Origin of the sequence: Rhizobium sp. B21/90 (assembly GCF_019355815.1) — a bacterium.
In the GTDB taxonomy this organism is placed as follows: domain Bacteria; phylum Pseudomonadota; class Alphaproteobacteria; order Rhizobiales; family Rhizobiaceae; genus Rhizobium; species Rhizobium rhododendri.
In genome coordinates this window covers 3442448-3497833 of the sequence record NZ_CP072162.1, presented here as the reverse complement: position 1 = coordinate 3497833, position 55386 = coordinate 3442448, and the positions used below count along the sequence as shown (strand labels likewise).

At 61.1% G+C, this 55386-nt stretch carries 57 protein-coding genes, 2 tRNA genes, 1 pseudogene and 1 riboswitch (2 of these 61 only partly in view); of the genes and pseudogenes, 28 read left to right on the top strand and 32 right to left on the bottom strand.

Annotation, left to right across the window (positions count from 1 at the left end; genetic code table 11):
• The 6 genes from J5278_RS16935 to J5278_RS16910 form a co-directional block, all read right to left on the bottom strand.
• On the bottom strand, window positions 1-605 hold the 5' portion of the coding sequence (locus tag J5278_RS16935; protein ID WP_209182742.1) for a GGDEF domain-containing protein. The gene continues 592 nt to the left of window position 1, outside the view; only the first 605 of its 1197 coding nucleotides appear in the window; its start codon is at window positions 603-605; its stop codon lies beyond the left edge, outside the window.
• 143 nt (window positions 606-748) lie between these two features.
• On the bottom strand, window positions 749-1789 hold the full coding sequence (gene pyrC / locus J5278_RS16930) for a dihydroorotase (RefSeq protein ID WP_209206758.1): 1041 nt from the start codon (window positions 1787-1789) through the stop codon (window positions 749-751).
• Between the two features lie 98 nt (window positions 1790-1887).
• On the bottom strand, window positions 1888-2514 hold the full coding sequence (locus J5278_RS16925; protein ID WP_142823916.1) for a nucleoside triphosphate hydrolase: 627 nt from the start codon (window positions 2512-2514) through the stop codon (window positions 1888-1890).
• Window positions 2511-3293, bottom strand: a complete 783-nt coding sequence (locus tag J5278_RS16920; protein ID WP_142823917.1) for an ATP-binding cassette domain-containing protein — start codon at window positions 3291-3293, stop codon at window positions 2511-2513. Before J5278_RS16920 ends, J5278_RS16925 begins: the two co-directional genes overlap by 4 nt.
• Before the next feature lies 1 nt (window position 3294).
• On the bottom strand, window positions 3295-4359 hold the full coding sequence (locus J5278_RS16915; RefSeq protein ID WP_142823918.1) for an ABC transporter permease: 1065 nt from the start codon (window positions 4357-4359) through the stop codon (window positions 3295-3297).
• Between the two features lie 143 nt (window positions 4360-4502).
• Window positions 4503-5528: a sugar ABC transporter substrate-binding protein gene (locus J5278_RS16910; protein ID WP_209182745.1), complete on the bottom strand. Its 1026-nt coding sequence runs from the start codon at window positions 5526-5528 to the stop codon at window positions 4503-4505.
• Between the two features lie 232 nt (window positions 5529-5760).
• On the opposite strand from J5278_RS16910, the gene J5278_RS16905 reads away from it, so the two are divergent.
• Together J5278_RS16905 and J5278_RS16900 are read left to right on the top strand one after the other, a co-directional pair.
• Window positions 5761-7008, top strand: a complete 1248-nt coding sequence (locus tag J5278_RS16905) for an ROK family transcriptional regulator (RefSeq protein WP_142823920.1) — start codon at window positions 5761-5763, stop codon at window positions 7006-7008.
• Window positions 6992-7423: an RbsD/FucU family protein gene (locus J5278_RS16900; RefSeq protein ID WP_111216568.1), complete on the top strand. Its 432-nt coding sequence runs from the start codon at window positions 6992-6994 to the stop codon at window positions 7421-7423. The genes J5278_RS16905 and J5278_RS16900 overlap by 17 nt, the downstream gene beginning before the upstream one ends.
• 9 nt (window positions 7424-7432) lie before the next feature.
• On the opposite strand, the gene J5278_RS16895 is transcribed toward J5278_RS16900, so the two are convergent.
• The 8 genes from J5278_RS16895 to J5278_RS16860 all read right to left on the bottom strand — a co-directional run bounded on the left by J5278_RS16895 (window position 7433) and on the right by J5278_RS16860 (window position 16044).
• Window positions 7433-7825 (bottom strand): VOC family protein, encoded by a 393-nt coding sequence (locus tag J5278_RS16895; RefSeq protein ID WP_209182746.1) that lies wholly within the window; start codon window positions 7823-7825, stop codon window positions 7433-7435.
• Complete coding sequence (gene pgi, locus J5278_RS16890; protein ID WP_209182747.1) at window positions 7822-9450, bottom strand: glucose-6-phosphate isomerase; 1629 nt, start codon at window positions 9448-9450, stop codon at window positions 7822-7824. Before pgi ends, J5278_RS16895 begins: the two co-directional genes overlap by 4 nt.
• A gap of 420 nt (window positions 9451-9870) precedes the next feature.
• Window positions 9871-11565: a long-chain-fatty-acid--CoA ligase gene (locus J5278_RS16885; RefSeq protein WP_209182748.1), complete on the bottom strand. Its 1695-nt coding sequence runs from the start codon at window positions 11563-11565 to the stop codon at window positions 9871-9873.
• 177 nt (window positions 11566-11742) lie between these two features.
• Window positions 11743-12138 carry a VOC family protein gene (locus J5278_RS16880; protein ID WP_142823924.1) on the bottom strand — a complete coding sequence of 132 codons (396 nt, stop codon included), beginning with the start codon at window positions 12136-12138 and terminating at the stop codon, window positions 11743-11745.
• A 46-nt stretch (window positions 12139-12184) separates the two neighbouring features.
• On the bottom strand, window positions 12185-12934 hold the full coding sequence (locus J5278_RS16875; RefSeq protein ID WP_209182749.1) for an ABC transporter permease: 750 nt from the start codon (window positions 12932-12934) through the stop codon (window positions 12185-12187).
• Window positions 12931-13869, bottom strand: coding sequence for an ABC transporter ATP-binding protein (locus J5278_RS16870; RefSeq protein WP_209182847.1), 939 nt, complete (start codon window positions 13867-13869; stop codon window positions 12931-12933). The genes J5278_RS16875 and J5278_RS16870 overlap by 4 nt, the downstream gene beginning before the upstream one ends.
• A gap of 26 nt (window positions 13870-13895) precedes the next feature.
• Window positions 13896-15062 carry an ABC transporter permease gene (locus tag J5278_RS16865; RefSeq protein ID WP_209182750.1) on the bottom strand — a complete coding sequence of 389 codons (1167 nt, stop codon included), beginning with the start codon at window positions 15060-15062 and terminating at the stop codon, window positions 13896-13898.
• 73 nt (window positions 15063-15135) lie between these two features.
• A complete protein-coding gene (locus J5278_RS16860) occupies window positions 15136-16044 on the bottom strand; it encodes an ABC transporter substrate-binding protein (RefSeq protein ID WP_142823928.1) in 909 nt (302 codons plus the stop codon).
• Between the two features lie 432 nt (window positions 16045-16476).
• On the opposite strand from J5278_RS16860, the gene J5278_RS16855 reads away from it, so the two are divergent.
• Window positions 16477-16836, top strand: a complete 360-nt coding sequence (locus tag J5278_RS16855; RefSeq protein ID WP_209182751.1) for a hypothetical protein — start codon at window positions 16477-16479, stop codon at window positions 16834-16836.
• 71 nt (window positions 16837-16907) lie between these two features.
• Here the strand turns inward: J5278_RS16855 and ppk2 (J5278_RS16850) are convergent, their stop codons facing one another.
• Window positions 16908-17819 (bottom strand): polyphosphate kinase 2, encoded by a 912-nt coding sequence (gene ppk2, locus J5278_RS16850; RefSeq protein ID WP_209182752.1) that lies wholly within the window; start codon window positions 17817-17819, stop codon window positions 16908-16910.
• Window positions 17820-18007: 188 nt separating this feature from the next.
• On the opposite strand from ppk2 (J5278_RS16850), the pseudogene J5278_RS16845 reads away from it, so the two are divergent.
• Window positions 18008-19601 (top strand): annotated as a pseudogene (locus tag J5278_RS16845) (inorganic phosphate transporter).
• Window positions 19602-19886: 285 nt separating this feature from the next.
• Window positions 19887-21098 carry a hypothetical protein gene (locus J5278_RS16840; RefSeq protein WP_209182753.1) on the top strand — a complete coding sequence of 404 codons (1212 nt, stop codon included), beginning with the start codon at window positions 19887-19889 and terminating at the stop codon, window positions 21096-21098.
• 169 nt (window positions 21099-21267) lie between these two features.
• Here the strand turns inward: J5278_RS16840 and J5278_RS16835 are convergent, their stop codons facing one another.
• The 3 genes from J5278_RS16835 to J5278_RS16825 all read right to left on the bottom strand — a co-directional run bounded on the left by J5278_RS16835 (window position 21268) and on the right by J5278_RS16825 (window position 22991).
• Window positions 21268-21708 carry a hypothetical protein gene (locus tag J5278_RS16835; RefSeq protein WP_219258290.1) on the bottom strand — a complete coding sequence of 147 codons (441 nt, stop codon included), beginning with the start codon at window positions 21706-21708 and terminating at the stop codon, window positions 21268-21270.
• A 141-nt stretch (window positions 21709-21849) separates the two neighbouring features.
• A tRNA-Thr gene (locus J5278_RS16830) sits at window positions 21850-21925 on the bottom strand.
• 109 nt (window positions 21926-22034) lie between these two features.
• Window positions 22035-22991, bottom strand: a complete 957-nt coding sequence (locus J5278_RS16825; protein ID WP_209182755.1) for a nitronate monooxygenase family protein — start codon at window positions 22989-22991, stop codon at window positions 22035-22037.
• Window positions 22992-23282: 291 nt separating this feature from the next.
• On the opposite strand from J5278_RS16825, the gene J5278_RS16820 reads away from it, so the two are divergent.
• The gene (locus J5278_RS16820; protein WP_209182756.1) at window positions 23283-24629 is read left to right on the top strand and encodes a hypothetical protein; all 1347 of its coding nucleotides are present in this window, start codon (window positions 23283-23285) and stop codon (window positions 24627-24629) included.
• Between the two features lie 16 nt (window positions 24630-24645).
• Here J5278_RS16820 and ppk2 (J5278_RS16815) read toward each other — a convergent pair whose 3' ends face one another.
• Window positions 24646-25527, bottom strand: coding sequence for a polyphosphate kinase 2 (gene ppk2 / locus J5278_RS16815; RefSeq protein WP_209182757.1), 882 nt, complete (start codon window positions 25525-25527; stop codon window positions 24646-24648).
• A gap of 275 nt (window positions 25528-25802) precedes the next feature.
• Here ppk2 (J5278_RS16815) and phoR point away from each other — a divergent pair, with 275 nt between their 5' ends.
• The 3 genes from phoR (at window position 25803) to phoB (ending at window position 28648) form a co-directional block, all read left to right on the top strand.
• On the top strand, window positions 25803-27017 hold the full coding sequence (gene phoR, locus J5278_RS16810) for a phosphate regulon sensor histidine kinase PhoR (RefSeq protein ID WP_374108244.1): 1215 nt from the start codon (window positions 25803-25805) through the stop codon (window positions 27015-27017).
• A gap of 201 nt (window positions 27018-27218) precedes the next feature.
• Window positions 27219-27932: a phosphate signaling complex protein PhoU gene (phoU, locus tag J5278_RS16805; RefSeq protein ID WP_111216598.1), complete on the top strand. Its 714-nt coding sequence runs from the start codon at window positions 27219-27221 to the stop codon at window positions 27930-27932.
• Between the two features lie 32 nt (window positions 27933-27964).
• Window positions 27965-28648: a phosphate regulon transcriptional regulator PhoB gene (phoB, locus tag J5278_RS16800; protein WP_111216600.1), complete on the top strand. Its 684-nt coding sequence runs from the start codon at window positions 27965-27967 to the stop codon at window positions 28646-28648.
• Window positions 28649-28718: 70 nt separating this feature from the next.
• On the opposite strand, the gene J5278_RS16795 is transcribed toward phoB, so the two are convergent.
• Window positions 28719-29597, bottom strand: coding sequence for an AraC family transcriptional regulator (locus J5278_RS16795; protein ID WP_247748965.1), 879 nt, complete (start codon window positions 29595-29597; stop codon window positions 28719-28721).
• Between the two features lie 13 nt (window positions 29598-29610).
• On the opposite strand from J5278_RS16795, the gene J5278_RS16790 reads away from it, so the two are divergent.
• A complete protein-coding gene (locus J5278_RS16790; protein ID WP_209182759.1) occupies window positions 29611-30018 on the top strand; it encodes a DUF2000 family protein in 408 nt (135 codons plus the stop codon).
• A 76-nt stretch (window positions 30019-30094) separates the two neighbouring features.
• Here J5278_RS16790 and J5278_RS16785 read toward each other — a convergent pair whose 3' ends face one another.
• On the bottom strand, window positions 30095-30622 hold the full coding sequence (locus J5278_RS16785; protein ID WP_142823938.1) for a GcrA family cell cycle regulator: 528 nt from the start codon (window positions 30620-30622) through the stop codon (window positions 30095-30097).
• Between the two features lie 436 nt (window positions 30623-31058).
• Here J5278_RS16785 and J5278_RS16780 point away from each other — a divergent pair, with 436 nt between their 5' ends.
• From J5278_RS16780 to J5278_RS16770, 3 genes are all read left to right on the top strand, one after another.
• Window positions 31059-32258: an aspartate aminotransferase family protein gene (locus J5278_RS16780; protein ID WP_209182760.1), complete on the top strand. Its 1200-nt coding sequence runs from the start codon at window positions 31059-31061 to the stop codon at window positions 32256-32258.
• A 69-nt stretch (window positions 32259-32327) separates the two neighbouring features.
• Window positions 32328-33245 carry an ornithine carbamoyltransferase gene (gene argF, locus J5278_RS16775; protein WP_209182761.1) on the top strand — a complete coding sequence of 306 codons (918 nt, stop codon included), beginning with the start codon at window positions 32328-32330 and terminating at the stop codon, window positions 33243-33245.
• A 70-nt stretch (window positions 33246-33315) separates the two neighbouring features.
• Window positions 33316-34308, top strand: a complete 993-nt coding sequence (locus J5278_RS16770) for an Hsp33 family molecular chaperone (RefSeq protein WP_209182762.1) — start codon at window positions 33316-33318, stop codon at window positions 34306-34308.
• A 28-nt stretch (window positions 34309-34336) separates the two neighbouring features.
• On the opposite strand, the gene apaG is transcribed toward J5278_RS16770, so the two are convergent.
• Together apaG and J5278_RS16760 are read right to left on the bottom strand one after the other, a co-directional pair.
• Entirely contained in the window at window positions 34337-34729 is a 393-nt protein-coding gene (gene apaG / locus J5278_RS16765) for a Co2+/Mg2+ efflux protein ApaG (protein WP_209182763.1), read from the bottom strand.
• A gap of 201 nt (window positions 34730-34930) precedes the next feature.
• Complete coding sequence (locus J5278_RS16760) at window positions 34931-36115, bottom strand: O-succinylhomoserine sulfhydrylase (RefSeq protein WP_209182764.1); 1185 nt, start codon at window positions 36113-36115, stop codon at window positions 34931-34933.
• Window positions 36116-36161: 46 nt separating this feature from the next.
• Window positions 36162-36240: riboswitch (SAM riboswitch) on the bottom strand.
• 108 nt (window positions 36241-36348) lie between these two features.
• Here J5278_RS16760 and J5278_RS16755 point away from each other — a divergent pair.
• The gene (locus J5278_RS16755) at window positions 36349-37440 is read left to right on the top strand and encodes a 2'-deoxycytidine 5'-triphosphate deaminase (RefSeq protein ID WP_209182765.1); all 1092 of its coding nucleotides are present in this window, start codon (window positions 36349-36351) and stop codon (window positions 37438-37440) included.
• 66 nt (window positions 37441-37506) lie between these two features.
• Window positions 37507-37580, top strand: a tRNA-Gly gene (locus J5278_RS16750).
• Window positions 37581-37648: 68 nt separating this feature from the next.
• Here the strand turns inward: J5278_RS16750 and J5278_RS16745 are convergent.
• On the bottom strand, window positions 37649-38269 hold the full coding sequence (locus tag J5278_RS16745; RefSeq protein WP_209182766.1) for a hypothetical protein: 621 nt from the start codon (window positions 38267-38269) through the stop codon (window positions 37649-37651).
• A 401-nt stretch (window positions 38270-38670) separates the two neighbouring features.
• Here J5278_RS16745 and J5278_RS16740 point away from each other — a divergent pair, with 401 nt between their 5' ends.
• Window positions 38671-39336, top strand: a complete 666-nt coding sequence (locus J5278_RS16740) for a helix-turn-helix transcriptional regulator (protein ID WP_209182767.1) — start codon at window positions 38671-38673, stop codon at window positions 39334-39336.
• Window positions 39337-39408: 72 nt separating this feature from the next.
• On the opposite strand, the gene J5278_RS16735 is transcribed toward J5278_RS16740, so the two are convergent.
• Window positions 39409-39960 (bottom strand): hypothetical protein, encoded by a 552-nt coding sequence (locus tag J5278_RS16735; RefSeq protein WP_209182768.1) that lies wholly within the window; start codon window positions 39958-39960, stop codon window positions 39409-39411.
• Between J5278_RS16735 and J5278_RS16730 the strand changes: the two genes are divergently transcribed.
• A complete protein-coding gene (locus J5278_RS16730; RefSeq protein ID WP_209182769.1) occupies window positions 39959-40714 on the top strand; it encodes a thermonuclease family protein in 756 nt (251 codons plus the stop codon). The two genes, J5278_RS16735 and J5278_RS16730, sit on opposite strands and share 2 nt — an antisense overlap.
• Window positions 40715-40812: 98 nt before the next feature.
• Window positions 40813-41226, top strand: coding sequence for a tellurite resistance TerB family protein (locus tag J5278_RS16725; RefSeq protein ID WP_142823946.1), 414 nt, complete (start codon window positions 40813-40815; stop codon window positions 41224-41226).
• A 7-nt stretch (window positions 41227-41233) separates the two neighbouring features.
• On the opposite strand, the gene J5278_RS16720 is transcribed toward J5278_RS16725, so the two are convergent.
• Window positions 41234-42112, bottom strand: a complete 879-nt coding sequence (locus J5278_RS16720) for a transporter substrate-binding domain-containing protein (RefSeq protein WP_374108285.1) — start codon at window positions 42110-42112, stop codon at window positions 41234-41236.
• Between the two features lie 57 nt (window positions 42113-42169).
• Here J5278_RS16720 and J5278_RS16715 point away from each other — a divergent pair, with 57 nt between their 5' ends.
• The 3 genes from J5278_RS16715 to J5278_RS16705 all read left to right on the top strand — a co-directional run bounded on the left by J5278_RS16715 (window position 42170) and on the right by J5278_RS16705 (window position 45652).
• Window positions 42170-44089: a glycosyltransferase family 2 protein gene (locus J5278_RS16715; protein ID WP_209182848.1), complete on the top strand. Its 1920-nt coding sequence runs from the start codon at window positions 42170-42172 to the stop codon at window positions 44087-44089.
• Window positions 44090-44222: 133 nt separating this feature from the next.
• Complete coding sequence (locus J5278_RS16710) at window positions 44223-44567, top strand: DUF952 domain-containing protein (RefSeq protein ID WP_142823948.1); 345 nt, start codon at window positions 44223-44225, stop codon at window positions 44565-44567.
• Window positions 44564-45652: a quinone-dependent dihydroorotate dehydrogenase gene (locus tag J5278_RS16705; protein ID WP_209182771.1), complete on the top strand. Its 1089-nt coding sequence runs from the start codon at window positions 44564-44566 to the stop codon at window positions 45650-45652. The genes J5278_RS16710 and J5278_RS16705 overlap by 4 nt, the downstream gene beginning before the upstream one ends.
• On the opposite strand, the gene J5278_RS16700 is transcribed toward J5278_RS16705, so the two are convergent.
• Genes J5278_RS16700 through J5278_RS16690 form a run of 3 tightly spaced genes read right to left on the bottom strand, consistent with a single transcriptional unit; the run spans window position 45628 to window position 47778 of the window.
• Window positions 45628-46977: an MATE family efflux transporter gene (locus J5278_RS16700; RefSeq protein ID WP_209182772.1), complete on the bottom strand. Its 1350-nt coding sequence runs from the start codon at window positions 46975-46977 to the stop codon at window positions 45628-45630. The two genes, J5278_RS16705 and J5278_RS16700, sit on opposite strands and share 25 nt — an antisense overlap.
• Window positions 46978-47002: 25 nt before the next feature.
• Window positions 47003-47509: a CAP domain-containing protein gene (locus J5278_RS16695; protein ID WP_374108243.1), complete on the bottom strand. Its 507-nt coding sequence runs from the start codon at window positions 47507-47509 to the stop codon at window positions 47003-47005.
• Window positions 47510-47511: 2 nt separating this feature from the next.
• On the bottom strand, window positions 47512-47778 hold the full coding sequence (locus J5278_RS16690) for a DUF6460 domain-containing protein (RefSeq protein WP_142823951.1): 267 nt from the start codon (window positions 47776-47778) through the stop codon (window positions 47512-47514).
• 144 nt (window positions 47779-47922) lie between these two features.
• On the opposite strand from J5278_RS16690, the gene J5278_RS16685 reads away from it, so the two are divergent.
• The 5 genes from J5278_RS16685 (at window position 47923) to J5278_RS16665 (ending at window position 50806) form a co-directional block, all read left to right on the top strand.
• A complete protein-coding gene (locus tag J5278_RS16685; protein ID WP_209182773.1) occupies window positions 47923-48867 on the top strand; it encodes a methyltransferase domain-containing protein in 945 nt (314 codons plus the stop codon).
• A gap of 104 nt (window positions 48868-48971) precedes the next feature.
• Entirely contained in the window at window positions 48972-49607 is a 636-nt protein-coding gene (locus J5278_RS16680) for a YitT family protein (protein ID WP_209182774.1), read from the top strand.
• A gap of 103 nt (window positions 49608-49710) precedes the next feature.
• A complete protein-coding gene (locus J5278_RS16675; protein WP_209182775.1) occupies window positions 49711-49917 on the top strand; it encodes a hypothetical protein in 207 nt (68 codons plus the stop codon).
• Window positions 49910-50095, top strand: a complete 186-nt coding sequence (locus J5278_RS16670) for a hypothetical protein (protein ID WP_142823954.1) — start codon at window positions 49910-49912, stop codon at window positions 50093-50095. Before J5278_RS16675 ends, J5278_RS16670 begins: the two co-directional genes overlap by 8 nt.
• A gap of 252 nt (window positions 50096-50347) precedes the next feature.
• The gene (locus J5278_RS16665; RefSeq protein WP_209182776.1) at window positions 50348-50806 is read left to right on the top strand and encodes a hypothetical protein; all 459 of its coding nucleotides are present in this window, start codon (window positions 50348-50350) and stop codon (window positions 50804-50806) included.
• Between the two features lie 29 nt (window positions 50807-50835).
• Here J5278_RS16665 and J5278_RS16660 read toward each other — a convergent pair whose 3' ends face one another.
• Together J5278_RS16660 and J5278_RS16655 are read right to left on the bottom strand one after the other, a co-directional pair.
• Window positions 50836-51297, bottom strand: coding sequence for a carboxymuconolactone decarboxylase family protein (locus tag J5278_RS16660; RefSeq protein ID WP_209182777.1), 462 nt, complete (start codon window positions 51295-51297; stop codon window positions 50836-50838).
• A 23-nt stretch (window positions 51298-51320) separates the two neighbouring features.
• Complete coding sequence (locus J5278_RS16655; protein ID WP_142823957.1) at window positions 51321-51821, bottom strand: Rrf2 family transcriptional regulator; 501 nt, start codon at window positions 51819-51821, stop codon at window positions 51321-51323.
• Window positions 51822-51960: 139 nt separating this feature from the next.
• Between J5278_RS16655 and J5278_RS16650 the strand changes: the two genes are divergently transcribed.
• Window positions 51961-54471: a ligase-associated DNA damage response DEXH box helicase gene (locus tag J5278_RS16650; protein ID WP_209182778.1), complete on the top strand. Its 2511-nt coding sequence runs from the start codon at window positions 51961-51963 to the stop codon at window positions 54469-54471.
• An 83-nt stretch (window positions 54472-54554) separates the two neighbouring features.
• The gene (pdeM, locus tag J5278_RS16645) at window positions 54555-55283 is read left to right on the top strand and encodes a ligase-associated DNA damage response endonuclease PdeM (RefSeq protein WP_209182779.1); all 729 of its coding nucleotides are present in this window, start codon (window positions 54555-54557) and stop codon (window positions 55281-55283) included.
• A 25-nt stretch (window positions 55284-55308) separates the two neighbouring features.
• Here pdeM and J5278_RS16640 read toward each other — a convergent pair whose 3' ends face one another.
• Window positions 55309-55386, bottom strand: partial view of a histidine-type phosphatase gene (locus tag J5278_RS16640; protein ID WP_209182780.1) — the 3' end only. It continues 1212 nt past the right edge of the window; 78 of the gene's 1290 nt are visible here — the last part of the coding sequence; the start codon falls outside the window, past its right edge; its stop codon occupies window positions 55309-55311.

The window sequence follows — 55386 nt, the reverse complement described above, 5'->3', positions numbered from 1 at the left end:
CCGATTCCCGTCATGGCCGCGATGGCAACGGCGATGCTGAGGTTTTCCGCCCAGTTTTGAGGCGCCTTGCCAATCACCATCTTGCCGTCGGAGATGAGGACGGCGGAGCAGAGGACGAAGGTGAACGCGGTCAGGAGGTAGAGGGTCGTGATCCCGTAGATCGGAGCGGGCGCTTCGGCGCGGCCGAGCCAATATTCATAAGCTGTGGCTGACAGCATCGCGGCGATGACGAGATTGTAGACGATGAAGGCCAGCCCGTCATAACCGAGCAACATCGGCGGCACGCTTATGGCCAGCCCCAGGACAGTACCGGCGACGATCCTGACGGGAGACAGGCGATCCTTCCTGAACTGGTAGCCTGCCGCCCAGATGACGGAGAAACCGGAGAGAGCGATGGTGAAGGAGACGATCGCGAGGCTCATCGTCGGATGAGCTACATAGAAGCTGTAACAGCAGATCGCGGCGACGACCAACAGCAACCCAATGGCGCAGGTCAGAAGGAATGTTTCAGGTCGGCGGTTGAGCCAGCTACCCAGCAACGTCACCGCAAGGCAAAACGTCGATGCACCGAGCGCGATCAGAAGAGAATTATAGTCGAGCATCATGCCGTCTCTCTACGGGTTCATTCCGCGATGCATGGTATCAGCGCGAGACTATTCTGACATAGGTATCCAATCGGTTACCATCATGCGCAAAAAGCCTGGTTTTGTCGCATGAAGGCATGTCCAATCACGGACATTATAGCTGCCTAAGGTTCGACGGCCCAATGCAGCGGGAACATCGGGTCGAAAACTGTCACTGGACCCGCTCCTGTCTCTATTTTCTCCGGAAACGCAATCGATTCGACCCGGCGGACCAGCGTCATCGTCTCCGTATTCGGCTGCAGTCCATACCATGCCGGTCCGTTCAGCGAGACGAAGGCCTCCAGCTTGTCGAGTGCGCCTTCCTGTTCGAAGACATGCGCAAGGCAGCTCATTGTGTTGATCGAGGTGTAGATGCCGGCGCAGCCGCAGGCACATTCCTTGAGCGGGTCGACATGGGGCGCGGAGTCGGTACCAAGGAAAAACCGATGGTCGCCGCTTGTCGCTGCCGCCCGCAAAGCCAGCCGATGGCTCTCGCGCTTGGCGACCGGCAGGCAATAATAGTGCGGCCGGATGCCGCCGACGAGGATGGCGTTGCGATTGATGATCAGGTGGTGGGTGGTGATCGTCCCGGCCAGGTTGGCGGTTGCCGACTTGATATAGTCGATCCCGTCGGAGGTGGTGACATGCTCCATCGTCACCTTCAGCTCGGGCAGGCGCTGGCGCAGCGGATCGAGAACTGTCTCGATGAACACCGCCTCACGATCGAAAATATCGACGTCGGCAGTCGTTACCTCTCCGTGGACGCAGAGCGGCAGGCCAATCTTCGCCATCCGCTCCAGTACCGGCATCGCCTTGTTGAAATCTCGTACGCCGCCGTGGGAGTTTGTCGTGGCACCCGCCGGGTAGAGTTTGACGGCGGTGATCAGGCCGGTGTTCTTGCCCTCCTCGACATCGTCGGGGCTGGTGTGTTCGGTGAGATAAAGCGTCATCAGTGGCTGGAAGCTGTCGCCCTCCGGCAACGCCGCCATGATCCGCTGCCGGTAGGCTATTGCATCGGCAGTGGTAACCACTGGCGGCACCAGATTGGGCATGATGATGGCGCGGGCGAAGTGGCGACTGCTGTCGCCGATCACGCCCTCCATCATTGGACCGTCGCGAAGGTGCAGATGCCAGTCGTCGGGGCGGCGGATGGTAAGCTTTTGCATCGATGTCTCCCGGCGGCGGGCTTATGGCGTCGCGCCGGGATAACATTCATGCACCGCCGATGACAACTGTCTTCGTCAAGGTGCTGCCAAGTAAGGGATCAGGCGATTTCCAGCGTCACGTCTGCCGGGCGCCTGTTGCCGAGGATCAGCCGGCCGTTCGGCAGGTCGTTGTCGTAGACCTTCGCGTGGGCTTCTTCCTCGCTCAGCTTGTAGCCGCGCCAGCGCGCCCAGAGGCGTTCCTCCAGCACTTCCATCGGCGGCGCCATCAGGATCGAAAAATCGAACATCCCCTCCAGTTCAGCCCATTTTCCCTGGCTGAACAGGAGATAGTTGCCCTCGACGATAATGAAGCGATGATCGGGTGAAACGACCCGGGCAGAAGCAATCGCCAGTTCGCGCGAACGGTCGAAAACCGGCACGAGAACTTCCTGGTCGCCAGGTCGTACGGCCTTGACGATGTCGAGGAAGGCGCGCACGTCGAAAGTTTCCGGCGTGCCTTTGCGGGCAAGCTGGCCCCGGGCGATCAGGATGGCGTTGTCCATGTGGAAACCGTCCATCGGCAGCACTTCGGCGCTTTCGCCGCGTGCTTTGAGTGCATCGGCCAGGTTATCGGCCAGCGTCGATTTGCCGGCCCCGGGAGGACCGGCAATCGCCACCATGAACCGCTTGACCGATCCAGCCCTGTCGATGATCTGACCGGCCATGTCCTCGACAGTCGGGCTCATGCAGCGACGGTCTCGGCGGGCACGCCCTTGGCGCCTGTCATGAAAGCAACGGCGTCGGACATCGAGTAGTCCTTCGGGTTGATGACAGTGAGGCGCTTGCCGAGCCTATGGATGTGGATGCGATCGGCCACTTCGAAGACATGTGGCATGTTGTGCGAGATCAGAACGATCGGAATGCCGCGTGACCGCACGTCGAGGATCAATTCGAGAACGCGACGGCTTTCCTTGACGCCGAGCGCTGCCGTCGGTTCATCGAGGATGATGACCTTCGATCCAAAAGCTGCAGCGCGTGCCACGGCCACGCCCTGGCGCTGGCCGCCGGAGAGGGTTTCGACGGTCTGGTTGATATTCTGGATCGTCATGAGCCCGAGTTCCGAAAGCTTGTCGCGGGCCTTGGTTTCCATGGCCGGCCGGTCAAGCATGCGAAATACGCTGCCGAGAATGCCAGGCTTGCGGATTTCCCGGCCGAGGAACATGTTGTCTGCGATCGACAGCGCCGGCGAAAGCGCCAGGTTCTGGTAGACCGTCTCGATGCCGGCTTCGCGGGCCTCGAGCGGCGACTTGAACTGAACCACACGGCCTTCCAGCTTGATCTCGCCTTCGTCGACGATAGTAGCCCCGGAAATAGCCTTGATGAGCGACGACTTGCCGGCGCCGTTGTCGCCGATGACCGCCAGGATCTCGCCCGGATAAAGGTCGAAGTCGGCATGGTCGAGGGCGGTTACGCGGCCGTAGCGCTTGACGAGGCCACGGGCGGTGAGAATGGGTTGAGCGGCCATGTTACACCGAAACCTTTCTGATCCACTGATCGATGGCGACAGCGGCGATGATGAGAACGCCGGTGAGCAGAACTTTCCATTGCGGATCGGCGCCGAGCATGTTGAGGCCCATCGATACGACGCCGACGATCATAGCGCCGAACAGCGTTCCGAGGATCGAGCCACGGCCGCCGAATAGCGAGATACCGCCGATAACCGTTGCCGTGATGGCCTGTAGGTTGAAGTCGGTGACGGCCGAAGACGGGGAAACCGAACCATTGCGGCCGATCGACACCCATGCTGCAAGCCCTGCGATGACGCCGGAGATTGCGTAGACTGTGAGGAGAACTTTCTTGGTCTGGATGCCGGCAAGCTTCGCAGCCTCGGGATCGTCGCCAACCGCATAGACATGGCGTCCCCAGGCCGTGTGGTTCAGCACATACCAGAGCAGGATAACCAGCAGCACCATGGCGACAACGCCAAGCGTCAGGACCGCGCTGCCGAGCTTGAAGCTGACGGCAAAGAGATGCAGCAGGGGCGCCTTGTCCTGGACATCGGTGTCGCGAATGGTCTCGTTGGCCGAATAGATGAAATTCGTCGCCATCACGATGTTCCAGGTGCCGAGCGTCACGATAAACGGCGGAAGCTTCATATAGGCGACGAGGAGGCCGTTGAGCAGTCCGCAGACGCCGCCGGCAAACATGCCTGCCACAACCGCAATCGGTGTTGGCAAGCCATAGGTAATGGCAAAATTACCCATGATGACCGAAGAGATGACCATGATGACGCCGATCGACAGGTCGATACCCGCCGTCAGGATCACCAGCGTCTGGGCGGCACCGAGAATGCCGACGATGGCGATCTGCTGCAGGATGAGCGTCAGCGTGTAGGACGAAAAGAACCGTCCGCCGATCGCCAGTCCGAAAACCACGATGGCAAGCACGAGAACGATCAGCGGCACCGCCGCAGGCGTCGAATGCAGGAAGTGCTGGGCGCGCTTCAAAAGGGAAAGTTTTTCGTTCTCGAAGGAGACGACATTCTTGTCGCTGTCGTCGAGAACACGTTCGAATTCCTGTGCTCCGGTCATATTTCCTCCTCTGCGCGCCAAACGGCGCAGAAAGCCTCACCAATGTCTCCGGGCGTGATGCCGGCAGGCGGCGAACGTTCGTTGGCTAGTTACGAAATTCCGGCCGGGGCTGACCCCGGCCGGATGAAGATGTCAGACGAGTATCAGCCCCAGCACTTCGCAGTGCCTTCCTTGACGTCGATCGACGGTACGCCGGTAACGGGCTTGTCCGTGACGAGCGAGACGCCAGTGTCGAAGAATACCTTGCCAGGTGTCGGCTTCGGCTTTTCGCCCGTGTCGGCGAACTTCTTGATGGCTTCGACGCCCATGGCTGCCATCATCAGCGGGTACTGCTGCGATGTCGCTCCGATGACGCCTTCCTTGACGGACTTGACGCCCGGGCAACCGCCGTCGACGGAAACGATCAGCACGTCTTTTTCCATGCCGACAGCCTTCAGTGCCTGGTAGGCGCCGACTGCAGCAGGCTCGTTGATCGTGTGGATGACGTTGATCCCTGGATCCTTCTGGAGAAGGTTTTCCATGGCTTTGCGGCCGCCTTCTTCATTGCCGTTGGTCACGTCGTGACCGACGATGCGCGGATCGGTTTCGTCGCCGATCTTGTTCGGGTCCTTGGGGTCGATGCCGAAGCCGATCATGAAGCCCTGGTCGCGCAGGACGTCGACGGAAGGCTGCGATGGCGTCAGGTCGAGGAAGCCTACCTTTGCGGTCTTGGCCTTGTCGCCCATGGTGCCCTTGGCCCATTCGCCAACGAGCTTGCCGGCAAGCAGGTTGTCGGTGGCAAAGGTTGCGTCGGCAGCATCTGCTGGCTCAAGCGGAGTGTCGAGCGCGATGACAACGAGCCCGGCGTCGCGGGCCTTCTTGACCGAGGAAACGATGCCCTTGGTGTCCGATGCAGTGATCAGGATGCCCTTTGCGCCGCTGGCAATGCAGCTCTCGATGGCAGCAACCTGGCTTTCGCTGTCGCCGTCGATCTTGCCGGCATAAGCCTTCAGGGTAACGCCGAGTTCCTTGGCCTTGGCCGTGGCGCCTTCCTTCATCTTGACGAAGAACGGATTGGTGTCGGTCTTGGTGATGAGGCAGACAGTCGTGTCGGCGGCATTTGCCGGCATGGCGAAGACGACGCCAAGAGCAAGTCCGGCGAGCGCTGCAGTGATAACGGATTTCTTCATGCGATCCTCCCAGGATGTGAACAGGCCGGCCCAAACAGGGTCCGGGATGCAGTTGCGGCAAATGCTTTAAATTTGATCTGCACGCTTCCTCCAAAGCCGTGCCGCGCCTCCATATCGGCGATTTAAAGCGGAAAGGTTGCGCCCTGTCAATAAATAAATCCAATTGAATTATTAATCGACTGTGGCATGATGCTGAAAAATGAGGCATGGCCATTACGGGAGGAGTCGGCCGATGTCATCCGTGGAAGATCCGGCAAGCACATTGCCGTCGTCATACAATCTGGAAGCCAGCGGCGGAGCCAATCAGGTTCGCGTCCGCGCCTACAATGAGCGGCTGGTGCTGTCGCTCGTGCGCCGCCACGGAGCACTTTCGAAGGCCGATATCGCCCGGCGGACAGGTTTGTCGGCCCAGACCGTATCGGTGATCATGCGGGTGCTGGAAAAGGAAGGCTTGCTCTTGCGTGACGAGCCGGTACGCGGCCGTGTCGGCCAGCCCTCGACGCCGATGCGTCTCAACGCCGACGCCGTTCTCTCCTTCGGCGTCAAGATCGGCCGGCGCAGTGCCGATCTCGTTTTGATGGATTTCGTCGGCAACATCCGCAAGCAACTCCACCAGACCTACGCCTATCCGCTGCCGCACGAGATAATCGAGTTCGTCACGCGCGGTATTCGCCAGATCGAAGGCGAGATGAGTGCCAAGGAACGCGGCAATATTGCCGGGATCGGCATAGCCGCACCCTTTGAACTCTGGAGCTGGGCCGAGGAAGTCGGGGCTCCCGATGGTGCGATGGAGGTCTGGCGCGGCTTCGACCTGCAGATCGAGGTCGGCGCGCGCGTGTCGCATCCGGTCTATCTGCAGAACGATGCCACCAGTGCCTGTGGAGCGGAACTGGTTTTCGGCGCCGGCGCCCGCTATCCGGATTTCGTCTACATGTTTATCGGCTCGTTCATCGGCGGCGGCATCGTCCTCAATTCGTCGATCTTCGTCGGTCGTACCGGCACAGCCGGCGCCATCGGACCGCTGCCCGTGCGCGATCGCCACGGGGAGACACGCCAGTTGCTGAAGATTGCTTCGATCTTCGTGCTCGAAAATCTCCTGCGCGAGCATGGCATCGATCCGCAGCCGCTGTGGTATTCCGCTAACGACTGGATCGACTTCGGGCCGCCGCTCGAGATCTGGATTCAGGATACGGCTGCAGCCCTGGCGCAGGCCATCGTCGCAGCGGCATCGATCATCGATTTCAGTGCTGCGGTGATCGACGGCGGGTTCCCCGATTGGGTCCGCCAGCGCGTTGTTCAGGCCACCATCAAGGCTGCTGCCGAACTCGACCTGCAGGGCGTCGTGATGCCCGAAATCGTCGAGGGGTCGGTCGGCACCCAGGCACGCGCCATTGGTGGCGCCAGTCTGCCGATCTTTGCCCGCTATCTCATAGACCAGAACATTCTCTTCAAGGAAATTGACAATGCTGAAGCACATTGACCCGCTGCTGAGCCCGGAACTTCTCTTCGCCCTCAGGGCCATGGGACATGGCGACGAAATCGCGCTGGTGGACGGCAACTATCCCGGCCTGACCGACGCCCGCCGCCTCATTCGGCTCGATGGTCATGGCGTGATTGCTGTGCTGAATGCTGTTCTGAGCGTCCTGCCGATCGACGAATTCGTAGACGAAGCCATCTTCCGCGCCACCGTCAAGCAGGACCGCGACACCCTCGATCCAGTCCACCGGGAGATGGTCGAATGCTGCGCCCGGCACGTGCCGGACATCAAGGTCGTGCCATTGCTGCCCGCCGATTTCTACGCTCGCGTCAAAGGCGCCCACGCCCTTATCCAGACAAGCGAGCCTCGGCTCTACGGCAATATCATCCTGCGCAAGGGCGTTATTTACCCGGCTTAAGAAATCTCATTATCGGCTCCAGGCGGCCTGCTGCAGAACGACGCGGTAGCCGTCCGGATCCTCGAACGTCTTTCCCCGGACGTCCCAATAGTCGTTATACGACGTCACCGGCACGCATCCCGCAGCTTGCATGCGATCCACGGCGGCTTGCCACTGTGCAGCGTCAGACAGGTACAACACCAGCAGGTTATCCTGCGTCGGAGCCCGGCCGACAATGTGGCCGCGGTGATGGGTGAATTCCAGGTGATAGGGCCAGTGCGGGTGACCTAGGACCAGCCCGTCAAAGCCGTTGTGACCCTCGAAGGCAACGAGAACCTCAAATCCCAGCCCCGCCTCGTAGAAGGGGCGGAGCCGGGCGATGTCGTCCGTCGGTCTTGCGACACGCAGGACAGGGACGGTCATGACTTGGCGCGGGCTTTCAGCGCGGCGACGAGACCGATGGTCGAGGAATCGTGGCCCTCGGCACTTTCCTTGCCTTCGACGACAGGTAGAAGGCCGGTCGCCAGTTCCTTGCCGAGTTCGACGCCCCACTGGTCGAAGGAGTTGATGCGGAACAGCACGCCTTCGACGAATACGCGGTGTTCGTAGAGCGCAATCAGCCTGCCGAGCGCAAACGGCGTCAGCTGGTCGTAGACGAAGGTGATTGACGGACGATTGCCGGTAAAGACGCGGTGCGGCGCGATGAAGTCGGCCTTCTTGTCTTCCATGCCCCTGTCGGTCAGCTGCTTCTTGGCTTCCTCGAAAGTGCGGCCCTTCATCAGCGCTTCCGACTGGGCAAGAACGTTGGCGATCAGCAGCTGGTGCTGGTGGCGCAGTTCCGGCTCGAAGGAGTTGGCGGCAATCATGAACTCCGCCGGGATGACGCTCGTGCCCTGATGGATCAGCTGGTAGAAAGCGTGCTGGCCGTTGGTCCCAGGCTCGCCCCAGACGACGGGGCCGGAATTGCCCTCAACCGGGGTGCCGTCGATGGTGACGCCCTTGCCGTTCGATTCCATGTCAAGCTGCTGCAAGTAGGCCGGAAAACGCGACAGGCGCTGGTCATAGGGAAGGATGGCGCGCGTCGCATAGCCGAGCACATTGCGGTCGTAGTAGCCGATGAGGCCCAGCAGCACCGGCAGGTTCTTCTCGATCGGTGCCGTACGGAAATGGTTGTCCATCGCATGTGCGCCATCGAGGAACTTGCCGAAGTTCTCAGGACCAACGGCGATCATCAGCGGCAGGCCGATGGCCGACCAGATCGAGTAGCGTCCGCCAACCCAGTCCCAGAAGCCGAAGACGCGGGCGCTGTCGATGCCGAAGGTCGCCACCTTGTCGAGCGCTGTCGAGACGGCGCAGAAGTGATGCTCCACGGCCGCTTCGCCGAGTGCCTTGGAAATGAAGTCGCGCGCCGTCTGCGCATTGGTCATCGTCTCGATGGTCGTGAACGTCTTCGAGGCGACGACGAACAGCGTGGTTTCCGGCTGCACCAGTTTCAGGATATCGGCGATATGGGCGCTGTCGATATTGGAGACGAAATGCGACTTCGGGCCATCGTGGAAAGGCGCCAGCGCCAGCGTCGCCATGACCGGGCCGAGATCCGAGCCGCCAATGCCGATGTTGATGACGTCGGTTATCGCCTTGCCCGTGGCGCCCTTGATGTTGCCGGAGCGGATACCATCGGCAAACTTGCCCATGGCGGCAAGCACGCCGTTGACGTCAGGCATGACATCCTTGCCGTCGACCATCACCGGCGTGTTCGAGCGGTTGCGGAGCGCGGTGTGCAGCACGGCGCGTCCCTCGGTGAAATTGATCGGCGCGCCCGAAAACATCTCGTCGCGCTTCTTCTCGACGCCACCCTCGGCGGCAAGCTTCAGCAGCAGCGCCATAATCTCGTCGTTGACCGCCGTCTTGGAGTAATCCATCAGCAGGTCGTCCAGCGAAGCGGTGTAGCGGGAGAAACGGCCGCTATCGGCGGCGAATGCCGCGCGAATGTCGGTGGCATTGGTGGCCGCAGCCGTGCTCTTCAATTGTTCGACGATCGCTTGCATGGGAAGCTCCTTAGGGGTTCGGAGAAGGTCGCGGAAACTATTCGCTTTGTGATGCCTAAATCAAGTTGGGTCACAAACTATTCGTAAAAAAGCGGAGAGGTGCCGGACTTGAAGAGCAGGCTCTTCCGGGATATGTTAAAGGAATGGCAGGCGGAGTTGGTCCTCCGCCTGCCTTCGCTAAGTTGTAATAAATGCGACCCGGACGGTGACTGACCAGTTCGTCCGGGTCTTTCTCACAACAAGCGTAATGCTAAGCGGCAAGAACCACATCGCATCACCTTCGTTTCAAAAGCAAGGCTCTTGCCAAAGTCGGTGCGGCCCATCCTCACCGATGTGCCGGCTGGTCGCGGCCCCTACTGCTTCTGCTGTGAAACAGGGTGATACAACCACTCTTTCTGGTTGCTTTCAATTGAAGTATTTCTACCCACGCAATTCCTTCCGCAAGATCTTACCGACATTCGATTTCGGCAGTTCGTTGCGGAATTCGATGAAGCGTGGGCGTTTGTAATTGGTGAGGTACTGGGCGCAGTGGGCCTTGATGTCAGCCTCGGTGAGTGCGGGATCGCGGCGGACCACGAAGAGCTTGACGGCCTCGCCGGAATGCTCGTCTGCTACGCCGACCGCAGCCGCCTCGACGATCCCTGCATGCATCGCGGCGACTTCCTCGATCTCGTTGGGATAGACGTTAAAGCCCGAAACGAGGATCATGTCCTTCTTGCGATCGACGATCTTGGTATAGCCGCGAGTATCCATGAAGCCCATGTCGCCGGAGCGAAAATAGCCGTCCGGTGTCATAGCCCGCGCAGTCTCTTCCGGCTGCATCCAGTAGCCGGCCATCACCTGCGGTCCGCGTATGCAGATTTCGCCGACGGTGCCGAGCGGTAGCGAATGGCCCTCGTCGTCGCGAATATCGATATCGGTCGATGACAGCGGCAGGCCTATGGTGCCTGAAAATTGTGTACTGTCGAAACGGTTGGCGCTGGCTACCGGAGAGGTCTCGGAGAGGCCGTAACCTTCGGTGATCCAAGCCCCAGTCAGCGTATGCCAGCGCTCCGCGATCGGCCGCTGCACCGCCATGCCGCCGGCAAGCGTGCTCACCTGCGACAGGTCCAGCTTGCCGAAATCCGGATTGTTCATCAGCGCGTTCAGGAGCGTGTTCAAAGCCGGGAAGATGTCGACGCGATGCTTGCCCAGTTCCTTGATGAAGCCCGGGATGTCCCTTGGATTGGCGATCAGCACGTTGTGTGCGCCAAGCGATACACCCATCAGGCAATTCACCGTCAGCGCAAAGATATGGTAGAGGGGCAGGGCGCAGACGAAGGTCAGGATCTCCGGCCGTGGCTTGGAAATATACGCCGAGTTCAGCCACAGCTGCAGCTGGAGCTGGTTGGCGAGTAGATTGGCGTGGGTGAGCGTCGCCGCCTTTGCAGTGCCAGTCGTCCCGCCAGTATATTGCAGGAACGCGGTGTCGCCTTGCGTAAGTGCCACCCGTTCCAGCTTCAGACCTTCGCCTTCGGCCAACACCTTCGAAAACGCTATGTGAGACGGGATGGACCAGGCCGGCACCAGCTTCTTGACATGTCGGACGATGAAATTGACGATATGCCCCTTGAGGCCGATCATCTCTCCGAACGAGCTGACGACCACATGGCGAAGCGCGGTGTGATCGAGCACTTGCTCCACCGTATGGGCGAAATTTTCGAGGACGAAGATCGCCTTGGCGCCGCAGTCGCGCAGCTGATGCTCGAGTTCGCGAGGCGTGTAGAGCGGGTTGACGTTGACGACGATCAGCCCCGCCCGAAGAATGCCGAAGGTCGCGACCGGGTTCTGCAGCACGTTCGGCATCATCACGGCGACACGGTCGCCTTTGACAAACCCACGGCTCTGAAGCCAGGCGGCGATCTTGCGTGTCTGCCGTTCCATCTCGCCATAGCTCATCGCCCGCCCCATGCTGGTAAAGGCCGGACGGGTGGCGTAGCGGGCGCAGCTGTCCTCGAAAAGTTCGCTCAGTGACTGATGCTCGAGTGGCGGCAAGTCTGCCGGCACGCAATCGGGATATGACGAAAGCCAGATCCGATCCTGTGCCGGTCCGGTGTAGGTGGGCGCTTCGCTCATGCCACTCTCCTCCCGCAGCTCAACCGCTGCAGTGATTTCGCCGGTGGTTGTGGTGGAAGCCTCCCGCTGCCACCACGCCGACGCCTGTCTCGCGTGAAACTAGGCCGACTGCACGCCGGGGGTCAATCGCTGCTGTCGCATTGGCCACCTGACAGGTCGGCCAAGGGGCACTTCATTTTACTGATACCGACCATGGCGCTGCAGTACCTCGATCTTGTAACCGTCAGGATCGGTCACGAAGAAAAACAGCGCGAGCAAGGTTCCGTCGCGGTTGAGCTCGGTGATCTTGCCGGGATTGAGGCCAAGTGCCGTGAAGCGTGCATGCTCCTCCTTGATGTCGTCGACCGACACCGCCAGGTGACCATAGGCCTCGCCGATGGCATAGGGCTCGACGCGCTGGAGGTTGATTGTCAGCTCCAGCTCGAAACCGGTCTCGCGATTGCTGAGATAGACCAGCGTGAACGTCTCGAACGCAATCCGGTCGGCCACTTCGAGGCCGAAGGCCTTTTCGTAGAATTCGACCGACCGCGCCTCGTCGAGCACGCGGATCATCGAATGAATCATCTTCGCCATGGCATTCTCCTCTGATGTGCCGAAATCTGCGGGCGTCCGGCAGGCCTTATGCCGTACGCTGGTCAGTTCGTCTGGCGAACAGCCGCTCGACCTGCGCCATCGCATCATAGATCAACACGGCCATCAACCCGACGATCAGCCCGCCCTGCAGGATGAAGGCGGTGTTGTCGGAAATTAGTCCGGCTATGATCACCTCGCCCAGCCCCTTGGCGGCGACAGTCGAGCCGATTGTCGCCGTACCGATGTTGATGACAGTAGCGACCTTCAATCCCTCGAGTATGAGAGGCATGGCCAACGGCAGCTCGACCGAAAAAAGCCGTTGGCGCGGGCTCATGCCCATCCCGTCTGCGGCCTCGAGCAGGGATGGCGGTACTTGCTGCAGCCCGGCTACGGTATTCTCGAAGATCGGCAACAAGCCGTAAAGAAAGAGCGCGATCAGTGTCGGCGCCATCCCGAAGCCCGTGGCCGGCACGGCCAGTGCCAGCACGGCGACGGGCGGGAAAGTCTGGCCGGCATTGGCGATGGCCCGGGTCAGCGGCAGGAAATCGGCGCCGCTCGCCCGCGTCACAAATATGCCGCCTAGAACGGCCAGCACCGCGCTGCCGGCAATGGAGATCGCCACAAGCTCGAGGTGGTTGGATGCCAGCAGTGCCAGACTGTTCTGCGTATAGACCGGCGGCGCGCCGTAGTTGGTAAGCGGCGCCAGCAGGAAGGTCAGCCACTCCGTCCTGAACAACAGGATGAGCAAAAGCGCGAGCGCGGCAAGCCTGAAGACGTTGGCGATGAAGAGCCTCATGCGCGCTTGCCCAGTTGCAAGAGCCGCTGCATCGAGATCGAGCCTACCGGGTTCTCGTTCTCGTCGCGGACGGAGGCCTCGTCTATCCCTTGCCAGATCATTTCCGACAGCGCGTCGCGCAAGTTCAGAGTCTCGGGAAGGTCGAAGCCAAGACCTGCCTTTGCCGGCTCCATGCCGACTTTCAACGGCAGCATGGCCATCAGCTTCAATGCCTTGTCGGAAGTCCCGGTGAGTTGCTCCACGAAGCTGTCGGCTGGCTCGGTCAGAATAGTCTCGGGTGAGGCGCACTGCAGCAGCTTGCCCTCGCTCATCACTGCGATGCGGTCGCCAAGATGGAACGCTTCGTCCATATCGTGGGTGACAAGAATGATGGTCGTGCCGAATTGTTTCTGGATCGCCAGGAGATCGTCCTGGGCCTTGCCGCGGATGACGGGGTCGAGAGCTCCGAACGGCTCGTCCATCAGCAGCACCTCCGGTTCTGCCGCAAGAGCGCGGGCGACGCCGACGCGCTGCTGCTGGCCGCCGGACAGCTGATGCGGATATTTGCCGTCGAAGGTCGCTGCGTCCAGGCGGAACAGCGACAGCAGTTCCTCAACCCGTCGATCGATGCGCGGCTTGTCCCAGCCAAGCAACTGCGGCACTGTCGCAATGTTCTGAGCCACCGTGCGGTGGGGAAACAGACCGTGGCCTTGAATAGCGTAGCCGATCCGTCGCCTGAGTTCGGTCACCGGCACGGTAACGATATCCCTGCCGCCAACCAGAATCTGTCCGCTTGTCATCGGCACCAGCCGGTTCACCATCCGCAGCAGTGTCGATTTGCCTGAGCCGGAGGTGCCGACGACGACGGTCACCGAGCCCTTGGTGACCGTCATGCTGACGTCGTCGACAACAGTAGCGTCGCCATATCGCTTCGTCACGTTGCGAAATTCGATCATCGTTTCCTGCTGTATCCCGGTCGAATTCATGCGCGGCGTCCCCGGATGGTGTCGATGACGGCGTCGAGAACGACGGCCGATGAAAATGCCAGAAAGACGGTCGGCACGGCGCCGAGCAGCACCAGATCCATCGCGGTCTGGCCCAGTCCCTGGAAGATGAACAGTCCGAAACCGCCACCGCCGATAAGCGCTGCCACGGTCACCAGTCCGATTGCCTGGACCAGAACGATGCGGATGCCGGTGAGGATGACGGGAAAGGCAAGCGGCAGGTCGATGCGGAACAGGATCTGCAGCCGCGTTAGTCCCATGCCTGCTGCCGCATCGCGCACGGCTGGATCGACTCCCTCGAGGCCAACGACCGTATTGGCGACAACCGGCAGCAAGGAATAAAGGATCAGCGCGATCAGCGCCGGCGCGGCACCTATACCGCGGATGCCGAGGTCAGCTGCGCCAGGCACGTGGGTGGCGATGTAGCCGAGCGGCAGCATCAGCAACCCGAACAGGGCGAGGCTGGGGATGGTCTGTACCATGCTCAGCACCTGCAGCACGATTGCCCTCAGCCTCGGCACCCAGAAGCAGAGGATGCCGAGCGGCAAGGCGAGGAGGATGGCGATGATGACCGAACCGAAGGCGAGAAAAACATGAACGACTGCCTCGCCCCAGAACTGTTCGGAGCGAATAGCAAATTCCTTCATGATGGACAGGCTGTCGAGACTGCCTGAAAAGAGAAACGCCGCGAGGAGCGCCGCATAGAACAGCAGCGATGCCACCCGCATCCAGGGCGTGAGCTGCAGCTTCACCAGCGCGTCCGAAATAACCAGCCCAACAACGGCGAGAAGCACCCAGAACGTGCCGCCGGGCGTGATGCGAGCGGACGCGCTGCCATTAGGCGTGGAAGCAGTCGACACAAGGCCGATGGCAAGCAGCAAGGTGGCAAGGCAGAGTGTCGCGATGGCAAGGCGCAGGGGTGCATTCCGGACAAAGACGGCTGCAATTCCGGTGGCCAGCAGCAATGCCATGAGAGCCAGCACAACGGGTTGGCCGAGAAGCTGGGTCAGGGCCAGCGGCTTGCCGGCAGCAATCCGGTTGGCTTTGGCAATGATAAGCGGCATCGTTGCCGTTGCCAGAAGGCCGACGGTTACAAGTACAATGCCGAGACGGTCCGCTCCACGGACCCTGTACCCATCATCCATCCACCGGCTCCAGTCGTCGAAAACGAACTATGGCCCCGCACAATGGGCGGGGCCATAGGAAAATGTCGGTTGCTTACTTCAGGAAGCCCTTGTCCTTCAGGTAGGACTGGGCAACGGCCTTGGCCGGCTCGCCGTCTACCTGGATCCGGCCGTTGAGGGTCCGCAGTTCCTCGGCCGTCAGGCTCTTGAAGATCGGGGCCAGCACTTCTTCGATCTTCGGGTTGGCCTTCAAGACTGCCTCGCGGATAATGGGCGTCGGTGCATAGACCGGTTGTACGCCCTTGTCGTCTTCCATGACGGTCAGTTCGGCAGCTTCGATAGCGCCGTCCGTGCCATAGACCATGGCGGTGTTGACGCCATTGGTCTGGTCGGCGGCAGCCTTGATGGTGGCCGCTGTATCGCCTCCGGAGAGAACGATCGTCTGGTCAGGGCTGATCTTGAAGCCGTAGGTCGTCTGGAAGGCTGGAAGCGCTGCGGCCGAATTGACGAACTCGGAAGATGCCGCCAGCTTTACCTTGCCGCCACCCGAGATCCACTTGCCGAAATCCGACATGGTCTTCAGCTTGTTGGGGCCCGCCACGTCGTTGCGCACGGCCACCGCCCAGGTGTTATTGGCAGGCGAGGGTGTCAGCCAGACGATCTTGTTGGCGTCGTAGTCGAGCTTCTTGGCAAGAGCGTAGCCAGCGTCGCTGCTCTTCCAGGCCGCGTCATCCGCCTTGTTGAAGAAAAAGCCGGCATTGCCGGTGTATTCGGCATAGATATCGATTTCGCCCGATGTGATCGCCTTGCGCAGAACCGGCGTGGTGCCGAGCGCGATGCGGTCCTGCGCCTTTATTCCGGCAGCGTTCAGCGACAACAGGATGATGTTGCCGAGCAGCGTGCCCTCGGTGTCGATCTTCGACGAGACGACGACATCTGCGGCACTGGCGCCAGTAGCGATGAAGGCCGCAAGCGAGGCGGCGACGGTAAGTGTTTTCAGCATGGTGTTCCCTTTACCCCAATGATCTCTGTCACGCCCCCAACGCTGACCGGATGGCACATGCGTTACTGGCCGTCATTTCGTCCGATAGTCAGTTGCGATGAATTAGCGCTTGTCTACGAAATATCGATAGGACTCGCCTGCCAATTGCGACCAGCCAGGCATTATCGCCGATGCTGCGGTAAAGGCGTGGAAATTCATGCTGAATTTTAGTCCGCGCGGCGTTGTTTTTACCAAACGTGCAAGCAACGTCGCGTCATGGTTTCAATAGACGCCAAAGTTGCAAGCGTGCCGCCGGCGCCTTAACCAGTGATTTTAGCCGATTTTTCTGCCGCGAAATGGGGTTGTTTGTGACAGTAGAATGACGAAAGGTAGCTCAGAAGTAATTTTTTATTGGTTCTGCACTTTAAAACGCGCAGTCGGAGAGCTGAAAAATTGGGCGAGAAGAAAAAAATCTATCATGCATTGGTTGATGGCGCGACCGCTGGTCTCAGCGACAAGGCCCTCTATGAATTCGTACAAAAGGAATGCGGCAAGACCAGCAGCAAGAAGATCGTGCGTGCTTCGTTGCTTGCCCTGAGCGACCCCGATCTGCGCGATGGCAATGTACTGAACACAATCTATGCGCTGGCTATCAAGCATCGCCTGGACCAGGTAACGCCTGAGGATTCCGAAGAAACCCATGAAGTAAGCGTCGCTCCGTCGATCGCGACCAAGGACAAGGCCGAGCCTGCGCCAAAGCGCGTCCGGGCGAGGCGCAAGCCTGCAGCGGCTGAATCCAGCCCTGAAGCCTGAGCTACTCGCGCATCTGCTGTTCCAGATGGCGCCCGGTGAAGGGCACTATCTGGAACTTGCTGCGTAAGTCCTCAGTAGATTTCCGGCACGTACATTTCCGGGGGCACCGGCGAACGACTGTAGTCTTCGTGGCGGATACGGCCGGGCAGTTCCACTTCTGCCTTTGGCACATCCTCGTAAAGAATCTGCTTCAGGAGATGGGCGATGCAGTTTAGGCGCGCCCTTTTCTTGTCCACGGCCTGTACGACCCACCAAGGCGCCGCATCGCTGTGGGTGCGCGCCAGCATGTCTTCCTTGGCCTTTGTATATTCTTCCCAGTGGATGCGGCTTTCCATGTCCATCGGCGAAAGCTTCCATTGCTTCAGCGGATCGTGGATGCGCATCTTGAACCGGAATTCCTGCTCCTCGTCGGTGATCGAGAACCAGTATTTGATGAGGATGATGCCCGAGCGGACCAGCATGCGCTCGAATTCGGGCACGGATCGGAAAAATTCCTCCAGTTCGTCTTCCGTACAAAAGCCCATGACGCGCTCTACGCCGGCCCGGTTATACCAGCTGCGGTCGAACAGCACCATTTCGCCGGCCGTCGGCAGATGCGCGACATAGCGCTGGAAGTACCATTGATTGCGCTCGCGCTCGGTCGGAGCAGGAAGGGCGACCGTGCGGCAGACGCGCGGGTTTAACCGCTGCGTGACGCGCTTGATGGCGCCGCCCTTGCCGGCAGAATCGCGCCCTTCGAAGATGACCGCAACCTTCAGCTTCTTGTACTGAACCCAGTCCTGCAGCCGGACCAGTTCGTGCTGCAGCCGGAACAGCTCCCGGAAATAGACCTTGCGCTCGAGCGTTGCTTCCGCCGGCTCGACCATGCCTTCGGCGACGAGCTCGTCGAGCCGGTCTTCCTCCATCTGCATCTCCAGCTCTTCGTCGAAGCTGTCGGCAATTTCATCCTTGATGCGGCGAAGCTGGTCTTCCTGATCGGACATTGGTGCGTTCCTTCGTTTTGCACACAGACAGGAGCAGGAGTTGGCGACAGGAATGTGACAAACCGGCATCCCGCAGCCATCGTTTCCCGTCCCGGCGCCTGCAAATGGCCGGGATGTCACCAGACCTTCACAGAGCCATTTTATTAACAATTGATAAGTTTGGATGAGGGAGCGATAAAATGGTCGATATGAGCGCTGAGCGGAGCAACGCCGGGATCGGCCACCCGCTGGATAAAACCGGGGGCTCCGGCAAGTGGTTCGTACCCCTTCTCGTTCTCGTGCTTCTCGGCGGACTTGGCTATATCGCTTATGCGTTGGACCGTGATCTCACCTCCGCCTCCGCTGTTCCGTGGATACTCCTCGGCCTTGCGCTTCTGATTGCTCTCGGATTTGAATTCGTCAACGGCTTCCACGACACGGCAAATGCGGTGGCGACTGTCATCTATACGCGCTCGATGCCTGCCGAATTCGCTGTCATCTGGTCCGGTTTCTTCAATTTCCTCGGCGTTCTCACCTCGTCGGGTGCCGTGGCTTTCGGCATCTTGGCCCTGCTTCCGGTAGAACTGATCCTGCAGGTCGGCTCCGGTTCGGGTCTCGCCATGGTCTTCGCGCTGTTGATCGCCGCCATCGTCTGGAACCTCGGGACCTGGTATCTCGGCCTCCCCGTCGTCGAGTTCCCATACGCTGGTCGGCTCGATCATCGGCGTTGGCTTGGCCAACCAGTTCCTCGCGCCCGCCGGCAGCGCCACAAGCGGCGTCGACTGGTCGCAGGCAACCAACATCGGCCTTTCGTTGTTGATCTCGCCGCTGATCGGCTTCGGTTTCTCCGCCATCCTGCTTCTGGTCATGAAGGTCTTTATCAAGAACAAGGCGCTCTACGAGGAGCCGAAGACCAACGGTCCTCCGCCGCTATGGATCCGCGGCCTGCTGATCTTCACGTGCACCGGTGTCAGCTTTGCGCACGGCTCCAACGATGGCCAGAAAGGCATGGGCCTGATCATGCTCATCCTGATCGGTCTCGTGCCGACCGCCTTTGCGCTCAACCGGACCCCGGACGTCAATTATCTCGAAGCCTACAAGTCCGCCTCTGCACAGGTCGAGACCGCGCTCGGCAAGTATGTCAAGCCGGGCATCGTTGTCGCCGATGCGAAGGCCGCTGTATCGGATGCGGTCAAGACAAAGACATGGACCGACGCGACCACACCGGCGCTGCAGCAATATATCCACATCACCAGCCAGGAAGTCGCTGCCTTTCCGACCCTCGAAGCCGTGCCTCCGAACATGGTCGGCAACGTCCGCAACGACATCTATCTGATCGGCGAAGCGCTGAAGCTCATCGACAAGCAGAAGCTTCTGGCGATGGATGCGAAAGACCTTGCCGCTGTCACCGGCTATCACAAGGCCGTCGACAACGCGACGAAGTTCATCCCGACCTGGGTCAAGGTAGCCGTTGCGCTGGCACTCGGGCTCGGCACCATGATCGGCTGGAAACGCATCGTCATCACCGTCGGCGAAAAGATCGGCAAGACGCACCTGACCTACGGCCAGGGTGGCGCTGCCGAAGTCGTGGCGATGATCACCATCGGCGCCGCCGACCATTTCGGCCTGCCGGTTTCCACCACCCACGTGCTCTCGTCCGGGGTCGCAGGAACTATGGCGGCCAACGGCTCTGGCCTGCAATGGTCGACCATCCGCAACATGCTGACCGCCTGGGTTCTCACCCTGCCAGCCTCGATCGCCATCGCTTTCGTCCTCTACGTGATCCTGCGCCAGGTCTTCTGATCCGAGAGCGGATGCGGGGCCGCAGACGGCGCCCGCATCCGCTCGATGGCTTCGTATTGCGACCGTCGCTGCAATCTCGTCGTCTCGCACTCAGCCGCGCGACAGGCGCCACCACCCCGAACCATCAGGCCCGGACAAGGTCGCATCTCTATTCCTGCGGGTATTGCGGGGAGGCGGAGAGGTATTGGACGTTGCGCGTCCATCGCCAAAAGTTTTCGCTGCAGACGGCTTCCGCCAGATGGGTGTCCTACCCATCTTTTCGTCGGTGCCGGAGATTTCCGTTAAATGCAGGAACAGACCATGGCGCATCAGTTCGACGATTTTTCCCTCGAAATTCTGATGAAGAACAGGGCTTGGAGTTTCGGCAACCTTGATACGAAAGCGGTGGTCTCGCCAAGGCTTACCCTGCGATCCGGCGGCCATCTGCAGGACTACTCGCACCCAAACGAGAACGCCTGGAGAGTGAAGGCGGGCGCTGTCGAGTTTCTCAATCAGGACGGTGCTGTTTCCACCCGGTTCGATCGCATAAGCGAGAACGACGGCAAGTATACGATGGAAGGACGGTTTCGCCTCGGCGGTACAGGAGAAACCCACTATCTGCAGGACTGCGGAGAAATCGCACGGCCTTTGAACCGGACAGCACTCGTCGTTCCCATCCACGACGCCTATTTCATGTATGGCATCAACCTTCTCTACCAGAGCGTCGGTTCCGACTACGACATCGTCTTTGTGTTCTCGACCGATGCTGACCGTCGGGCTTTTGCAACGATGCACCAGCCATCGGCGTCCCTTTATTACCATGCGATCGTCCTCGACGATCATTTTACCGGCGGCGCAATCTCTGTCGTCGCCGATCGCAAGACGTGGCCGACGGTTAAGAAGTTTCTCGCTCTCTCGCTGGTTCACAAGTCCTACGACTACATCCTCTGCGTCGATGCCGAGACCTTCATTCTCCGGCCGACCGGATGGACGGCGGCGGCGGAGCAGGTCGTTTCGCAGGCCCGTTGGTATGCCGGATTGCTGACGCAAAAACACGCGGCTGAACGCAACATCATGCACGCCTCGTCGATGGCGCTATCGCCGCATGCAGAACACGCCGATATCCAGGCGATATCGCGCAACTGGGGATTCTATAGCTGGTGGTGGGATATTCCGGTCTACGCAGCCGGAAGCGTTTCCGGATTTCTGAACTGGATGGAGTGGGACACCAGCCTGCAATTCGTCGAAAGGTTTGCCCATAACCTCTACGATCACATCACCTACCAGTTCTACATGGGGCTGCACGGCGGCTTCTCGTTCGTCCCGGTGGAAGGGATCGCCCATTCGCTCGAGTTCAAGCCGGCTGCCATGGTCGGCAGGGTTCACCGCGAAATCAATCCCGTGCGGTGGGCAAATGCCTTTGCCTACGCGCAGGACCCGGATTTCTTCAGGGAAAACGACTATCTCGCGATCTACCACATTGATCGCAAATCCTTCCCGCAGTTCGAGCTGGCTTGAACGGCGGCTGGCGATCATGCCTGATCGGAGCCGGTCTGCTTAATCACCCCATCCCGGGAGCGGTCCTGAGTGCCATCAGTCGCGACCGGAGGCTGCCGTACTGGTAGACTGCCCGCAAAAGCTGCCTTGCCAGATAGATGGCGAGCTCGCTTTCTTCGGAGCTGACGCTTTAGGTCTCCCGCGCTTGTATCTCCGCGTCGTCGTTGATCACGATGCGGGCGCCGCCCGCTATGCCCGGGTGCTCGCCGTTCATGGGCGTGAATGTGTTGAGGGCAGCGATGCGGCTCTGCAGGCCTTCGCCGTCGGCGCCGATATCGTTGCAGAGATGCTCGAGCATGTGGCGGACCAGCACTGCCGAGGCCACGTAAAGCCCCACCGCATGACACTGGACCGCCTCCTCGATTGTCCCCATGAGGCTGGGCGGAAGAGTGTTCCCGGAGAACACAAGGACTTCCGGCCGGTGAACGGAACGGCCTCCCTCGCTGTCCGAAAACGCCGAGATGACAGCATGGCACTCAGGGTTGGGGCACTGTCGAAGTCCGGCATAATAGATGACGGCTCCCGGCTGCGAACCGCTGCTCTCGCCGTAGGACCACTGAAGATCCGGCACTCGGGAAAATCCCAGCATCACATTCCGATGGCCGCATGCAGGGCAGCATATGTCCGCAAGCCAGCTCCCGACCGGGGCTTGGACGCCTTCAACGAAATGCATGGGTGAACGATCTTTGTATAGTTTTAAAGACTGAGAAAATGGTGCCGCTTAGAGGACTCGAACCTCTGACCCCATCATTACGAATGATGTGCTCTACCACCTGAGCTAAAGCGGCAATCGCGGCGTCTGGGACAGCCTTCGATGTGCATGCGGCTGATACAGTCTCTGGAACGAGATTTCAAGCGCTCTGTTGGCAGATCGCCAAAAAACCGTCACAGGCCGTTTCACCGTAGCAGTCGGGCGCGCGCCTGCCGGTATTCCCGCTCCAGACGGTCGACGAGATCCCGCACGGGGACGACGGCATCGATTGCGCCGATGCCTTGTCCCGATCCCCAGATGTCCTTCCAGGCCTTGGCGCCCGAGCTTGCCTGTTCGAAGTCCATTGTCGCGGCATCCCCGGGCAGGTTGTCGGGATCAAGCCCGGCGGCGAGGATCGAGGCTTTTAGATAGTTGCCGCTGACCCCGGTAAAGTAGCTGGAGGTGACGATGTCGGCCGCTTTGCCATCGACAATTGCCTGCTTGTAGGTGCTGCTCGCCCGGGCCTCCTCGGTCGCGATGAAAGGCGAGCCGATATAGGCCATGTCGGCGCCCATCGCCTCGGCCGCGAGAATGCCGCCGCCTGTCGAGATGGCGCCGGCGAGAAGCAGCGGGCCGTTAAACCATTGCCGGATTTCCTGGATGAGCGCAAAGGGCGACAGCGACCCCGCGTGGCCGCCGGCACCCGCTGCCACCGCGATCAGGCCATCCGCGCCCTTGGCGATCGCCGAGCGGGCGTGGCGCAGGGTCGTGACATCGTGGAGCACGATGCCGCCATAGGAGTGGACGGCCGCATTGACCTCCGGCACCGCCCCCAGCGATGAGATGACGATGGGTGTCTTGTATTTCACGCAGAGCGAGAGGTCGTGCTCCAGCCGCCGGTTGGACTTATGGACGATCTGGTTGACGGCGTAGGGCGCGGCTAGCTGATCGGGATGGGCAGCGTCGTGTGCAGCCAGCGTCTCGGTGATTTCAGCCAGCCATTCGTCCAGAAGACTTTCCGGGCGGGCATTGAGGGCCGGAAAGCTGCCGACGACGCCTGCCTTGCACTGCGCAAGTGTCATCGTCGGGTGGGAAATGATGAAAAGCGGCGATGCCACGACCGGCAGGCGCAGGCCGCGCGTCAGGATCGGTGGAAGCGCCATTGGCAAGCTCCTGTGCTCACTGGCGCCGATAAATGCGCCACGTGTTTGCTATCAGGTTCGGATCAGCGGGAAAAGTCGCTTTCCGATCAGGGCGGCGATGCTGCCACCGCCCTTGATGATGGCTGAAGCGCCGCTATCTTTGAGCAAATACCGTGGTAACCTGTCTTATCCCCGGTCTAATGGCATCTGCATTGTGCCGACCCTTGCGTATCGCCGGACAGGGCATTACCGATTCCTGCCAGTCATTTGTCAGGATTGCATGGCGTCGCCAGTCAGAGTGAAGGACCGGATGTGAGCGGATTAGAAACGGCCATCAGAAGCGCCCTGGAGCGATCCGAGCGCGACAACCCCGAGGTCCGGGCTCGCGTTTACCAGTCTGCCCGCCAGGCGCTGGAAGCCGGCCTGCGCAAGCAGGACATAACCGACGTCGAAACGGTTGCCGCCCAGCGCCAGCGTCTGGAGCTGACCATCCGTGCGATCGAGGGCGAGGAACGGGCGAGACTTCGCGAGGCTGCCGTTGTACAGCCGGCTGCCGAGCCCATCCCGGCTGCCCCGCGACCCTCCGAGCCTGTGCCGGAGCCTGCAAGGCCGGTGGTGCAGCCGGCTTCACGGCCGGTCGCTGCCCAGTCCACTCCCGCGTCCATGGCAGCTCCCCGGCCTGCGCCGATTTCCCCAGCCGCAGCGCCACCGCTCGGCGCCGCAGTGCGGCCCGAGGCGACACAGCAGCCGGGACGCATGGAGCCCGGAATGGAGTTGCGCGGCGAGACGCGCGGTGCCGATACGTCTTCTTCCGGTCACTCGGACGAAGGTGACCTCGGCGGCATCCATGCCGGTCCCGGCGATCACCTGGCAGCCGAACCCGGCGCCTACGAGGAGTCGGCGATGGCGGCGCCGTCGCGCAGTATGGATTTCAAGCCGGAGCGGGCGGTCAGCCGTCGCAAGCCGCGCAAGTTCTTTTCCCGCCTGCTGGTGTTTTGCATCGTCGTTGCCTTTCTCGGCATCGGTGCCTGGTGGGTAAAAACCTCGGGCGTGCTGCTGACAGCAGCGCAGCGTGATACCAGCGTTCGCAACCAGCCAGCACAGATCACCCCCGAAGGCGAAGATGCCAACGACAACAACGCCGATCTCGACTCCGGCAGCAATGCCGGGCTGGCGACGATCGATCCGCAGGACCGGTTCTCGGCCGACTGGATACAGATCTTCGGGCCGACCGATGCCGCAAAGGCTGTCAGCGGCATACAGGCGAAGATCGAAAACGCCTCGGAAAATGAAGGTCCGACAGTCCGTCTGACCTCGCAGTCGCCCGACACGACCGGCAATGTCGCGATCCCCGTTCCATCGGCTACCTTGCAGAAGCTCTCAGGCAAGCCGGCAACGGTTGCCATGACGCTGCAGGCGATCTCGGATGCACCGACACAGATTACCGTCGAATGCAGTTTCGGTACCTATGGCGGTTGCGGCCGGCACCGGTTCGATGTGACGCGCCAGAAGTCCGATGCGCTGTTCCAGCTGCGTTTCAACAAGCCGCTGCCGGCTGATGCTTCCGGCAATCTCGTATTCAATACGGATGTCGACGGCAAGTCGACCGGCGTCAATATCTACGCCATCCGCGTGCTTCCTGGAAACGAGGCGCCCTGAGGCGCACTCTTAGTCATCATTTGAGAAAACCCGGTCCCGAGCCGAGGATCTTCCCATCGATTTCGCCGATAGCGTCGTTATCCTTGCCGGGATAGTCCAGCGTCGAAAGTATGTGCCGGATCAGGTTGAGACGGGCGCGACGCTTGTCGTTGGCGTGGAGAACGGTCCACGGCGAATAGTCCGTGTGGGTTTCCTTCAGCATCCGGTCGCGCTTTTCGCTGTAGTCGTCCCACTTGTCGAGGGCGGCGATATCCATGGATGACAGCTTCCAGACCTTGCGCGGATCGTGGCGCCGGTCGTGAAAGCGTTTCAGCTGCATTTCCCGGCCGATGTCGAGGTAGAACTTGAAGAACATGATGCCCTCATGCTCGACGATTTTCTCCATCTGCGGCGCCTGGTGAAGGAACTGCTCGTACTGCTCCGGCGTGCAAAACCCCATCACCGGCTCGACCCCGGCGCGGTTGTACCAGGAGCGGTCGAACAGGACGAATTCGCCCGATGTCGGGAATTGGTCCACGTAACGCTGGAAATACCATTGTCCGGCTTCGCGGTCGTTCGGCTTGCTGAGTGCCACGACCCGCGCGAGGCGTGGGTTCATGTGGGCGGAGGTCGCAAAGATCGCACCGCCCTTGCCGGCAGCATCCCTGCCTTCGAAAATCGCCATGATCCGCTTGCCCGTCGCCTGCAGCCAGAACTGTACCTTCACGAGTTCGATCTGAAGCGCTTTCAGATCGTCCATGTATTCGCTGCTTTTCAGCTTTTTCTTATAAGGAAAGTGGCCGGACGACAGCGCCTTGTCTGCAACCCAGTCGGGCAGAACGGGGTCGTCGACGTCGAAGATACGCCGTTTGCCGTGCAGCCCCAGCTCGACCACACGGCTTTCGACTTCGTCTCCCATAGATCCTCCTCGGGCCCTTGGCCTGTATTTGCCATTAGGGGCTCAGTTTGTAAAAATTATAAACCGGCTCAGAAGACACATATTTACCGTGTCATTTCAAGCCTTCCGCCGACTATGACTGGCGAGGGAGCCCAACGGTTCCACGACTGTGGATAGTGCTGAAAACTTCTGTCATGAATTTGCTATATCAGTCCGAGTCTTAGACGTGTGGACGTAGAATCGGACCGGCGGCGTTGGAAGAGAATACATCAATTTTAAATCGGCTCGGGCAGCGCTTGAGGCAGGAAAGAGCGATCCTGATTCTGGCCGTGCTGGTTGCCTTGCTGGCCATGGCGGAGGGTACCGACGTGGTGGCCATCCTCGCCGTGCTGCTGGTCGTGGTTGCCGTTGCCCTGCTGCGCGCACCCCTGGTGGCGCGCAGGGCGCAGCCGGCGAAAGTCGAGCCGGCGCCGGTAGATCTGGCGGCAGTCCTGAGGCCGATGACCGCAGGCCTGGCTGGTCTCGACATGCCAGTTCTGGTGCTGGATCGCGAGGCGTCGGTGTTCTATCAGAACCCTGCTGCAGAGCGGGCGCTCGACCTGTTCCCGATTGGCGCCCACCTGTCGGCAAAGCTGCGCTCGCCCGGCATTCTCGACATGGTGCGGGAAACGATTGCCACCGGCGTGCCCAACCAGATCGAGCATTCCGAGCGTCTGCCGTCGGAGCGTGTCTTCATCGTGCGGATTGCGCCTGTCGAGCTGGCGCTCTCCGATCTCGGCAACCAGACATTCTTCCTGCTGTCGTTCCGCGATGTCTCGGAGTTGCGTCATATCGACCGCATGCGGTCGGATTTCGTCGCCAACGCCAGCCATGAGTTGCGCACGCCATTGGCCTCGCTGCGCGGCTTCATCGAGACCATCCAGGGGCCAGCGCGCAACGATCCCAAGGCGCAGGAGCGCTTTCTGGCGATCATGTTCGATCAGGCGACCCGCATGAGCCGGCTGGTCGACGATCTCCTGTCGCTGTCGCGGCTCGAGTTGAAGTCCCATCTGGCGCCGGACCAGAAGGTCGATCTCGTGCCGCTGCTTGGCCATGTGCGCGATGCGCTGGTGCCGCTGGCGATGGATCTCGATGTTACTATCAACCTGCATATGCCATCAGGCAAGGCGGAGGTGACCGGTGATCGCGACGAGCTGGTGCAGGTGTTCGAAAACCTGATCGAGAACGCCTGCAAGTACGGTCAGGAGGGCAAGCGCGTCGACGTGACGTTGCGCAACAAGCCCGGCGAGCCTGTGGAGGTCACCGTGTCCGATAGCGGCGGCGGCATTCCGGCCGAACACGTGCCGCGCCTGACCGAGCGGTTTTATCGCGTCAGCGTCGAAAACAGCCGGTCCAAGAAGGGCACAGGCCTCGGGCTCGCCATCGTCAAGCACATCCTAACCCGTCACCGGGCCAGGCTGATCGTCAAATCCGAAGTCGGCCGCGGCACGGATTTCACGGTACGCTTCTGAATAACCTGGTGGCGCTTTGTTCGGGGCTGTGAAAATTGAATTAATTCAATGATTTCGATTGTCATAATTGTTTCATTGGCCTGACATAAAAGGGCGAGCATTAGGCCGATATCAAAAAGGGCCTCGAAAAGGCGAAACGCGTTGCCGTCGCCGCGCCGAGCAGACCTACGTTCCGTGACGCCTTTCAATTGAGGATAGAAAATGGTTTCGACACACATTCATTCCGCCTACGACGAAGATTTGAAATTCCTGACGCGGCGCATCTCCGAGATGGGCGGCCTTGCCGAGCAGATGGTCGGTGAATCCGTCCGCGCGCTGGTCAATGGCGATGTCGGGCTGGCTCAGAAGGTCATCTCCGACGATACGATCCTCGATCATGCCGAGCGCGAAGTCGGCGACAAGGCGATCCTGACGATTGCCCGCCGCCAGCCGATGGCTGCTGACCTGCGCGAAATCATGGGCTCGATCCGGATCGCCGCCGATCTGGAACGCGTCGGCGACCTCGGCAAGAACACGGCCAAGCGCGTTATCGCCGTGCAGGGCACCGGCGTACCGCGCAGCCTGGCGCGCGGCATCGAGCATCTGTCCGAGCTGGCGCTCGTCCAGTTGAAGGAAGTTCTCGACGTCTACACGACCCGCTCGCCTGACAAGGCGGTCTCCATCCGCGAGCGCGACGAGGAAATCGACGCGATGTACACCTCGCTGTTCCGCGAGATGCTGACCTACATGATGGAAGATCCGCGCAACATCACCACCTGCACGCATCTGCTGTTCTGCGCCAAGAACATCGAGCGCATCGGCGACCACGCCACCAACATCGCCGAGACGATTTTCTACATGGCGACCGGTGCATTGCCCGAGGGCGACCGCCCGAAGGACGATACTGCCAACACCGTCGGCGCCATGACGGAATAGGCCTGAAGGGTTTTTGAAGGAGAGCGGGCCCCATGGTTCCGAGAGTTGCCGTCGTAGAAGATGAAGAAGCGCTGAGCGTGCTGCTGCGCTATAACCTTGAAGCAGAAGGTTTCGAAGTCGATACGATCCTGAGGGGCGATGAAGCCGAGATGCGCTTGCAGGAGCGCATTCCGGATCTCCTGATCCTCGACTGGATGCTGCCGGGTGTGTCCGGCATCGAACTTTGCCGCCGCCTGCGCATGAAGCCGGAGACCGAACGTCTGCCGATCATCATGCTGACGGCGCGTGGCGAAGAGAGCGAGCGCGTCCGGGGTCTTTCCACCGGCGCAGACGACTATGTCGTCAAGCCGTTCTCGACGCCGGAACTGATGGCCCGCGTCCGCGCCATGCTGCGCCGCGCCCGCCCGGAAGTGCTGTCCAGCGTGCTTCGCTGCGGCGACATCGAACTCGACCGCGAGACGCACCGGGTTCATCGCAAGAGCCGCGAGGTCCGCCTCGGCCCGACAGAATTCCGGCTGCTGGAATTCCTGATGGCATCGCCAAGCCGTGTGTTTTCCCGCTCGCAGCTGCTCGACGGCGTCTGGGGCCATGACATCTACGTCGACGAACGCACCGTCGACGTGCATGTCGGCCGACTGCGCAAGGCCCTGAACTTCTCCAACATGCAGGACGTCATCCGCACCGTGCGCGGCGCCGGCTATTCCATGGAAGTCTGAGGCTGGAGTGCAGGCGCCGATGATCTGGTGCCGGTGCCATCCAGTCAGTGCATTTAGCGGGCTGACACTACTAGGGTTGGCAATCATGCATTGCCAGCCATCTGCCCGGGGTCATACCGAAGGCGGCCCGGAAATGGCGGGTAAAATGTGCCTGATCGGCAAACCCCGCTTCTGCCGCGGCTCCGGCAAGGCCATAGCCGGCACCTAGCAGGCGCTTGGCTCGGTCAAGGCGGCGCATGACGAGATAACGGTGCGGACTGGTGCCGAAGGCTCGCCGGAACTGCCGCGACAGTTCGTAACGGTCCAGACCGCTGATCGCCTCCAACGTTTCGGAACTGACACCCTCCTCGCAATGTTCGGTCAAAAAATCACGCGCCAGCAGAACAGCTGGACGATCGATTCTCGTGGGTGCTTTCCTCGGGTCGTCGGCCTGTTGGAAGAGTCCCGCCGTCAGCCGCGCAACCGCGTCGTCCATCGCCAGATCGTTCGGCGCATGGTCGAGATCCGAAAGGACGTCCGCCAGCGCAGACAATAGGCCAGCGTCAGTCACGACGGGATCGCGGACGAACGGCAGGGCCCGATTGCCCGCCTCGAGGAGGCCGACCAGCGCGGGCGGCAAATAGAGCATCCGGTAAATCAGTCCGTCGTCGGTGCCTGCCGCGCCATCGTGGACTTCATCGGGATGCAGCACGATCACGTTGCCGGGACGGCTGAAGCGCTCCGCGCCGCGATAGCGGAACGTCTGGACACCACGGAGGGTCAGACCCAGTGCATATGTGTCATGTCGGTGCGGCGAAAAGCCGTTGCCGTGGAAGCGCGCTTCCATGCGCTCGATGCCGTGGCTGGAGGCGGCGATGCTCAATCCGTCGCGAAAACCGCTCTTGCACGAACGTTCAAGACCGAGGGCATGGGCAGGCGCTATTCGATCGGTTCTTTCGATGCCTTCCATGGAGTTCTTGTACATGTTCGATACCAAAATCGCGATTGTCATCCGCCATGACCTCGCTACCTGGCAGAAGCTCAACGTCACGGCCTTCCTTGTGAGCGGGATCACTGCCCAGTCGCCGGAAATCATCGGCGAAACATACCGGGATGCTCTCGGCCATGTCTACAATCCCATGAGCGTTCAGCCGATGGTCGTGCTTGTGGCGGATCAGGACGTGCTAAGGACTATCCACAAGCGCGCGCTGGAACGCCAGGCGCGAGTATCGGCCTATATCGAAGAAATGTTCGCGACAGGTCACGATGCCGCCAACCGGGCTGTATTCCTCGAGTTCGGTCCCGATACCGCCAGGCTGGTCGGCATGGCGCTGCGGGCCGAAAAGAAGATCGTGGACAAGATCGTCAAAGGTGCGAGTTTGCATCCCTGACACGTTTCTGGGCCATCAAAACCTGAAACGCAAAACGGGCCTCGCGGCCCGTTCTTTGTTGTCGTTTTTACCCGGCTTAGCGGGCGGCGCGGCGGCGCTCGTGAACTGGCTGGTACGCCAACTTCTGGTGGTATGTGCAGTAGGGAGACTGATCTGGCGATTCATGACCGCAGAAGTGAAAGTCGTCCTTCAGTGGGTCGCCGACCGGCCACTTGCAGGTGCGTTCCGTCAGGTCCGTCAGACCAATGCGGCGGGCGACCGGCGCGATGGCATTCGAGGATGGGCGGAACTGCACGGGTGCCGTTGCGTCTAGCTCGGCATCTTCCTTGACCATCGTTGCGCCTTCGGCACGAACCGTCGAGCGCGGAGCGGCAGGGCGGGCGCCAAAGGTAGTTGGCCGGGCCGGAGCGACGTTACGCTTGGTGGAGCGCGCCGTGGACGATGTGCCGCCGGCCTTTGCTCGGCCTGGCAGGCAAAGTCGATGCACCTTGCCGATGACAGCGTTACGGCTGACGCCGCCGAGCTGCGCCGCGATCTGGCTGGCGCTCAATCCTTCGGCCCATAATTTCGTGAGCCTTTCGACGCGCTCGTCCGTCCAATTCATGCTTGTCTCCGACTGCGTTCATGATGGCGGAATCCTTCGCCATTGCCTCGAATGCTATCGAGGCACAAAACGCTCTTAAATTGTGGTGACTAGGTCCGCCGCATTGCAGTCTAGTAATCAAGATTTAACCTAGTGTGAGGCTGACTCCGTGACAAGAGTCGCGGGAATCGCGGGGAATCGATTTCCAAGTTTTCCCCAACTTGCTGCCTACTGTGGTATTTCTGCAATAGCCTTAGTGCCCTTCTCCAGACCCTCACGATATGGCTTTTGCCGCAAGGTTAAAATCAACTATTCGTTGACTAATCCACTGTTTGTTGACATGGTTCCGCGGAACGACAATAGTGCCCAGGCCGCCGCAAGGCGGCATTTTTCATTGCCGACGGCGGCGTTGCAGGACAACAGCCGTCACGTCCTGATCGATCGAAGGAATTGCGCCATGGCCGAAGCCGCGCCACTCTACGACACCTATATGCGCGCGCCCCTGCGGTTCGAGCGAGGCGAGGGCGTATGGCTGATCACGGAAACGGGCGAGCGCTATCTGGACTTCGGCGCCGGCGTCGCCGTGTCGTCGCTCGGTCATGGACATCCGCACCTTGTCGAAGCGCTGAAGACGCAGGCTGAAAAAGTCTGGCACCTGTCGAACCTCTATGAGGTCCCGGGCCAGGAAATGCTTGCCAGGCGGCTGACCGACGCGACCTTCGCCGACAAGGTGTTTTTCACCAATTCCGGTGCCGAGGCGCTCGAATGCGCCATCAAGACGGCACGCCGCTACCAGTATTCGAAGGGCCATCCGGAAAAATTCCACATCATCACCTTCGAAGGCGCCTTCCACGGCCGGACCCTGGCGACGATCGCTGCCGGCGGCCAGGAAAAATACCTCGAAGGCTTCGGCCCGAAGGCCCCCGGCTTCGATCAGGTTCCGTTCGGCGACCTCGAGGCCGTCAAGGCGGCGATCTCGGATGCCACTGCAGCGATCCTCATCGAGCCGGTGCAGGGCGAGGGCGGCGTTCGCCCGGTTGCCAAGGAGTTCATGCGTTCGCTTCGCGAACTCTGCGACGAGCACGGCCTGCTGCTGATCCTCGACGAGGTCCAGTCCGGCGTCGGTCGCTCCGGCAAATTCTTCTCCCACGAATGGTCTGGCATCACGCCTGACATAATGGCCGTGGCGAAGGGCATCGGTGGCGGCTTTCCGCTCGGTGCGTGCCTCGCCACCGCAGAAGCCGCCTCCGGCATGAAGGCGGGATCCCACGGCTCGACCTATGGCGGCAATCCGCTGGCGATGGCCGTCGGCGGCGCGGTGCTGGACGTCATCCTGGCTGAAGGCTTCCTGCAGCATGTCAACGACGTCTCCCTGGTCTTCCGCCAAGGGCTGGCATCGCTCAAGGACCGTTATCCCGACATCATCGAAGAGGTGCGCGGCCAGGGGCTGCTGCTCGGTATCAAGGCGGCGATCCCGGCTGGCGAACTGCTGCATGCCATCCGTGCCGAACACCTGCTGGGGGTTCCCGCCGGCGACAACGTCATTCGCCTGCTGCCGCCTCTCATCGCCACTGCCGAAGACGCCCGCGAAGGTCTCGCCCGCATCGAGCGTGCCGCAGAAGCATTGCGCGCCCAGAAATCCCGCAAATCGGCTTGAATTCTACGTCCGTGGGTTCCGGGCTTCGTGCCCGCCACGGGCGTTTTCATTTTTGGAGCAAAGCTAGACATGGCCTCCCCGAAACACTTCCTCGACCTCTCGACTGTTGCGTCGGGCGACCTGCGCAAGATCCTCGACGACGCCATCCTTCGCAAGAAGGCGACCAAGGACGGCACTGCCGGCCGGCCGCTGGAAGGCAAGATGCTGGCGATGATCTTCGAAAAACCCTCGACCCGCACCCGCGTCTCCTTCGATGTCGGCATGCGCCAGCTCGGCGGCGAAACGCTGTTTCTGTCCGGCACCGAAATGCAGCTTGGCCGGGCCGAGACCATCGGCGACACCGCCAAGGTGCTGTCGCGCTATGTCGATGCCATCATGATCCGCACCACCCAGCATTCGCGCATGCTTGAGATGGCCGAGCACGCCACCGTGCCCGTCATCAACGCGCTCACGGACGATACCCATCCCTGCCAGGTGATGGCCGATATAATGACCTTCGAGGAGCATCGCGGCCCGATCAAGGGCAAGACGGTCGCCTGGACGGGCGATGGCAACAACGTGCTGCATTCGCTGATTGAGGGCTCGGCCCGGTTCGGCTATCGCATGAATATGGCGGTGCCCCTTGGCTCGGAGCCGAGCGATCACTATTTGAACTGGGCCCGCAATCAGGGCGCCGAAGTCATGCTCACCCATGAAGCCGAACGTGCGGTTAATGGCGCCGATTGCGTGGTGACCGATACCTGGGTTTCCATGAACCAGGAGCACCGGGCCCGTGGTCACAACGTCTTCCAGCCCTACCAGGTCAATGCCGCTCTGATGGCAGAGGCCGGAAAGGATGCGTTGTTCATGCATTGCCTGCCTGCCCATCGCGGCGAGGAGGTGACGGATGACGTGATCGACGGCCCGCAATCCGTTGTGTTCGACGAGGCGGAAAACCGTCTCCATGCGCAGAAGTCCATTCTTGCGTGGTGCCTGGGCGCGATCTGAGATCAACCAAGCCGCCGTTGCAAACGGTGGCTGCCGTGGCGCGATCCGCCCGGCAGCAAGGAGTAGACCCATGGCAGACAGTGCAGCAGCGCTGGGAGAGTTCGGTTATGCCGGCGACGATCACGTTGTGCCGTTCCAGGTGGAGAGCCTGGATGTGCGCGGCCGTGCCGTCCAGCTCGGCCCGATGCTCGACACCATCCTGGAGCGCCACCATTATCCGGCCCCCGTGGCCCGGCTGCTGGCCGAAACCATCGTGCTAACGGTGCTGCTCGGCACGTCGCTGAAGTTCGAGGGCAAGTTCACCGTGCAGACCAAGGGCGATGGCCCGGTCGACCTGCTGGTGGCCGATTTCTCGACGCCTGAAAATGTCCGCGCCTACGCCCGCTACGACGAGGAGGCATTGGCCGCAGCGGTCAAGGCCGGCCAGACCGAGCCGGAGCAGCTGCTCGGCAAGGGCATCCTCGCCTTCACCATCGACCAGGGGCAATATTCGCAGCCCTATCAGGGCATCGTGCCGCTCGACGGCTCGTCGCTGGAGGATATCGCCGGGGTCTATTTCCGCCAGTCGGAGCAGATCCCGACCCGCGTGCGCCTGGGTGCTGCCGAACTGTTCGACCGCGACGAGGCCGGCAAGCCGCGCCATCGCTGGCGGGCCGGCGGCGTCATTGCCCAGTTCCTGCCCGATGCACCGGAGCGCATGCGCCTGCCGGACCTGCATGGCGGCGACGGCGACGAGAACGCGGTCGACCACACCGACGACGATGCCTGGGCCGAGGCCCGTTCGCTGCTGGAAACGGTGGATGCCGACGAGCTGACCGATCCGCTGGTTGGCACCGAGCGGCTGCTTTACCGGCTGTTCCACGAACGCGGTGCGCGGGTCTACGCGCCTCAGGCGGTCTTCGATCGCTGCAGCTGCTCGCGCGACAAGATCAAGGGCGTGCTGCAGGGGTTCTCCGCCCAGGAAATGGCCGAGAGCGAGGAAGACGGGCTGATTTCGGTGACCTGCGAGTTCTGCTCGACCACCTACCGCTACGAGGCGGCCGAGATCCTGGCAAAGAGCTGAGTGATGCCGGCGCCGTCTTCGGACGGCGTCAGTTCAGCGTCCGCATCAGGCCCGGCGAATCCAGCGAGAAGGCGGGGATATCGACTTCGAACGTCTCGCCCTCGTCGTTCTCCATCGAGTAATGGCCGAACATCATGCCGGAGGGCGTGTCGAGCGGGCAGCCGGAGGAGTATTCGTAGGTGTCGCCCGGATTGAGCTGCGGCTGCTCTCCAACGACGCCGGGACCGGTGACTTCGTCGACCTGTCCGTTCTGGTCTGTGATGTGCCAGTAGCGCGTGATCAGCCGCACCGCAGTGGCCGAGTGGTTGGAAATGACGATCCGATAACCCCAGACATAGCGGCTGTCTTCCGGGTCGGATTGCTCCTCCAGATAGAACGGCTCGACGATCACTTCGATATCTCGTGTAAGGGCGCGGTACATCCCAGCCACCTTGAATGAATTTGGTTACGATATCCTATAGGCTTCAACCTCGGTCAAGGAAGCGAAGGTGAATATGTGCCCAAATGGGAAGGCTGATGCGGCCTTTTGAATATTAAGGGTAATATCTTCAGTTAATAGCTTTCGGCGCAATGCGCAGAAGGCGCTGCCCGCCTGGGCCGGGCAGCGTTGCAAGACATGCGATCAGGCCGATACCTTTGCCAGCGCCTGGGCAAAATCCTCGATCAGGTCGTCGGTGTCCTCGATGCCGGCCGAGAAGCGCACCGTGCCCGGCGAGATGCCGAGTTCGGCGCGAGCCTCGTCAGTGAGGTTCTTGTGGGTGGTGGTTGCCGGATGGGTGATCAGGCTCTTGGCATCGCCGAGATTGTTGGAGATCGTGATGATATCCAGCGCGTTCTGCAGCGCGAAGGCCGCCTCCTTGCCGCCCTTCAGCTCCAGGCAGACCAGCGTCGAGCCGCCGGTCATCTGCTTGGCAATGATATCGGCCTGCGGATGGTCCTTGCGACCGGGATAGATGACCTTGGCGACCTTGCTCTGGTCGGCGAGGAAGTCGGCGATACGGCTGGCATTTTCGGTCTGCTGCTTGACGCGCAGCGGCAGGGTCTCGATGCCCTTCAGCAGCGTCCAGGCGGTGAACGGCGACATGGCAGGGCCGGTGTGGCGGTAATAATCCTGCAGGTGCTCATCGACCCAGGCCTTGTCCGACAGGATGACGCCGCCGAGCGAGCGGCCCTGGCCGTCGATGTGCTTGGTGGCCGAGTAGACGACGATATGGGCACCGAGTTCCAACGGCTTCTGGAAAAGCGGTGTCGCAAAGACGTTGTCGACCACGACCTTGGCGCCGATCTGGTTGGCAAGCCTGGCGACGCCGGCAATGTCCACCACCTCGAGGGTTGGGTTTGTCGGGCTTTCCAGGAACAACACCTTGGTGTTCGGCCGGATGGCCTTTTCCCAGTTGGCGAGATCGCGACCGTCGACCAGCGTGCATTCGATGCCGTAGCGCGGCGCCAGCGTCTCGACGACCCAGCGGCAGGAGCCGAACAGCGCGCGGGCGGCCACGATATGGTCGCCGGCTTTCACCTGGCAGAGAATGGCGGCTGAAACGGCGGCCATGCCTGAAGCCGTCGAGCGTGCCTCCTCGGCACCTTCGAGCATGCACATGCGCTTTTCGAACATGTCGTTGGTCGGGCTGCCGTAGCGGGCGTAGATAAAGCCCTCGGTCTCGCCCTTGAAGCGGGCTTCGGCCGCTTCCGAGGTGTCGTAGACGAAGCCCTGTGTCAGATAGATTGCTTCGGATGTCTCGCCGAACTGCGAGCGCAGCGTGCCGCCGTGAACGAGTTGCGTTGCGGGGCGCCAAGTCTTGGTCATGCCATCACCACCTTCGTGATACAAAAAAACCGGTCGCACAAGCAGACCGGTTTTCAACCCGGTCTTTTTAGCTACTTATTTAACGTGGCTGCAAGCCGACCGGCCAAATCACCACGGGATAAGACTGCAATACTTCCGTTGGCCGCTTGCGTCAATTCCCTGCATTTGGTTTTGTCTGCGGCAAAACAAGGCCCGTATATGGTTTTGTCTGCGACAAGACAAGGATTGAGCAGATGGCTCGCGACACTGGAATCTTGGCGGATCGCGCCATTGCCGCCCTCTTCGAGGTCGGCCGGCTGAAGACGGAGAAGGATCTCGACTTCGATCAGATCCAACCGGCGAGCCTCGATCTCAGGCTCGGGGCCAAGGCCTTTCGCGTCCGCGCCAGCTTCATGCCTGGCCCAGCGAACCTCGTCTCCGACAAGCTCGACAGGCTCAGCCTTCACGTCATCGACCTGACCGAAAGCGCCGTCCTCGAGACCGGTTGCGTTTATATCGTGCCGCTGATGGAGCAACTTGACCTTCCCCAGGACATGTCGGCCTCGGCCAACCCGAAGAGCTCGACCGGCCGCCTCGACATCTTCACCCGCGTCATCACCGACTACGCCCAGGAGTTTGACAAGATACCGGCCGGTTATTCCGGCCCACTCTACCTCGAAATCTCGCCGCGTACCTTCCCGATCGTCGTGCGCCGCGGCTCGCGCCTGTCGCAGATCCGCTTCCGGATCGGCCATGCGATGCTGTCCGAGCCGGAACTGCTGGCGCTGCACGAGACCGAGACGCTGGTCGCCAGCAAGAAGCCGAACGTCACAGGCGGCGGCATTGCTCTGTCGATCGATCTCACCGGCGACCGGGACGGCCTGATCGGCTATCGCGGCAAGCACCACACGGCTGTCGTCGACGTCGACAAGAAGGCCCAGCACGACATCTTCGACTTCTGGGAACCGCTCTACAGCCGAGGCCGCACCGAACTCATCCTCGACCCGGACGAATTCTACATCCTCGTTTCGCGCGAGGCGGTGCATGTGCCGCCGGACTATGCCGCCGAGATGACCCCCTACGACCCGCTGGTCGGCGAATTCCGCGTCCACTATGCCGGCTTCTTCGATCCCGGCTTCGGCCATGCGCCGGCCGGCGGGCGCGGCAGCCGGGCGGTGCTCGAAGTCCGCAGCCACGAGGTGCCGTTCATCCTCGAGGACGGCCAGGTCGTCGGCCGCCTCGTCTACGAGCACATGCTGGAACTCCCGGCCAGCCTCTACGGCACCGGCGCCGGCTCCAACTATCAGGCGCAGGGCCTGAAACTCTCCAAGCATTTCCGCTTGTAACCAGCAATCCCGACCGGCCATTCCATCTTGACAGCCTGGCCGAACTGTTGGAAGGCTTCGCGCCGTGCGGGTGTAGCTCAATGGTAGAGCAGCAGCTTCCCAAGCTGAATACGAGGGTTCGATTCCCTTCACCCGCTCCAACTCCACGCTTCCATATAGTGATCGCCATTTAAGACGCCATATTTCTTCGGGCGGCATGGCAGAGCCATCAACCTTTGGCTTCTCCTACCTCCAGGGGCCGATCTCCAAATATTCGAGCTATCTTGTTGTTGAGAAATCGCGGGGTGCGAAGTTCATCCTCGGTGTGACCATGCGCCACGAGGTAGCGCCACCAATTGTTACAAAGGGATTGAAATGTATTTTGCGCTAACTTAGCGACATTGGTGCCGCTATGTACGTGCGAAAATTGCCAACCTGACGGGACATCTTCATTGCCTTCCACCCAATCAATTCGAACCTCTCCGCCTTGCCAATCCCGTGCCTCGTAACGTGAGTGCTTCGAAGTGTTTGCTATTGCGTCGCACATCGCTTGCTCAGGGATCATTTGATGAAGATTGGCCCAAAAGAGAGTGTCGGAGAATTCTTCCCTTTTATCTCTTGCCGCCCTCTTTTTTGCGCTTTGCACCCATTGGCCTAGGCTCCATGAAGCAATGCTTACATTTATAGCTGCGTAAGCGAGGGGCTGGCGTTCATCTGGATAGCTGCACTGTATATCTCTGAATACTTCGACATCCCATACCAACTTTTCCCACATAGAAACTGGGTCTTTGATCAGCGCAGTGTGTGTGGTGGGCGGAATACCCGCATCCTTTGGGCGAGATGGCGACAAGTGGAATTTTTCCTTTTGCAGTTACGATGATTTGATAATGCGCATGCTCTGCGGGTCTAGAGCAGAAATATCGGTTAGAGTAATGGCAGAATCAGCGTGGTTGTTAAGAGTGAGGTGCGGCGCCCAATCAATTATTTAAAGCGAGAATTTTGAGATGAATACTAAAATTTTAATTTGGTAGCGGGAAGAGACGCTTTATTAAACGGCCCTTATGCTCTGGACAGAGATTTTGGTCATACCGCTTTCACCGCAAAAAACCTTCTCAAACTTGACATCCCTGCTGCAATAAACTGTAGATACCAAGGATTTTATTCCTCTTGGCGTCTTTACGAATGTTAACACTTCGATTAACCTCGCGCGTGGACGGGGACGGGACGCCTCGATCTCAAGGCCAGGCGACGATGCTGTCACACGATCAGATATGGAGTGCAATCGACGGGCTTGCCGAGCGGCATGACCTGACGCCCTCCGGCCTCGCGCGTCGTGCAGGTCTCGACCCCACCTCGTTCAATAAATCCAAACGACTGAGTGCCGATGGCCGCCAGCGCTGGCCGTCGACGGAATCCATTGCCAAGGTGCTCGATGCAACAGGGGCCAGCGTCGAGCAGTTCATGGGATTGTTGCGGCCCGGGTCCGTACCATCAGGCATGCCGGACGGTGCCTTTCCGCCGCAGGCCGGCTCTATTCCGCTGCTGGGCTTTGCGCAGGCAGGAGCAGGCGGCTTTTTCGACGATGGCGGCTTTCCGGCCGGGCAGGGCTGGGATGTTGTCGAGTTCCCGGCGACCCCGGCGCAAAAAGCTGGCGTCTACGCGCTCGAAGTGCAGGGCGACAGCATGATGCCCCTTTATCGCGATGGCGACGTGCTGATCGTCGAGCCCGGTGCGCAGGTCCGGCGCAACGACCGCGTGGTTGTTAAAACGCGTGATGGAGAGGTCATGGCCAAGGTTTTGCTGCGCCAGAGCCCGAAGTCGATCGAGCTGCTGTCGCTCAATCCGGCCCATCCCAACAGAAGCATCGAGCTTGTCGATGTGGAGTGGATGGCGCGGATTATCTGGGCGAGCCAATAGGAAAGTTGTCTTGATGCGTTCCCCCACTCTGCTGACCGGTGTCACCGGCGCCGTGGCCGTCATGGTCCTGGTCTACGTCGGGCTGACGGCGATGAACCTGCAGCCGCACATCACCTTCGGCGATCCGGCAACGCGGGTGGCCAGCCTGGACAAGCCTCCGGAGAGGCCGTCAGCACCGCAGGCGGCGACATCGGCGCCTGAACCTTCGGCATCATCAACAGTCGCAGAGCCGCCTGCTACTCCCCTTGCGTCGGCGCCGACAGTGCAAAGTTCTGACAATTCCGCTGCGCGGGAGACGCCGGCCGCTTCTCCGCCGGCAGCCCCCGCCGAGTCCCCCGTGGCGCCAGCGCCTGTGTGGCCATCGATCCCGGCTCTACCTTCCGAAATGCCGTCGCCGCCCGCCGCTGCGGTGGTGCCGCCTGCTCCCCCGATCGTGGCGGCGACATCTCCGCAACCGACAAATCCTGAGCAGGGCGCGACCAACCAAATGCCTCCTTCGCCAGTGCCCGCGTCGCCCAGCGCTCCCGCTGTCGCATCATTGCCGCCCGCTGCCCCGGTAACCGCCACGCCGAAAGAGGTGACGAGCCCGGCGGCATTGCCGGACCGGACGCCGCCGGTTGCCATGGCCGAACCCCCGTCTTCACCGGTGGAAGATAGCGCTATTGCCGACAGAATGGCGCCGCCGCCGATGCCTCCGTCCTCTCCGACCCCGCCGACACCCCCGGTGCCGCTTGCAGCCTCGGTTCCGACGCCGCTGACGAGACCGCAGCCGCCGACGGAAAAACTTGCCAGCGCCGCGCCTCTGCCTTCGGATGACAAGGACGCGGCCGCATCTTCGGGCAAGCAGGCACCGCCGACGCAATCTGCCGCGCTGGCACCGCAGCCGGAGCGGCCGGGAGGCGACGCTGTCGGGGCTCCGCAATCGAATGCGGACCTGAAGCCGATCGATCTCTCCCGTCCTTTTGCCGAGCGCGCCGGCATCCTCACCGTCGGCGGCAGGAGCGTGCAGCTTGCCGGCATTGTGCCAACCGATCCGGCACGCAGCTGTACCGGCCCGAATGGCAAGGAATGGCCGTGCGGCACGCTGGCCCGTACTGCGCTCCGCTCCTTCTTGCTTGGCAGGACCATCACCTGCGACGTGCCCGACCCAGAGTGGAAAGGCTCGATCACGGCAGATTGCCGGTTTTCGAGGGTGAATATCGGCGACTGGCTGGCGCGCAATGGCTGGGCCGAAGTGGCCGCAGGCTCGCCGTTTGCCGGTGCCGCGGACGAAGCCCGCAAGGCCGGCCGTGGCGTCTATGGCAACGATCCGCGCAAAAAGCATCAGTCGACACTGGCGCCCGAGCCGCCGAAGGAAGATCCGCTCAATCCCATCTGACGCCGGAAGCTACTGTCGGCCATCAGGGATTTTATCCCAACCCTTGTTATCGCTGGCGTGACTTCCTACTCTCGGGGAAGCTTAGAGGGACACATATTATGAATGCACAGCTTTCCGCCCAGGACGCCCTGATCTACGTCATGGTCATGGCTTCAGCCGTCGACCGTACCATGAACGACCGGGAGCTGGGCCGGATCGGCGAGCTGATCGAGGCATTGCCGGTTTTCAAAGGCTTTGATGAGGATCGCTTGATCGCCGTATCGCGTGATTGCGCGACCTTGCTCTCGGGCGCCGAGGGGCTGGACATCGTGCTGGAGACGATCCGCGACGCCGTGCCGCCCCGCCTCTACGACACCGCATACGCGGTCGCAGTCGAGGTCGCCGCTGCTGATCTTTCGGTGACTGCCGAAGAGCTACGGTTGCTTGCGATGCTGCGCGACCGGTTGCAACTCGACAAGCTCACCTGCGCTGCAATCGAGCGCAGCGCCATTGCCCGCTACCGTAAGGCCTGATCCAAGCCTAATAGAGGCTGGTCGGGAAATAGCGTCGATAGATTTCCTGAAGCCGACCGTTGCGCGATAACGTCGCCAGCGCGTGGTTTATGGCTGCCGTCAGATCGGTATCCTGCTGACGCAGCATGACGGTCATCCCCTCGCCGAGAAACTGTTGCGAAAGATAGGGGCCGTCGAACAGGGTGCAGCATTTCTCTGCCGCAGGCGATGTTGTCCAGAAGGACAATTGCAGCCCGTCGGCAAAGGCCGCATCCACCGAACCGCTTTTCACGGCTGACAAAAGCTGCGCGCTGTCGTCGAATTCTACAGCCGTGATGGCCGGAAAGAAGGCCTTAAGCATCGCTGCATGCGCTGTTGCCTTGATCACGCCGACGCGCTTGCCCGAAAGCGCCGCCGCCGTAGTTCCGGGGAGGTCGGCTTTGAGATTGCGGACGAAGCGCGCCGGCAACATCAGATAGGGCCTCGAGAAAGCGAACTGGTTTCGCAGATCCGCTGTCACGGCGATGCCGGCGAGCACGGCGTCGCCCTGCGATGCGGCAAGCGCCTGGCGAAGTTCGCCGAACGGCAATGCCTGGATCTGGCATCTGTCGGCAATTGCCAATTCTGCGCAGATTTCGCGAGCGAGATCGACATGGAAGCCGGCAAGCTTTCCGGACTGGTCCAGAAAATTGAAAGGCGGGAAGTCGGTTGCCGTCAGAAAACGCAGGCGAACCAGCGACGAAAGATCGGGTTTTGGCAATCGCTCACGGGAATCGAACAGTATCGGCAGGTTGCCAACAGGCTTTTCGTCGGCAAAGGTTGACTGCTGCATGAGAAAAGATGAAAATATCGCGCATACCGTGTAAAAACCCCTTAAATTGAGGGGTGATTTAAACCTGCGCATGATTATCATCCAAGGCTAAGCGGCGTGGGGCGTTGCATTGCGTAAGGATGTATCACCTTGATGCGCTTCGGGGAATATCCACCACAAGCGGCAAGCACGGCGGCTGTGGCGCTATCAGACATCGTTGGTGAAATACTGCCGGCAGATGCAGCACTTCCCGTATTCTTCGGTCGATTGCAGGCAGAGGCCGGCGCACTGGAACGGATCGGCATAGGCCGGCCCTATGTCGCGACGGCAGCCGCAGCGGCGCTTCTCAACGGAACGCGTATCGAACAGGAGCTGTTGGCGGGAACGCTCGTCCGGGAGGATGCCTACTACGGCGCCATGGCCCGGGCTCTTCGAGTGCCGTTCACCGAAACAATCCCCGGTGGCAGCGTCATCGATATCGCCGGCCTCGACAGCCAGCTGTTGCGACCGACCACGCTGCGGGTTAATCATCCCCTTCGCCCACCACTCACCCTGATCGCGCCGCAGATCGACCGGCTGGAGGAGGTGGCCGTCCTGCTGAGACGTTACCCGGACCTGAAGCACAGTCTGGTGGTCACGACGCCTGGTGCCATTCGGGCTGCCGTCTGGCGGGCGGGTGCGGATCGTCGCGTCCGCAAGACCGTCGGCGACCTGTTTGAAAGCCAGCCGGCGTTTAGCGCCCGCGTTGTTTTCCATGGCTATCAGGGCTTTTATGCCGGCGTCGGGCTAAGCCTGCTGGCGGTCGGGCTGGTTTCGGATCCGAACACCCAGACTATTCTGCATGTGCTGCTGTCCTTTTCCTATCTCACCACTCTGATGCTGCGGGGTCGCGCCGTCGTCCAGCGTCGTCGGCGGCCAAGGCTAGCTGTCGATCCCTGTGGCCCGTGTCCCGTCTATACGGTGATGATCGCGGTCTACGGCGAGGCCGAAATCGTGCCGCAACTGGTGGCGACGCTGAAGCGGCTGGACTGGCCCGTCTCCAGGCTCGATATCAAATTCGTCTGCGAGGCGGACGATCGCGAAACGATTGCGGCCCTGCGCGCCCAGACGCTGGGACCGCAATTCGAGATCGTCGAGGTGCCGCCGATGCATCCGCGTACGAAACCGAAAGCGCTGACCTACGCACTCAACGGTGCGCGGGGCGCCTATGTTGCCGTCTACGACGCAGAGGACCGCCCACATCCCCAGCAATTGCGGGAAGCGTATGCCAAGTTTCGGAGTGCGCCGGCCGATGTGGCCTGCCTGCAGGCGCCGCTGGTGATCGGCAATGGCGGCGAGAACTGGATCAGCTCCATGTTCGCGCTGGAATATTCAGCGCTGTTCCGGGCGCTTTTGCCGATGCTGGCAAGGTATCGCATGCCGCTGCCGCTCGGGGGCACGTCTAATCATTTCCGCACCGATATCCTCCGGTCATCCGGCGCCTGGGATCCATTCAACGTCACGGAAGATGCCGATCTCGGCATGCGGCTCTATCGCCTCGGTTATCGCTCCGATGTCATCGATCGTCAGACCATCGAGGATGCACCGACCGGCATAGCCATCTGGTCCCGGCAGCGCACGCGCTGGTTCAAGGGCTGGCTGCAAACCTGGCTGGTGCTGATGCGAGACCCGCGGGGCCTGCAGCGCCAGATGGGCTTCAAAGCATTCGCCATATTCCAGCTGCTGATCGGCGGAATGTTGCTCTCGTCGCTCGGTCATCCGCTGATCATGCTGTTTCTGCTGCGGTCGCTGACGGCGATGCTGCATGTTCCAACGGAAGCAATTTCATCTTTCGATATGACGATGTTCGTCATCGATTTTTCCAACATCTTCGGGAGCTACGCCATCTTCCTGTTGCTCGGTACTGCGGCGATGATCGCGCCTGAAAAAAAGCGTATCCGCTGGCGATGGATGACGGTGCCGTTCTACTGGATGCTGGTCTCGATCGCCGCCTGGCGTGCGGTGATCGAGCTCCGGACCAACCCGTTCCATTGGCACAAGACTCCGCACCGGCCATCGACACCCGCTCTGTGATGGCTATTGCCGGGCAATCGGAGCCCTTGGAGGAATAGAAGGTATTCCGCGATAATTTACCGCCGGACCATGGACATACCTCCGCCTTTTCGGCAAATCCCTATGCGACTGTTTTCTCGCTGGGAGCGCCGCCATGGCCGTGATTTACAAGATCGTACCGGAACTCGCCTGGCAGGAAGCCCGGGAAGAGGGCATCTTCCACGGTGCGTCGATCGACCTTGCCGACGGCTACATCCATTTTTCGACTGCAGCCCAGGCGAAGGAAACGGCGGCACGCTATTTCGCTGGCCAGACGGACCTGCTGCTGGTTGCCGTCGATAGCGAGGTCCTCGGAGATGCTCTCAAATTCGAGCCGTCACGCGGTGGAGATCTGTTTCCCCATCTCTACGGACTTCTGTCGACAACCTCCGTCCTCTGGGCCACGCCGCTGCCTTTGGACAAGGACGGCGCCCATCAGTTTCCGGAGATGCTGCCATGATCGATCTCTTCAAGGCCGTCGCCCGTCGCGGCTTGTTCCTTATCGATCCCGAAACGGCCCATGGCCTGTCGATTACCGCTTTGAAGTCCGGACTTGTGCCGGCCTGCCAACTGCCCGCCGATCCGCGCCTGCGGCAGACGGTTGCCGGTCTCGACTTCGTCAATCCTCTCGGCATGGCCGCCGGCTTCGACAAGAATGCCGAGGTGCCCGAGGCGCTGCTGAAGCTCGGCTTCGGCTTCACCGAGATCGGGACGGTCACCCCGAAGCCGCAGCCAGGCAATCCGAAGCCACGCGTCTTCCGCCTGGTCGAGGATGAGGCGGTGATCAACCGCCTCGGTTTCAACAATGAGGGTCATGATGCCGCCTATGCCCGGCTGGCAACCATCCGCAATGCCGGCATCATCGGCGTCAACATCGGCGCCAACAAGGACAGCGTCGATCGAACAGCCGATTACGTCGCCGGCATCCGTCGGTTCTATTCATTAGCCGGCTATTTCACGGTGAACATCTCTTCGCCCAACACTCCCGGCCTGCGCGATCTGCAGGCCCGTGAAAGCCTTTCAACCCTGCTTTCCGCTGTCCTTGCCGCACGCGATGCCGAAGCAGCCAAGGCCAACAGGAAGATCCCGGTGTTCCTGAAGATCGCCCCCGATCTGACGGAAGAGGGCATGGACGACATCGCCGACGAAGCCCTGGCGCATGGGCTGGAGGGACTGATCGTTTCCAACACGACGCTCGCGCGCAACGGGCTTAAGGACCGGAGCCAGGCCGGCGAAGCTGGCGGATTATCAGGCAAGCCGCTTTTCGAACCATCGACGGCGGTGCTCGCCCGCATGCGCAAGCGGGTCGGCCCATCGATGGCCATCATCGGTGTCGGCGGCGTCTCCTCGGCGGAGACTGCGCTGGAAAAAATCCGCGCCGGCGCCGATCTGGTGCAGCTTTATTCCAGCATGGTCTATGAAGGCCCGGGTCTTGCCGGCAGCATCCTTGCCGGCCTGTCTAAGCTGCTGGATCGCGAACAGGTGACGTCGATCCGCGAACTCCGCGACAGCCGCCTTGACTACTGGGCCAGTTGGAAGGTCTGATCGGCCTTCGGTTTCAGGCGGGTGGCGAGAAAGAAGCCGCGAAACAGCAGGAAGCCGTTCAGCGACAGCCAGAGGCCGGCATTGCCAAACGATGGCACGAGGACGGCGAGTGCTGCGAGATAGCAGAGGAAAGACAGCAGCATGCGGTTGCGCATCTCGCCCGACCAGGTGGCGCCGATGAACACGCCGTCCATGAGATAGGCAAGCGCCCCGGTCAGTCCTGAAATCGCGGCGTAGGGCAGGTATTGCAGGGCCATCGTCCGCACATCGGGCGACGTGGTGAGCACACCGATGATCGAGGCTCCGAAGACGAGGAAGACCACGGCAGCAAGACCGGCAAGCCCGAAGGACCAGAGGATGGTCAGTTTCAGGCCGCGATCGAAGGCCGTCCTGTCGCCGGCGCCGATGGCCCTGCCGGTAATCTGTTCGGCGGCGTTGGCAAGGCCGTCGAGATAAAATGCGGAAATCAGCACGAAATTCATCAAAACCGCGTTGGCGGCCAGCGTCACCGCGCCAAAATGACCGCCGATACGGGTCATTAGTGTAAAAGCGCCGAGGAGCACGAAGGTACGGATCAGGATATCGCGATTGAGCCCGAACAGCTGGCCGAGCTTCTCCCGCGAGAGAATATCGGATCGCGATGGCCGGGGGACGCCGACAAACCCACGCAGCACGATCATCAGGCCAGCCACAGCGCCGATCGTCTCGCCGATCATCGTTCCACAGGCGACACCCGCAACGCCCCAGCCGAGCCATAGCCCGAGCACCAGCGCCAGAACGATGTTGATGCCGTTGATCAGCGTCTGCAGGAAAAGGCCGATGCTGCCCCGGCCGCGACCGAGCACGAAGCCGAGAATGGCGTAGTTGGCAAGTGCGGCCGGTCCGGACAGCATGCGGATCGAGAAATAGCTGCGCGTGGCGACAGCGACGCCACCCTCCGGCCCCATCAGCTTCAGGCCGGCCAAGAGCAAAAGCGGCGACAGAAGCAGGAGCACCGCTCCGCTGAGGAGCGACGATACAAGCGCCCGCCAGAAGATCGCCTGCTGCTCGGTCAGGTCGCCGCGCCCGAAGGCCTGGGCAGTGAGGCCCGTTGTCGAGGCCCGCAGGAAATTGAAGCTGGCAAAGATGAGGTCGAACAGCACCGCACCGATCGCCAGGCCTGCCAGTGCGTCTGGCTGCCCCAGTTGGCCCACCACGGCGGTGTCAGTCAGCCCTAGCAGCGGCGTCGTCATGAAGGCGAGCGTCATCGGCAGGGCGATGGAGAGAACGAGCCGGTGCGTTACCGCGAAGGCCGGGCCGCGCTTGCCGTTCAACGTGTGATCCATTGTCCTGCCTTGCGAGTCGAGCGGCCTAGAGGCGAGACAGTACCATAGACCAATAGGGCATCTGACCGGGAGCAAAACCTGGCGATACCGCAACGCCGAGACCGGTATAGGGGCCCAGCATGTTTTCGAGGTGATGCGGCGAATGTATCCAGGCATTGACCACCGCATTGACGCTGCGCTGGCCCTCGGCAATGTTTTCCGCAGCCGGCAGCTTGACGCCGCTGGCCTTCACCCGTCGGCCAAAATCGTCGCCAAAGCCGATCAGGTGCGCCATCTTCCTGAGGTTTGCCATGCGCTTGGCCTGGTAGAGCGCCGCATCGGTGGCTGCGGGATCGATGGCGAGAGGTGGCAGGCCATGTTGCGCACGAAGGGCATTCACCAGCGGCAGGGCTGCAGCCGTCTGGTCGGCACCGGGAAGGTTTCTGGCGACGGGCAGGGGCTTGGTGGCGCAGCTGGCAACACCGGCGACAAGCGCAATGCCGCCTAGGCGCAGTGCGTTGCGCCGGGTCAGGAGAGAATTTTGCAGGGTCATGATCAGTTTCGATAGTTGAAGATGCGAAAGAGGATGAAAAGCGGAATGACAATCGTCGCTCCCAGCAGCAGGTAATCGCCGATGCTACCAAGGGCCGCAAAGCCCGTATGCCAGAGTTCGAGGATGAAATGGCGGACATTTTCGATCAGATCCATCGGCCGCCAGCCGAAGATCTTCATCACGAATCCGACGATCAGCGATACGACGATGAGCTTGACGATCGTCCGCCCCAGCGAGTCTCCGAGAAACCTGTTCACCTGATCTGACATTGATCTCTCCTGTTCGCCCTGAAATAAGCCGGGCAATTCCGCGCTGCAAGCAGTTTTGATCCCTCGTAGCGGTCTTGCCTGAAATAGGACTTGAGTTTTTTTGTGGCCGCGCCCACAGCCTGTTGTGAACAGGGGTTGCCCAATATGCTGCCGAGCCAGCTTTCTTCCGGAGATGTCACGGCCGACCGGCGCGCCGACTACGCAAAAATGCTGGACGAGAACGGCGAGCCCGGGAGCGCGGCCGAGTTGATGGAGCAGGCGCTGGAGAGGGCACCGGGATGGGCCGCCGGCTGGTTCAACCTCGGCATATACCGAGAGAAGGCCGGCAATTTCGCGGGCGCCACCTCCGCCTTCGAACGGGTCGTGCCGCTCGACCGCGGCGACCTTTTTGGCGCACCTCTCATGCTGGCCTCGCTCGGCGCCGGCGCGATGCCCGATCACCCCTCGAGCCTCTATGTCGAGCGGCTCTTCGACGACTACGCAGAGCGTTTCGACCATGCGCTGATCAAAAAGCTCGCCTACAGCGTTCCCCGCAAGCTCGCGGCACTGATCGCCGAGACGGAAGGCCTGCCGCAGCACTTTCGCCTCGCCGTCGATCTCGGTTGCGGCACCGGCCTGCTGGGCCCGGAAATCCGCAATCGGATCGATCGCCTCGAGGGTTTCGATCTCTCGGGCAACATGCTGGCCAAGGCTGCGGAAAAGCATGTCTATGACCTGCTTGGCATCGCCGACCTCTCCTTGCCCGCCGCCGGCTCAGGGCTATTCGGCACTGACCTTTCCGACCATCGCGCCGATCTGATCACCGCCTCCGACGTCTTCATCTATCTCGGCGCCCTCGAAAACCTGTTTGCGTTGCTGGGTCTGCTTTCGGCGCCGCAGGCGGTGTTTGCGTTTTCCGTCGAGGATGGCGGGGAGGGCACGGGTTTCCGCCTCGGCCGCTCGCTGCGCTATGCCCATACCAGACATTATGTGCAGGAGATCTGCGAACAACACGGATTTGCGATTCGTGCGGAGACCCGCACGGTCATTCGCCTGGACGCCGGGCAACCGGTCTCAGGCCTGCTGTTTGTTGCGCAAATGGTCGCCTGAAATCCGGTTTATTGCAAAGACGAGATAGGTCAGCATTCCTTACGCTTTGACGCTTGATTGTCACCGCCTCTTTCCGCAACCTGCGGGAAAAAAGGGGATGCAGCATGTCGAAACTCAAAAGTACTTTGGGCGTCTGGAACACCAGCGCCACCCGTCATTCGCTGGTCGAGGATATTCAGGGCGTGCTGACCGGCAGCATCGTCTCCTCGCTCGGGCTCTTCATCCTTTCGGCTGCGGGGCTCCTGACCGGAAGCACGGCCGGTATCGCCTTCCTGCTGCACTATGCCACCGGCGTTAATTTCGGGCTGGCATTCTTCGTCGTCAATCTGCCGTTCTTCTATCTGTCATTGAAGCAACTCGGCCGCGCCTTCACCATCAAGACCTTCATCGCCATCGCGCTGACGTCGCTCCTCACTAATCTGCAGCCGCGCCTGTTCGAGATCGCCCATATCCATCCGCTCTGGTCGGCGATCCTCGGTGGGGTGCTCCTCGGTTTCGGCCTGCTGGCGCTCTATAGACACCGTGCCAGCCTCGGCGGCGTCGGCATTCTCGGCATCTATCTTCAGGAGCGTTTCGGTATCCGCGCCGGGCTGGTTCAGCTTGCCGTCGACATGGGCGTCCTTGCCGTCGCCTTTGCCGTTACCATGCCCTACATCGTGCTTTGCTCGGTGGCGGGGGCTGTCGTCCTCAATCTCTTTGTCGCCATCAACCATCGCTCCGACCGGTACATCGCCCTTTAATTTGGCAGCCCGACGAAAATCCGTGCAGTGGCGACACCCTGCCGCCATCGCCATTGTGACAATCCACACAAAGGCGGATCAAAGGGTTGACAGGCCGCCTGTCATGGCGGAACTTTCCGCCAAGGTTTACGAGAAGGTAAAAAACACAGGCGTTGTCATCCGCCTGTCGCAGAATTTACCCTACACGGGCAACGTCCCGGTGTCTGCCGAAGCTGCTCCTCCAGTCTTCGGGCAACCGAGCGAAGTCAAGCCGCACCGGAGAGGTGAAGGCGTGGTTCACGACAGCGGAAATGAGGGAAACGATGCCTAAAACCGAAGAACGTCTGCTCGACGCAATCAAGAGCGCCACGGGATTTCACGGACAGGTCTATCCGATGCGGCTCGCCGACCGCCAGATGGCTCGCAAGCTCGTCTCCGATGGCCGCATCGTCGAGGCTGCAGGGTCCTGGGGTACGACCATGTGCATCGGCTACCGCATCAACAAGTAGCATCCGGCACGTTGCAGGCCGCATGCCTGAGCGGATCCTGCTCCAATAGGGCACAAAAGGCGCCGCCAGTTGCTCGCACGTCCTCGGTTCTAAAGGCACGCCGATCGGTTTCGACGGTGGCTATTTCACGATGCTTTGCCGCAAAATGTCGAAATAGATAGTGGAAAGTCTGGCGTCCCGGGCGGCGGGAGGTTATCGCTTGGCCAAATGACTGGCGCGTACAGTCGCAAGCCAATTGGAAAAGACACAGGCATGAGCAGTTTCATCCCGTCACCCCTGATACAGGAAAATATCAATTCGGCCGTGGACTGGATGACTGCGGATGACGACTTCCTGGCGGAGGTGCATCTCAGCACCCCGACGGGGAGGACGGTGCTCAGTTTCGGCGACACGCAGATGCATGGCGGTGTCGCCAGGCTGAAGGCCCTCTTCAAGGCGATCTCAACGGGCAAGGACCATATCAAGTCGGTCCCTCTGAAACAGAGATTCCTCTTCAAACTCGACCATGCCGGTCGCGGCAACCACGCACTGGCAAAGGATCTGCGGGAGACATTGGCGTGGGCCGATGCCAACGGGCTGATAACTAGCGGCATGATCTTCAATCAGCTGCTCAGCAAGAACATTGCCGAGGGTTTTGTCTGGTTCGGTTTCCCCGACCCGCAAAAGGCAGTTCTGTTCAAGCAGTCCGGCTACGAGCCCGCCTCTATCTAGGCGGGATCGCAATTGTCGGTTGGCTCTCTTCAAGCAGCCGCAGCGACCTTGTCGATCGGGTGCTGGCCACGAAATCCGACGGCGAGACGGTTCCAGACGTTGATCGCGCCGATGGCCACGGTGATCTTGACCATTTCCTCATCGGAAAAGTGCTGGCGAAGATTGTCATAGGCGTCGTCCGGAATGCCGGTCTGGGCAATGTTGGTCACCGCATCCGTCCAGCCGAGCAGCGCCCGTTCACGCGCATCGTAGACGGGCGATTCACGCCAGACGCTCAAAAGATTGATCCATTGTTCGCCGAGGCCGTCATGGCGCGCTTCCTTCACATGCATGTCCACACAGAAGGCGCAGCCGTTGATCATCGAGGCTCGCAGCTTGATCAGGTGGATGAGACGCTTTTCCAGGCCCGAGTTCTGCACATGCACTTCCAGGGCCGACACGGCCTTGTAGGACGACGGGGAGGCTTCAAAATAATTGAGGCGTGGTTGCATGATAGTCTCCTTGGGTTGGAGCCTCAGCGGCTCGTCTTGCGTTCATGGATCGCGAGAAAAGCACAGCCTCGGGCCGCAATGCTTCCGTCGTCGATGTCTGTCAGTTCCACGATAAGGTCGGCAATCGTGGTCTTGGCCAGCTCTGCCCGGTAGACGCGCTCTGCCCGCAACATCGCCGAAGAGATATTGCACGGCTGCGCGAAGAAGCGCGACGACACCGGGTTCGGTCCGCGCTGGCGTATTTCATTGCAGCGAAAGGCCGGCGCGGGGCCTTCGACTGCCAGAACGACATCGAGCAGGGTAATCTCGGACTTTGCTCTCGCCAGCCGGTAACCACCCTTCGGACCCGGCAGCGTGCTGACGATGCCGGCGTTCGAAAGCGCCTGCAGATGCTTCAACAGATAGCTGGTCGACACACCATGAAACTCGGCAAGCGCGGCCGCGGACAAAACGCCGCCTTCTGAAAGTCCAGCCAGCATCGCCACACAATGGAGTGCCTGCTCGACCCCGTCACCGAGTTTCATGATATGCTCCTTCAATCATGGATAAATTATATCCGCGAATAGGCGGTGTCAAGCGCGATGATTGGCTTTCTGGCTGAAGGTGGTGTGCTGACGCCTCTTGCCGCTAGGATTTAGCGTCATCTGAACTACATATGGTCACGTGGATCGCATCGAGACTGAGACGCTACTGGCCCTGCCCATTCCCTTCACCCGCTGGTTTGCGGAAAAGGGCTGGCAGCCCCGCGCCCATCAGCTCGAACTGCTGGCCCGCGCGGAAGCTGGCGAAAGCACGCTGCTGATCGCCCCGACAGGTGCCGGCAAGACGCTGGCCGGCTTTCTGCCGTCGCTTACGGACCTGACGCGGCGCGGCAAGATACCGCCGGGGTCGGCCTTCTCCGGCATCCACACGCTTTACATTTCGCCGCTCAAGGCGCTGGCCGTCGACATCGAGCGAAACCTGATGAAGCCCGTCGAGGAGATGGGCCTGCCGGTCACCGTCGAGAACCGCACGGGCGATACGCCGAGCGCCAAACGCCAGCGCCAGAAGCTCTCGCCACCCGACATCCTGCTGACCACACCGGAGCAGGTGGCGCTGCTGCTCGCCAATGGCCAGGCCCAGCGCTTCTTCGGCGATCTGAAATATATCGTCCTCGACGAGTTGCACTCGCTGGTCTCCTCGAAGCGCGGCCACATGCTGTCGCTGGGGCTGGCGCGGCTGCGGCGGCTGGCGCCCGGGCTGCAGACCATTGGCCTGTCCGCTACCGTCTCCGACCCCATGGAACTGCAGAAATGGCTGGTCGGCCAGCGCGAGGGCGAGGATCGTCACGCAGGCCTGGTGACTGTCGCCGGCGGCGCCAAGCCTGATATCTCGATCCTTGCCAGCGAAGAACGCATCCCCTGGGCCGGCCATTCGGCGAAATATGCCATCCCCGACGTCTACAGCCAGTTGCTCGACCACAAGACGACGCTGCTCTTCGTCAACACCCGCAGCCAGGCGGAAATGCTGTTCCAGGAACTCTGGACGGTCAACGACGACAATCTGCCGATCGCTCTGCATCATGGTTCGCTCGATGTCGGCCAGCGCCGCAAGGTCGAGGCGGCGATGGCGGCCAACAAATTGCGCGCCGTCGTCGCCACATCGACGCTCGACCTCGGGATCGACTGGGGCGATGTCGATCTCGTCATCCATGTCGGAGCACCCAAGGGTGCCTCGCGGCTGGCCCAGCGCATCGGCCGCTCCAACCACCGCATGGACGAGCCGTCGAAGGCGATCCTCGTGCCGGCCAATCGCTTCGAGGTGATGGAGTGCCAGGCTGCTCTCGATGCCAATTACATCGGCGCACAGGACACCCCGCCAGTCGGCCGGGGCACGCTCGACGTACTGGCCCAGCACGTGCTCGGCATGGCCTGCGCCGAGCCCTTCGATCCGCTCGAACTGTTCGACGAGATCACCAGCGCCTCTCCCTATGCGTATCTATCGTGGGAGACCTTCGAGCAGATCGTCGATTTCGTCGCCACCGGCGGCTACGCGCTGCGCGCCTATGAGCGCTATGCCCGCATCCGCAAGATGGAGGACGGCCGCTGGCGCATCTCCAATCCGGCCGTGGCGCAGCAATACCGCCTGAACTCCGGCACCATCGTCGAATCGCCGATGCTGAACCTGAAGATGGTCAAACGCGGCGCCGGCGGACGCATCGGCCGCGGCGGGGCAACGCTCGGCAAGATGGAGGAGTACTTCTTCGAGCAGCTTTCGCCGGGCGACACTTTCATCTTCTCGGGCAAGGTGCTGCGTTATGAGGGTATCCGCGAAAACGAGGCGCTGGCCAGCCAGGCCTATTCCAACGACCCGAAGATCCCTTCCTACAATGGCGGCAAGTTCCCGCTGTCGACCTATCTCGCTGACCAGGTCCGCTCGATGCTGGCCGATCCCGACCGCTGGCACGAGCTACCGGACCAGGTGCGCGACTGGCTAGCGTTGCAGCGGGAAAAGTCGATGGTGCCGAAACGCGACGAACTGCTGATCGAAACATTTCCGCGCGGCAGCCGCGCCTACATGGTGGCCTATCCCTTCGAAGGACGGCTTGCCCACCAGACGCTTGGCATGCTGCTGACCCGGCGGCTGGAGCGTGCCGGCGCCAAGCCGCTCGGCTTCGTCGCCACAGATTATTCGCTCGGCATCTGGGGGCTGGAGGACATGGGCCAGATGATCGCCACCGGCCGCCTCAGCCTGTCCACGCTGTTCGACGAGGACATGCTCGGCGACGATCTCGAGGAGTGGCTGGACGAGTCCTTCCTCCTGAAGCGCACCTTCCGCAATTGCGCTGTCATCTCCGGCCTGATCGAACGTCGCCATCCCGGCAAGGAAAAGTCTGGCCGCCAGGTGACTGTATCGGCCGATCTGATCTATGACGTGTTGCGCAGCCACGAACCCGATCACATCCTTCTTCAGGCGACGCGGCAGGATGCGGCAACGGGGCTTTTGGATATTGCCCGGCTTGGCGATATGCTGAGGCGAATCAAGGGCCACATCACCCACCGGGCGCTCGACCACATCTCGCCGCTGGCCGTACCGGTCATGCTCGAAATAGGCCGGGAATCCGTTCCAGGAGAGGCCCATGACGCCCTGCTGGCCGAAGCTGCCGACGATCTGATCGCCGAGGCGCTGAGCTGACGGGGGTTGGAATGGCGGTGGGAGAGTTTATCCTCCCGCGTCCCGACAGGCACCGGCATGAATGAAATTTGGAAAGCGGACTATTGATAACCCGACTGGCGCTCGCGCGCGACATGACCGGCCTTGCCACATCAGCCGGCGCGGAAACCAGCGTCCACGGCGTCGCAGCGGTGTGCGATCCCTTGGGTGGCCTCTACCTGCCGGATGCGGGTATCCTCCTCGTCTCTGACCTGCATCTCGAGAAGGGCGCAGCATTCGCCCGGCGCGGCATGATGCTGCCACCTTACGATACACTGGCGACGCTGACGGTGTTGTCCGCTGTCATCGCTCGCTACGATCCCAAGCTGGTGATCTCGCTCGGCGACAATTTCCATGATCGCAAGGGATCCGCCCTGATGCCGGAGGAATTCCGGACACTGATCTCGGGCATGGCCCGGGGTCGCGAATGGATATGGATCAACGGTAACCACGACCCAGATGGTACAACCGGTCTTCCAGGCCAGTCGCTCGACGAACTTGTCCACAGCGGCCTGACATTCCGGCACGAACCCAAGTCAGGAAGGCAGGCCGGAGAGATTGCCGGCCACCTCCACCCCTCGGCTACTGTGCGCAGACGGGAAAAGTCTATCCGCCGTCCTTGCTTTGCAACGGATGGCGGCCGGATGCTGATGCCGGCTTTCGGCCTGATGAGTGGCGGTCTCGATCTCGGTCACAAGGCGATGGCCGGACTGTTCGACCACCCGTTACTGGTTGCCCACCTGCTCGGTCGGGACCGTATCTATTCAGTCCGCTACGCAAGCCTGATCGGCTAATCGAGATCCTGCGGACTTCCCGTTGTCAGTGGTAAGCCTGGCTGGCCACAGCCGTCATATCGAGCTTCGGTCGTGCCAAGGCCATGAAGCGATCGAGCGGGCA

Excerpts from the sequence above, each read along its gene's own strand:
- phoU (WP_111216598.1), top strand. The coding sequence starts at position 27,219 with ATGGTTTCGACACACATTCATTCCGCCTACGACGAAGATTTGAAATTC.
- J5278_RS16700 (WP_209182772.1), bottom strand. The coding sequence starts at position 46,977 with ATGGATCACACGTTGAACGGCAAGCGCGGCCCGGCCTTCGCGGTAACG.
- phoB (WP_111216600.1), top strand. The coding sequence starts at position 27,965 with ATGGTTCCGAGAGTTGCCGTCGTAGAAGATGAAGAAGCGCTGAGCGTG.
- J5278_RS16780 (WP_209182760.1), top strand. The coding sequence starts at position 31,059 with ATGGCCGAAGCCGCGCCACTCTACGACACCTATATGCGCGCGCCCCTG.
- J5278_RS16825 (WP_209182755.1), bottom strand. The coding sequence starts at position 22,991 with ATGGCGCTTCCACCGATCCTGACGCGCGGCCTGCGCCTGCCGGTCGTG.
- J5278_RS16875 (WP_209182749.1), bottom strand. The coding sequence starts at position 12,934 with ATGAGGCTCTTCATCGCCAACGTCTTCAGGCTTGCCGCGCTCGCGCTT.
- J5278_RS16660 (WP_209182777.1), bottom strand. The coding sequence starts at position 51,297 with ATGCAACCACGCCTCAATTATTTTGAAGCCTCCCCGTCGTCCTACAAG.
- J5278_RS16685 (WP_209182773.1), top strand. The coding sequence starts at position 47,923 with ATGCTGCCGAGCCAGCTTTCTTCCGGAGATGTCACGGCCGACCGGCGC.
- J5278_RS16900 (WP_111216568.1), top strand. The coding sequence starts at position 6,992 with ATGCTGAAGCACATTGACCCGCTGCTGAGCCCGGAACTTCTCTTCGCC.
- J5278_RS16760 (WP_209182764.1), bottom strand. The coding sequence starts at position 36,115 with ATGACCAAGACTTGGCGCCCCGCAACGCAACTCGTTCACGGCGGCACG.
- J5278_RS16755 (WP_209182765.1), top strand. The coding sequence starts at position 36,349 with ATGGCTCGCGACACTGGAATCTTGGCGGATCGCGCCATTGCCGCCCTC.
- pyrC (WP_209206758.1), bottom strand. The coding sequence starts at position 1,789 with ATGCAAAAGCTTACCATCCGCCGCCCCGACGACTGGCATCTGCACCTT.
- J5278_RS16735 (WP_209182768.1), bottom strand. The coding sequence starts at position 39,960 with ATGGCAACCGGCGGCGTCCGGTCCGGCAATGCCGCCGGGCTCGTCACC.
- J5278_RS16865 (WP_209182750.1), bottom strand. The coding sequence starts at position 15,062 with ATGGATGATGGGTACAGGGTCCGTGGAGCGGACCGTCTCGGCATTGTA.
- J5278_RS16870 (WP_209182847.1), bottom strand. The coding sequence starts at position 13,869 with ATGATCGAATTTCGCAACGTGACGAAGCGATATGGCGACGCTACTGTT.
- argF (WP_209182761.1), top strand. The coding sequence starts at position 32,328 with ATGGCCTCCCCGAAACACTTCCTCGACCTCTCGACTGTTGCGTCGGGC.
- J5278_RS16730 (WP_209182769.1), top strand. The coding sequence starts at position 39,959 with ATGGCCGAACCCCCGTCTTCACCGGTGGAAGATAGCGCTATTGCCGAC.
- J5278_RS16840 (WP_209182753.1), top strand. The coding sequence starts at position 19,887 with ATGCAGGAACAGACCATGGCGCATCAGTTCGACGATTTTTCCCTCGAA.
- J5278_RS16680 (WP_209182774.1), top strand. The coding sequence starts at position 48,972 with ATGTCGAAACTCAAAAGTACTTTGGGCGTCTGGAACACCAGCGCCACC.
- pgi (WP_209182747.1), bottom strand. The coding sequence starts at position 9,450 with ATGCAAGCGATCGTCGAACAATTGAAGAGCACGGCTGCGGCCACCAAT.
- J5278_RS16740 (WP_209182767.1), top strand. The coding sequence starts at position 38,671 with ATGCTGTCACACGATCAGATATGGAGTGCAATCGACGGGCTTGCCGAG.
- J5278_RS16710 (WP_142823948.1), top strand. The coding sequence starts at position 44,223 with ATGGCCGTGATTTACAAGATCGTACCGGAACTCGCCTGGCAGGAAGCC.
- apaG (WP_209182763.1), bottom strand. The coding sequence starts at position 34,729 with ATGTACCGCGCCCTTACACGAGATATCGAAGTGATCGTCGAGCCGTTC.
- J5278_RS16690 (WP_142823951.1), bottom strand. The coding sequence starts at position 47,778 with ATGTCAGATCAGGTGAACAGGTTTCTCGGAGACTCGCTGGGGCGGACG.
- J5278_RS16715 (WP_209182848.1), top strand. The coding sequence starts at position 42,170 with ATGCGCTTCGGGGAATATCCACCACAAGCGGCAAGCACGGCGGCTGTG.
- J5278_RS16675 (WP_209182775.1), top strand. The coding sequence starts at position 49,711 with ATGGCGGAACTTTCCGCCAAGGTTTACGAGAAGGTAAAAAACACAGGC.
- ppk2 (WP_209182752.1), bottom strand. The coding sequence starts at position 17,819 with ATGTCCGATCAGGAAGACCAGCTTCGCCGCATCAAGGATGAAATTGCC.
- J5278_RS16920 (WP_142823917.1), bottom strand. The coding sequence starts at position 3,293 with ATGGCCGCTCAACCCATTCTCACCGCCCGTGGCCTCGTCAAGCGCTAC.
- J5278_RS16910 (WP_209182745.1), bottom strand. The coding sequence starts at position 5,528 with ATGAAGAAATCCGTTATCACTGCAGCGCTCGCCGGACTTGCTCTTGGC.
- J5278_RS16670 (WP_142823954.1), top strand. The coding sequence starts at position 49,910 with ATGCCTAAAACCGAAGAACGTCTGCTCGACGCAATCAAGAGCGCCACG.
- J5278_RS16725 (WP_142823946.1), top strand. The coding sequence starts at position 40,813 with ATGAATGCACAGCTTTCCGCCCAGGACGCCCTGATCTACGTCATGGTC.
- J5278_RS16860 (WP_142823928.1), bottom strand. The coding sequence starts at position 16,044 with ATGCTGAAAACACTTACCGTCGCCGCCTCGCTTGCGGCCTTCATCGCT.
- J5278_RS16895 (WP_209182746.1), bottom strand. The coding sequence starts at position 7,825 with ATGACCGTCCCTGTCCTGCGTGTCGCAAGACCGACGGACGACATCGCC.
- J5278_RS16880 (WP_142823924.1), bottom strand. The coding sequence starts at position 12,138 with ATGGCGAAGATGATTCATTCGATGATCCGCGTGCTCGACGAGGCGCGG.
- J5278_RS16905 (WP_142823920.1), top strand. The coding sequence starts at position 5,761 with ATGTCATCCGTGGAAGATCCGGCAAGCACATTGCCGTCGTCATACAAT.
- J5278_RS16665 (WP_209182776.1), top strand. The coding sequence starts at position 50,348 with ATGAGCAGTTTCATCCCGTCACCCCTGATACAGGAAAATATCAATTCG.
- J5278_RS16790 (WP_209182759.1), top strand. The coding sequence starts at position 29,611 with ATGTTCGATACCAAAATCGCGATTGTCATCCGCCATGACCTCGCTACC.
- J5278_RS16705 (WP_209182771.1), top strand. The coding sequence starts at position 44,564 with ATGATCGATCTCTTCAAGGCCGTCGCCCGTCGCGGCTTGTTCCTTATC.
- J5278_RS16795 (WP_247748965.1), bottom strand. The coding sequence starts at position 29,597 with ATGGAAGGCATCGAAAGAACCGATCGAATAGCGCCTGCCCATGCCCTC.
- J5278_RS16770 (WP_209182762.1), top strand. The coding sequence starts at position 33,316 with ATGGCAGACAGTGCAGCAGCGCTGGGAGAGTTCGGTTATGCCGGCGAC.
- J5278_RS16925 (WP_142823916.1), bottom strand. The coding sequence starts at position 2,514 with ATGAGCCCGACTGTCGAGGACATGGCCGGTCAGATCATCGACAGGGCT.
- J5278_RS16695 (WP_374108243.1), bottom strand. The coding sequence starts at position 47,509 with ATGACCCTGCAAAATTCTCTCCTGACCCGGCGCAACGCACTGCGCCTA.
- ppk2 (WP_209182757.1), bottom strand. The coding sequence starts at position 25,527 with ATGGGAGACGAAGTCGAAAGCCGTGTGGTCGAGCTGGGGCTGCACGGC.
- J5278_RS16915 (WP_142823918.1), bottom strand. The coding sequence starts at position 4,359 with ATGACCGGAGCACAGGAATTCGAACGTGTTCTCGACGACAGCGACAAG.
- J5278_RS16885 (WP_209182748.1), bottom strand. The coding sequence starts at position 11,565 with ATGAGCGAAGCGCCCACCTACACCGGACCGGCACAGGATCGGATCTGG.
- J5278_RS16655 (WP_142823957.1), bottom strand. The coding sequence starts at position 51,821 with ATGAAACTCGGTGACGGGGTCGAGCAGGCACTCCATTGTGTGGCGATG.
- J5278_RS16785 (WP_142823938.1), bottom strand. The coding sequence starts at position 30,622 with ATGAATTGGACGGACGAGCGCGTCGAAAGGCTCACGAAATTATGGGCC.